Here is a 45262-nt window from a genome sequence, read left to right as displayed (position 1 = left end):
ACAATAGCGTTTTGGACCCACCTGACCCCATGCCGAACTCAGTAGTGAAACGAAACAGCGCCGATGATAGTGTAGCATTTGCTATGTGAAAGTAGGACATTGCCAGGCTCCAAATTGAGAAAGCCCGACTAGCAATAGTCGGGCTTTTTTACGTCTGGAATAAAGTAAAAAGAAGGTTCGAGGTTAAAGGCAATAGGTTTTAGGTAAAAAAGAATAAGAGCCTAAAGCCTACTCTATACATTTGCTATGTGACTTTTTATCGCTGTAGGCACCACGACATTGCTAGGCTCCAAATTGAGAAAGCCGCTTCAGAAATGAAGCGGCTTTTTTACGTCTGTAGGAAAGCTAATGGCTTCGAGCCGTCAGTGTTAACCTTTGACATGTGTGCGCCATTTTTAATCTTGAGAAACTAGCGCCCTTTAAAAGGAACTGCTATCTAGAAAATGCACTTCTAAAACAACCCATATTCTGCTGTTTCTTCAGCATGTTGATGCATTAAGTGATCAGGTCTAAAGATTGCACTTGGGTCTATGAGTACGCTATGTTTATGCTCAAGTTTTATTAATCCTCGCATCATATTTTTGGTCTGCGGGTCAATGTCAAAACCTACATCTGTTAGCTTATCTAAAGGCTTGATATCTTCTTTTTTATAACTGATATTATCCTCGACTTTATCAACAAGTAGTCCTATATGTGGGTTTCTACCATCTTTAGTTGTGAAAATGATGATTGGTTTATAATCTAAAATAATTTGTTCTTTGGCTGATTCGAACAGTCTAATTAATTGCATAAAATTGCTGTTTCGCTCAATATTTAGGTCAATAAGAGCTTGCTTTGGATTGCCTTTTTTTACTAGTTCAATTAGCTTATTAGCACGACTATACAAGCGTGCATGAGGGATCTTAAATCGTTCTATAATTGCTTTAAGATCTTCATTTTCGGTTTTAAAGCTGCTGTACCATTTTGCAAAGTTAGATTGCTGAATGTCAGTGTTGTGGTTAAAAGGTTGATTTTGGTTAATGCTATTTTCAAGTGCGAAAAACCATTCGTGTTGTTTTTGTTCCCACTCACTAAATAAATTCACTAATGATAAGTTGGTATCTTGTGTTGATTGTTTGTTGAGAATAATACCTAGATCAAATATTGGAGTGGGGGTTTCCATATAGTCTTTAACACCAATAAAACTTTTATTGTCGTTAGGTAATGAGGTTAAATTATCTTCAAAGCGTTCAGTTAAAAGTATGTCGAGAATTTTTAATGAAATTGTTTTCTGGCCTACTCTAAAATTAATTAAGTCCATAGTGTCCTCACCTCCTAAATATATAGCTTAATAATAGAACATTATTTAGAAAGCGCAGCTATTTTGTTAAAACACAGAGCGATAGACAGTATGCTTATTCTTATCAGTTTTATTGACGAATAACGCGTTTATTTGTTTATCTTCACTAAAAATAATATTTAGGCGCTGCATTAAACAATTATGTTGCAGTGGTTGCGGGCAGCGTTGTGCTGCGGCGCTAAACACCATTGCATTGAGATAGCCTTCAAAGTGCAGACGACTAGGTGTGCTAACTTGCGCTGCAGCCATATCTTTGAAGAATTCAGTGCACCAATAAGCGTTACATTTATTAGGGTTAGGAATTACTTCGGTCGCCATAAGTTTACTGGGGTATTTTAGGCGAGCAAATAAGTCATTGCTTGAGGCAAAAGATATACTGGTGTAGTCAGGCATAAACTGTTGTTCATATGCGCTATTTATAAATTCAGATAATGGTTTGTATGTGCCGACTAAGCAAATGGCAGTAGCACCGCTGGCTTTTAGTGCTTTGAGAGCACCCTTAATATCATTACTATTTCGTTGATAGCGAGCGACTTTAACTGGCTTTAGATTGTGTTTGGCGAGCGATTCTCGCAATCCAGATTCTACTACAAGACCAAATTCATCTGCTTGAATTAAAAACCCAATACGTGTGTGATTGTTTTCTTCGACTAGGTATTTTATTTGCTCGTCAGCTTCATCATCGTAGCTAGCTCTTATGTTGAATACATTAATTGTTGGCTGATAATGCAAAAATTTAGCGCCGCTGTAAGGCATTAAATATGGAATTTGCAGTTGTTCAAGGATTGGTAAAACAGCAAAGCTTGTTGGAGTTCCCATTGCACCGAATAGCGCATCTACTTTGTCTTGATAAATAAAGCGACGAGTATTACTTACTGCGCGTTTTGGTTCATAACCATCGTCGGCGACTATTAATTCTACGTGTGCTCCGTTGATACCTCCGTTTTTATTTAGCTTGTTAAAATAGATATTACTACCTAGGTAAAGTTGTTCACCAATTTGTTTGGCAGGTCCTGTTAACGCGGTAGACATGCCTAATTTTATCGCTGGCTTGTTCTCGGCATAGGCGAAATTGCTATGTGAAAATGAAAAGAAGAAAAGAACGCTAAGGTAATTTTTTAAGTAAGTATTGTTCATACCAATTAGTAACAGCCTGTTTGAATAGTTTATCGAGTGATTTTTTACCACGGATCTGTAAAACTATTTGTGCCTTTTGTGATGACCAGTTTTGTAATATTAGTCTAATAAAAAGACATTTGGTATTTTCATCGCAATTAGATAAGCTGCTTGGTGTGCACCAAAGTGTCCGCCACAATAAAGGTTTGATGGTAAAAATTTGGTAATCTGTTGTTAGTAATGCAGCTAGACGTGTATCTTGGATGTTATCAGCGTTATGTTGAGCACAGTCACGCAGTACTTGTTCGACTAATTGTTGATCTAACTGATTGAAATGATCAAGTAGTTGCAATGCAAAGTCTGATTGAAAATCAGTTTTCAGATTTTTAATTAGCGAGCTGCGATCAGTTAAACTTTTAGCCACAAGAGCTGCATGTTCTGCAGTCGCTTTATCTTGCATAAAGCCTAGTTTAACTAAACTAAACCCCGCCATTTGCCAAAACTTGAGTAGGCTCGCATTAGCGCCAAAACTGGCTCCAAACCAGTCACAGCTTGATGCTAGTTGCTGTTCACAATGAGCAATAAGTTGTGAACCAATACATTTACTATGCTGTGATGGAGCTACAGCAATGCGCACAACACGAGCACACAACCTTGTTAGTACGTCAGCATTAGCACTTAACTGTGCTAATGTTTGCGCCATCAAATGCCCCTGTGGGCGACGTTGACCACTAACAACCTGTTGACTCAAGTCTGCGGTTAAACCGCCTTCAATCGCAATTAGGCATACTGCAATAATAACGCCTTGTTGCTGACATACAAAGATGCGTTGCTCTGTCGCGTCGAGTAAGTGGCGCAAGTCATTCACGCTAGTTTGATAATGCGCTAATGCTAATAGCCCAATGACTTGACGCAGTAGTGCTTCATTTTCAGCAAGGTGTTGGGGAGTCAGTTCAGAATAGAGCAGAGCGCTGGTGTCTAGCGTAATATCTTGATAATCGGCGTCAAGTGCTAACAAATTACAAATATGCTGTTCTAGCGGATCATTCGCTGCGAAGCGAATTGGTTGCTCTAGAGTAACACTATGCATATTTTTATAATGTTGCTCTAGGTAACGTTTGAATTTTAAAGTATACCCGCGGCCATTCCCTTCATAACCTACCATAGTGCTGGCAAATATAATGCGGGGATAATGCGTGAGCATTTTAATTAATAATGGTACTGGGATCGCAGCAGCTTCATCAACCAACAATACATCACAGTCAGGTAGTTCATTTAGTAATTGATCGGGTGCAATATAATGCAAGTTGGCGAGTTGTTTATCCCGAGTTTGATAGCTTAATCCTCGTGCTGCGGCAAAGTGTTTAAAACAGCTGTGTAGGGCGTTAAACTGCTGTGCACAAATGAGTATTTTTTTATCGTTAAGTGTTGCAGCAGCAAGCCCTAAAGCCGCCGATTTTCCGCGGCCACGATCTGCGCTGATCAATAAAGGGCGATTGGCTCTACCGTTGGCAGTTCTAATGATTTGCTCGATGCAAAATTGCTGTTCAGTTAGGTTTATTTTACCTGCTAGCTGGCTTGTTTCTGGTAACGTTTGCCAGCCTGATTGTTGGCTGAGGTGCAGATACAAATTACTCTGGAGTAAGCGTGCAAAGCGTTGGTTAAAATAACTCTGCTGTTGTTGTTGAGCAAATGATTGAAAGGCGGTCAGTGCTGGGTCACACCAATAGTGTAAATCATCAAGTTCTGGCAACAATACAATAAATAAACCGCCAGCCTGAACAGTGCCACTAAGAGCAGCAAATTTGTCTGGCACTAAGCCACTAAAACCGTCATAAATAACATGCTGAAATTCTTGGCCAAGAATTTGATGAGTATGTTCAGGCCAGCTACTGTCAGTGAGTTCGCCACTAGTTGATAATACCTTAACAAGCGGATGGCAAAGTTGCTTGAGTAACTCATTAGCCTGTTGATAACACCAGTTTTGTTCGCCAGTAATGAGTAGCAATTGCCTATGTTTAGCATAGGCAATTTGCGGTAGGATATTACTTATTAACGAGTTAAATGGCTTGTAGTCGTGCATAAACAGTTACTAACCACTTACTACCAAAGTCATCAAAATTCACTTGTACGCGAGATTGAGCGCCACTGCCTTCGTAATTAATAACCGTTCCCATACCAAATTTTGCATGTAATACGTGTTGTCCTAAGCTAAAGCCACTTTCTTCAAATACGGCATGACTTACTGATGAGCTAAATCGTCCTGCTGCGGGTGGTCGCGATACTTGAGTTTTAATACGAATTTCTTCAATACAATCTTCAGGCATTTCACGTAAAAAGCGTGATGGACTGTGGTACTTTTCTTGACCATAAAGACGGCGGCTCTCGGCATGGCTAATATAGAGTTTTTCCATGGCGCGAGTCATGCCGACATAACAAAGACGACGCTCTTCTTCTAACCGACCTGATTCTTCATTACTTTGTTGAGATGGGAACATGCCTTCTTCAACACCAACCATAAATACGAGTGGAAACTCTAAGCCTTTCGCTGAGTGCAACGTCATCATTTGCACTGCATCTTCATGTTCTTCAGCTTGACCATCACCGGATTCCAGTGAGGTATAAGCCAAGAATCCTTGCAGTGGTGAGCTAAACTCTTCATCTTCCGGGAGTTCGTATTGGCCACAGGCGCTGATCAGCTCTTCTAAGTTTTCTACCCGGGCGCGGCCCTTTTCGCCTTTTTCTGCTTGATACATCGCCATTAAACCAGATGTTTGAATAGCGTATTTCGCTTGCTCTTCTAAAGTGAGATCACCAATTTTATCTTCAATATGTTCTACCAGTTCAACAAACTTAGTAACAACCGTCGCCGCACGTCCTGATAAATGTTGTTGTTCTACGATGGCTTTGGCGGCGTACCATAATGGCAATGATTCGCTACGCGCACAATCGCGAATATGGCTTAAGGTTTTATCGCCAATGCCACGAGCAGGAGTGTTAATCACTCGCTCAAATGCTGCATCATCCTGACGATTACCTACGAGCCGTAAATATGCCAGCGCATCTTTAATTTCTTGACGTTCAAAGAAGCGCATACCGCCGTAAATGCGGTACTTCAAGCCTTCTTGTAACATCGCTTCTTCAAGTACCCGCGATTGCGCGTTACTACGATATAAAATCGCCGCATCTTGTAGGGCATTACCAGCGTTTAACCAGCTGCGTAATTTGCTGCTTACAAAGCGCGCTTCGTCTAATTCGTTAAAAGCGGCATAAACAGAAATAGGTTCACCATCATTGCCATCAGTCCAGAGGCTTTTACCCATTCGGTCTGAGTTATTTTGAATAAGTGCATTAGACGCTTTTAGAATCGTGGCAGTAGAGCGATAGTTTTGTTCAAGGCGAATAGTTTCGGCTTTAAAATCGGTCAAAAAGCGCTTAATGTTTTCAATTTTAGCACCACGCCAACCGTAAATACTTTGGTCATCATCACCTACGATCATGATGCTGTTGGTATCGCCGGCTAATAATTTAAGCCATGCATATTGAATGGTGTTGGTATCTTGAAACTCGTCTACTAGCATATGGGCAAAACGTTGCTGGTAGTGACGTAGTAAGGTTGGATTATTTTTTAGTACTTCAAAACTACGTAATAAGATTTCGGCAAAATCAACTAATCCGGCTCGATCACATGCTTCTTGATAAGCGGTGTAAACTTTAAGCATCATTTGTTCGTTGATGTCGTAAGCTTGGATATCTTTGGGGCGCAGACCTTCATCTTTCTTGGCGCTGATATACCAGCCAAACTGTTTTGCAGGCCATTTTTTGTCATCAATATTCATGGCTTTTAATAAGCGTTTGATCATTCTAAGTTGATCATCAGAGTCTAAAATTTGAAACGCTTCTGGTAAGTTTGCTTCGCGATGGTGGGCACGCAATATACGGTGTGATAAGCCATGGAAAGTACCAATCCACATACCACCTACTGGTGCTTGAAGGGCTTGTTCAACGCGCGTGCGCATTTCTTTAGCTGCTTTATTGGTAAAGGTTACTGCAAAAATACTATAAGCGGAGGCTTGCTCAACCTGCATTAACCATGCGATACGATGAACGAGTACTCGAGTTTTCCCAGAGCCTGCGCCAGCAAGCACCAGCATATTTTGGAGTGGGGCTGCAACTGCATCCCGTTGTTTATCATTTAAACCGTCGAGTAATTCTGAAACGTCCATCATCACGCCTTTTCAATCAATATTAAAAGCAGTATAACAGGTGTTTTTGTTAGGCTAAATAAAATACTGTTTTTATAACCAGTTAATTTAATACATAGTCTAAAGGCTTTAAAAACTTAATGATTCATTTATAGTCATTTTTTAGCTAAGCTAGATCAATGGTGTGAAGTGATATCGCCAATTTGACTTATATTTAGTAAAAATCACGATTTTAGCTAGTTCTTCGTATTACCGTTGATTTTAACATATTGATTTTTAATAACTAAATAATTGGCATGAAGAATGTAAGTAGATAAGAATAAAATTAAATTAATAATTGAGGTTAACATGGCAGAGCAAGGTTCAGGCGGTAATGTTATCGCAGCGATTTGTAATATATTTTTCCCAGGTTTAGGGCAGTTAGTTCAAGGCCGGATTATGGCGGCAATTGGTTTCTTCCTAGCGTGGGTTATTAGTGGCGCGCTTATTTATGTTGCGATTGGTTTTATATTACTGCCGATCGTCTATATTTGGGCAATCATTGATGCCGCGCGGTTTAGATCTTATCGGTAGCTGTATCACTTCAAAGAATAGCGCTTTTTAGCGCTATTTTTGTCACTGGCTTTATTTATTCAGCACTGACTAGGGTATAATCCCGATCATTAGTTGTATTTAGGTAAAGTTATGGAATACCAATTTATACGCGATCCAATAAGTGGCCTGCGGATTAAAATTAGCAGTGAACATGCGGTTATTGGCCGTTGGTTAAATGAAGAGATCGGCAAAGACAAAATTGCTATGGTACAAGCTTTAATAGCCTCAGTATCAAGTAGTTTTGAGCCGTTAACGCTACAGGGCCAAGAAATTGATTTGATCTTAAATAAAGATGAAGCCATTTTTGAAGCCCATGCCTTGCACCAAGACTCTGAAGATTTATTTGCTTATCAAGATGATGAGCTTATGCTCGAGGAAAATGGTTTAAGTAGTGGCTGTGGTTTTGAAGATTTTGTTGATCTGATTAATTCATGGCAAGAATTTACTACAGGTAGGTAAGCAGAGGGTTAAAGCCCCCTGCTAATTACGCTATTGCTCAGATACAGATTTTACTGCAGCCAATAGTAAGCTTTCAGTTAAGCGAACTTTATAATTAGGGTTCGCATATTGAAAATGCACTAAACCTTGTTTATCAATAACAAAGACTGCCGGTACAGGTAAGGCTACCTTCGCTTTACCTTCAAGAGAAACAAAATTTACCCCTAGTTTATTACGATAAATAGTCGCGGTTTTATCATCAAGGTAAAATGCTAAACCAAGCGCTTGGCTTAGCAATAGGCTATCGTCAGAAAGTAACTGATAGTTTGGTGAATCTATTTTAGTTTCAGCCAATTTTTCTGGGCTATCGGGTGAAGCCGCGATAATTTGTGCGTCTAACTCAGTCAGTTCTGCTTCAATTTTTTGCACATTCGCTAATTGCTTAGAGCAATATGGGCACCAACCACCACGGTATACGATAAGCACCGTTGTTTTTTCAGCAAAACGTTCAGCTAAAACAACATTTTTACCGGTTTTATCTTTCAGTGTGATTGCTGGCACTGTTAAGCCGGGCAACAGCGGACTAACTTTTTCAGCCTGATTTGCAATATTTGTGGCTGTTGCAGCAGTCACTGATGCAGTAACTGCGATTGAACAAGCGAGTAGGATTGCTTTTAACATGTAAGTCTCTAATAATTTTTAAACGCGTTACATATAAGATAGGCGAAGTGGAGAAATAATTTCATTAGATCTCAGTTAATACCCAAATCAGCTCAAGATGCGAGTTTCAGTTGGAATTACAAGCGATTTAGGCAAGGCATTGATTGCAAGGAATAGTGGTTCTATTGTTAAAATCAATAACGCAGTATAAATCGCTTTTAAACCAACCCGTTGGGCGTTTCACAGGCACTTACTCTCATCGTTGTTGCTTCTTAAAAGGGACTGCCATTGTTGCAAAGTAACGCCTTGATATTAAGCTCCTGTGAAACGCTGAATTCTGCATCTTGAGGTGGTTTGGGTATACCTGTATTATTACAGCAATTAAAATAGTAACCGGAAGAGATATGTCTGCCAATTTAAATAAACTCGTGGTGATGCTAGAAATGCAAAATGCCATGAACACCAAAGTTCATGATCAATGGTTTAGCCAAGGCTTTGAATGGTATCGCGCTATTTGGGTTGAATGCGCTGAAATGCTTGATCATTACGGTTGGAAATGGTGGAAAAAGCAAACTCCAGATACCGAGCAAGTTATTTTAGAATTGGTTGATATTTTTCACTTCGGTTTATCGTTACGCATTGATGGTGAGACCAGTTATTTAGAGCTTGCTAAGCAGTTGGAACAACAGTTAAGTGCACCGCAACAAGCTGATGATTTCAAACAAACGTTAGAAATTCTCGCCGCGTCAGCCGTCGCTGAGAAAACCTTTAACGCCGCAGCCTTCGCTGGATGTATGGCGCAAATAGGTATGGATATTGATGATTTATATCGAGGCTATGTAGGTAAAAATACGCTTAATTTTTTCCGCCAAGATCATGGTTATAAAGATGGTAGCTACATTAAAGAATGGCATGGCAAAGAAGATAACGAGCATTTAGTTGAGGTCGTTAAAAGCCTGAATACGGAACATGCTGATTTTGCAAAGCTTGTATATCAAGGCTTAGAGGCTCGCTACCCTAAAAATTAAGGCAGCATGTCACGAAAATCAGTGACGCTCAAATAGTCACTGATTTCATTGTGCGGTTGTTTACTATCTGGGTTTGCAACCGCCAATAAATGGCCAATACCATATTCTTTTGCGGCGTTTAGTACCGCTAAACTGTCGTCAACGAACAGCGTACGCTGCTTATCAAAACCTAAATCGAGTTGTACTTGCTGCCATAAGCTTTGCTGCTCTTTACTCACACCATATTGATGAGTCGACACCACACCATCTAAATAGTTATCAATACTGGTTTTTTCAAACTTGAGCATGACACTTTCCGGGTGTGCGTTGGTAAGTAAAATCAACTCTTTACCCGCTTTTCGCAACGACGTTAAAAATGCTGGTACATCCTCACGCATTTTAATGAGGTGCTGATGCTGATATTTTAGCTCCATAATAGGTAAATTAAGTTGTTGTTCCCAGTAATCTAAGCAATACCATTGGATTTGACCGCTAACGGCTTGATAGCGTTTTAATATATCCGCTTGGGCTTGTGCCAAACTAATATTCTTTGCGATAGCGAGTTGCTCAGGGATCACTGTCAGCCAAAAGTGATTATCAAAATGGAGATCGAGCAAAGTGCCATCCATATCTAGCAGCACAGTATCGATTTTTGACCAATTTAACATAGGAATTTCATCTTATAGGGTTTATTATTGAACTAACTGCCATGATAGCAAATTAATGCCAATGACACAGAAAAAGCACCCAACACCACCACAAATTCTTCGCACCGAAGTTGTTGCTAAAAGCCGATTATTTACGGTGGAATCACTTGAATTAAAATTTTCAAATGACGAACAGCGTCAATACGAACGGATCCGCGGCGGTGGCCGAGGGGCTGTAATGATAGTGCCATTAACAGCTGATAATGAATTACTGTTAGTACGAGAATATTGTGCTGGCACTAATGATTATCAACTAGGCTTCCCAAAAGGCTTAATTGATCCTGGTGAAACACCAGAACAAGCAGCAAACCGAGAATTAAAAGAAGAAGTTGGCTTTGGTGCTGAGCAACTTCAGCCACTTAAAGTGGTTTCAATGGCACCCAGTTACTTTAATGCGACTATGCACATATTGTTTGCGCAACAACTTTATCCGCAAACTTTAGTTGGGGACGAGCCAGAACCATTAGTGGTTGTTAAGTGGCCATTAACCGATTGGCAGTCATTATTACAACAATCAGACTTCACCGAAGCACGAAGCGTTGCAGCTTTGCTATTATTAACTAAGCATTTAGAATCAGGAGCTGCGAATGATTGAATTACTTGAGCCATGTATTGAGCTTGCGCAAAGCGCTGGTGCTGCGATTATGGCTATTTACAAGAAAGATGATATTGGCCAGCAAGAAAAGTCAGATCACACACCTGTCACTAAAGCCGATTTAGCCGCTAACGATGTGTTAGTTGCTGGATTAAAAGCACTAGCGCCAGATATTCCTATTATGTCAGAAGAAACACCAATCCCTGCTTTAGCGGATAGGCAAGATTGGCAGCGCTATTGGTTACTCGATCCAATGGACGGTACCGGTGAGTTTATTTTAGAAAGCGGCGACTTTGCGGTAAATATCGCTTTGATTGAAAACAATCGCCCAGTGCTTGGGGTGATTTATTGGCCAGCGAAAGAGACAACTTATTTTGCCAGTTATCAAAATGGTGCATTTAAGCGTGTCGATGGCGTAGAGCAGCAGATCAATGTTGCCACTCCAGATAACTTAACTTTGGCTGTTAGTCGTCGTCAAAAAATTGAAGCTGTTAGTCAATACTTGAACGCGCAGTTTACAACAGTTGCTGTAGGTTCATGCTCTTTAAAAGCATGTATTGTTGCTGAGGGTAAAGCTGACTGTTTTTTACGGATAGGGCCAACAGGTGAGTGGGATACGGGAGCATCGCAAATAATTGTTGAAGAAGCAGGTGGCTGTATTACTGATGCTGAATTTAATCCATTAACCTACAATCAGCGTGAGAGTACAGAGAACCCTGACTTTATAGTGATGGGTCACCCTGATTGGGAGTGGCAAAAAATGATCAGTCCACACCAAAGAGCGCTTTAATTACTCTGTTTGTTTGCTTTTTGTTCGGTTGAACAGCTTTAGGCAGTTTAACTGTTGCATTATAATATGATTCCTATACTATAGCGCTCTCTTCGAAACAGGCTCGCAAATAACGCGAAACCGTTGAAAAAGAAATTACAGGCGCGGGATGGAGCAGCCTGGTAGCTCGTCGGGCTCATAACCCGAAGGTCGTCGGTTCAAATCCGGCTCCCGCAACCAATTCTTTTTAAGAAGCGGTTACTGTAAACTCTAGGTGAGAGTTAAAAATCACTAGTCGATAGACTTAAAATATACAGGCGCGGGATGGAGCAGCCTGGTAGCTCGTCGGGCTCATAACCCGAAGGTCGTCGGTTCAAATCCGGCTCCCGCAACCAATTTTTATTGGAAGCCAAGTTGTCATGTATAGCAACTATAAATAAATCTGCAATTTCAGGCGCGGGATGGAGCAGCCTGGTAGCTCGTCGGGCTCATAACCCGAAGGTCGTCGGTTCAAATCCGGCTCCCGCAACCACTGAAATCAAGTAATAATGAATCGACACTCTATATGAGTGTTTTTTTATGTCTAAAATTCAGTGAAATAAATAGCTCGTCGGTCTCAGCTCTATATTAGCCAGCAAAGGCCATCTATTTAAATCCGGCTCCCGCAACCATTGAAATAACAAGTTCTATTAAATCGAAACGCCTAAAGCGTGTTTTTTTATGTCTAAAATTCAGTGAGTGCAAAGATTGGGCTACTCATAACCCGAAGGTCGTCGGTTCGTTCTTCATAAATTCTGGCTCCCGCAACCACTGAAATCAAGTAATAATGAATCGACACTCTATATGAGTGTTTTTTTATGTCTAAAATTCAGTGAGTGCAAAAATTGGGCTACTCATAACCCGAAGGTCATCGATTCGTTCTTCATAAATTCTGGCTCCCGCAACCACTGAAATCAAGTAATAATGAATCGACACGCCTAAAGCGTGTTTTTTTATGCCTGAAATTCAGTGAAGATCTTGATGTTGCTATATAACCCGAAGGTCGTCGGTTCGCTCTCCATAAACTCAGGCTCCCGCAACCACTGAAATCAAGTAATAATGAATAGACACTCTATATGAGTGTTTTTTTATGCCTGAAATTCAGTGAATACTTGATGTTGCTATATAACCCGAAGGTCGTCGGTTCGTTCTCCATAAACACTGGCACCCGCAACCAACTGAAATAAAAATTAAGAATGAATAGACACTCTATATGAGTGTTTTTTATGCCTGAAATTCAGTGAAGATCTTGATGTTGCTATATAACCCGAAGGTCGTCGGTTCGCTCTCCATAAACTCAGGCTCCCGCAACAACTGAAATAAAGTAAGACAAATTAAATAGGTATTGTTGATGAGTGCTTTTTCATGGCAGTATTTTGATAGAACCTAGAGCTTTGGCTATTTCCAAAGATCAGGATCTTCTTCTGGACGGGAATCTTTTCTGTCTAATACCTGCGAAAAGCGATTAGCAAAGATACCTAAGTAGCCCCAAGCGGCGAAGAATAGTGCGATGGCTAAAATTACTAAGCCGATGATTTGTAAGCTGTAGTGGCTATAATAGCCGAGGGTGATTAATATCACGGCTAGCACAAACAGTGCTAAGCCGCGTAAAAAGCGCTTTAAACTGAGCTTAGGCTCTGAACCTAAGCGATATATCAGCGGCTTTAGCATGACTGCCTACTATTAATAGTAAGAATGATCGCCAGCTTTGTGATCAGTAATATCAGCAACACCGGTGATTTCATCGAACTTAGCAATCATTTCTTTTTCAATGCCTTCTTTTAGTGTGACATCGATCATAGAACAACCATTACAGCCACCGCCAAATTGAAGAACAGCAATACCTTCAGCAGTTACTTCTACAAGGCTTACTTGGCCGCCATGGTTAGCAAGCTGAGGGTTAACCTCTGTTTCTAACATGTGTTGAATACGTTCGTTAAGTCCTGCGTCATCACCGATTTTACGGGCTTTAGCATTGGGGGCTTTAAGTGTTAACTGAGTGCCCATTTTGTCGGTAACGAAGTCAATTTCAGCTTCTTCTAAAAATGGCGCGCTTTCTGTGTCAACTACAGCATCAAAGCCGTTAAAAGGAAGACGAATATCGGTGGCTTCTACTGCATCTTCAGGGCAGTAAGATACACCACATTCCGCTTGTGATGTGCCAGGGTTAACAACAAATACGCGAATATTTGTTTTTTCAGCTTGGTCAGCTAATAATTTTGCAAAATGCGATTGTGCGGTTTCGGAAATAGAAATCATAAAACAACTATACTTGACTAAATTACTCGGATACTGGTTATCATACTCCGCTCATCGCGTTGTCGCCAGTGTTGAGCGTAAAAATTTGGCATCTATTTTAAGCAATGGTAGCGTGCAAACATTGATCATTTACTGAGTGTTTTCTATGCGTTTGATAATAACAATCTTTACACTATTGCTAAGCTTTTCTTGTTTAGCACAACCGCTTTCATATTATTTCAATGATGATGTGAAATTTGATCCAACTATTCCCACTCCAGAGCAGGTTTTAGGCTATGAAGTCGGGCAGTGGCACGTACGTCATGATCAACTCGTTCGTTATATGGAAATATTGGCACAAAAAAGTGACCGTATTAATTTTGAAGTCATTGGTCGTACCCATGAGCAGCGCCCGCTCGTTATGCTAACTATCACCGCAGCTGATAAGTTGGCGAATGTGGAGCAAACACGTAAGGCGCACTTGGCGCGTTTAGCCGATCCAGAAAAAGCCAAAGAAACCGATCAGCCAGCGGTCGTTTGGATGGGTTATAGCGTTCATGGCAATGAATCTTCTGGTAGTAATTCAGCCTTGCTAGTGGCTTATTATTTAGCTGCGGCGCAAGGTAAAGAAATTGATACGCTATTAAATAACACGGTTATTTTACTCGATCCTTCATTAAACCCCGATGGTTTAGCACGCTTTGCGAATTGGGCGAATAGTAATCGCGGTATGAACTTATCGTCTGATCCACAAACTCGGGAGCATATTGAAAGCTGGCCAAGTAGCCGTACTAACCATTACTGGTTTGATTTAAATCGTGATTGGTTGCTGCTACAACACCCTGAATCTCGTGCTCGTATTGCTAAGTTTCATTACTGGAAACCCAATATTCTTACTGATTTCCATGAAATGGGTCCCAATAGCACTTTTTTCTTTCAGCCAGGTATTCCATCACGTAAGCACCCGATCACCCCTGATGAAAATGTCAGTCTCACGAAGGCAATAGGTAACTATCATGCCAAAACATTGGATGAACACAACGCGTTATATTTTACCGAAGAAAGCTTTGATGATTTTTACTATGGCAAAGGTTCAACTTATCCAGATGTAAATGGTGGTGTGGGTATTTTATTTGAGCAAGCAAGTTCTCGTGGTCATCTGCAAGAAACCATAAATGGACCGCTGAGTTTTGCATTTACGATTAAAAACCAGCTGCTTACGAGCCTATCTACATTTCAGGCTGCGATAGATAATCGCCAAGCATTACTCGATTACCAAGCTAGTTTTTACAATAATGCTATAGAGCTTGCTAGTGATGAAGATTATAAAGGTTATGTAGTGCAAGGCGGTGCAGATACAACACGTAGCGCACTTTTTTTAGATTTATTGAAACAGCATCAGATCAAAGCTTATCCACTTAATAAAGCAGTAAAAGCGGATGGTAAGAATTTTTCTGCGAAAAGTTATTTTGTGCCATTAGCCCAGCCGCAATATCGCTTAGTTAAAGCCATTTTTAGTGAGCAAAAGCGTTTTGTTGATAACACTTTTTATGATGTATCCGGCTGGACGTTAGCCCATGCTTTTAACTTGGAGTTTGCAGCAATTAAAAGTGGCTGGGGCTTAGACGTTAGTAAAAATGCATGGCAACAGCCTGAAAAACCACAATTTGCTGAGTTAGATGCACAGTATGCGTTTGGCTTTAAATGGGATAATTATTTAGCTCCGAAAATGCTTAATAAATTATTACAGCAAGGTGTGCAAGCTCGTGTGGCGCTCAGCCCTTTATCAGCTAAATCGCTTGCAAGTACACAGGAATTTGCTGCGGGTAGTATTATTATTCCTGCTGGGATTCAAAAAAATCCGCAATGGGTGTCGTTATTAAATAGTGCACAAAATGAGTTTGGTATTGCGATTACGCCTATTACTTCTGGCTTAACGGCAAAGGGTGTCGATTTAGGCTCGCGGACGTTAGCGGTAGTTAAAGCACCGAAAGTATTACTCGTTGGTGGCCAAGGGACTAGTCAATATGAAGTAGGTGAAGTGTGGTATTACTTAGATCGCTTTGTTGGTGTGGCACCTACCATTGTGGAAATGGAACGTTTTGGTGATCTTGAACTTAGTGATTATAGCCACATTGTTTTGGCTCATGGAAATTACAATAAGCTTTCAGATGCTGACAAAATAGCAATTAAAACTTGGGTACGTAAAGGTGGAGTTATTTGGGGCCACAAAGGTGGGGCTAAGTTTTTAGTCGATCAACAACTATTAAAAACCAGTTATTTATCACGCCGAGATGTTGCCAGCGCCTTCAAAACGGATGGCTTAAACTATGGTGATAAAGATCATCTAGCTGGGCGTCAACGTATTGCTGGAGCGATATTTAATACTAAAGCCGATTTAACGCACCCACTTACTTTTTCATTACAGCGTGACACCTTACCAGTATTTAAAAATAGTACTTGGTTACTTGAAATGTCTGCTGCACCATTTGTAAATGTGTTGCAGTATACGCAAAAGCCATTACTAGCTGGCTTTACCGATGATGTGAATGTTGAGCAAGTAGCGGGAGCGGCTGGTTTAGTGGCACATTCGTATGGTCGTGGCAGTGTGATTGGTATGACAGATGATCCGATATTTAGGGGCTATTGGTACGGCACCAGTCGTTTATTGAGCAATGCATTGTTTTTTGGTCACACATTTAGAGCGAATGCCGATTAATTAATTAGCTTAAGTATTAATGTCCTAATGGTGTTAAGCAGGTTACAAATGCCCAAACTTGCTTAGCACCAGCCTTTTTAAGGGCGACGGTAGCTGCATTAAGAGTTGCTCCTGTTGTCATCACATCATCAATGATAGCAACTGTTTTTCCGCTCATATCGGTATTACATATAAATGCGCCATGTAAGTTTTTTACTCGTTTAGCTTTGCTAAGTGATGACTGTGCTTGGGTTTTCTTTGTACGCTGTAAACTCTGAGAATCAATATTTTCATTTACTAAACATGGCAACCAGCATTGTGATACTTGGTTAAAGCCTCGCTTTAAAAAACGCTGCTGATGTAGAGGTAAAATAATAAATAAATCTGGCCATATTTCGCTATTTTTTTTACTAACAGTCAGTTGTTGGCTAATAATTAACGACAATGCGTTTTTATAATGAATCTGGTTACTAAATTTAAGTTGCGTGAGCCAACCATCAAAAGGGGGACGATACCACGCGCAAGCGAACAGGTAATCGAATTGGCAATCAGGAAATAACTCAACCACATCTGGGCGATACAGTAAATTAGCATGTGTGGTTATATCTAATAGCGGCAAATCAGCTAAACAATGTTCGCATAAACTATGTTTGGTACGGATAATACTTTGGCATTGCACACAAAAAGAAGGAAAAAACCAATCGCCCAGCTGTTGAAAACATTGATGAAAAGCAGTCATTGCATTCATTCCCTCAAACGCTATTATGAGCGCTAAGTTTGGAGCAAGGTTATAAAAAATGCAAAATGAGCTGGTGTTATTACATGGTTGGGGGATGAATCAAGGCGTATGGCAGTTGATCTTGCCGGAGCTTCAATTTATGCATAACGATACAGTACGCAGTGTTGATTTACCCGGTTACGGTAATAATCAAACATCGCCAAAGCCGTATACTTTGCATGCCGCTGCATTACAATTAAGCAATCAATTACAGCCAAACACTACCTTAATGGGCTGGTCTTTAGGTGGTTTATTTGCTCTTTATATTGCAAAGCACTGGCCTGAAAAAGTCGCGAAAGTGATATTAGTTGCTGCAACTCCATTATTTGCTGAAGGCGATGATTGGCCAGGAATAAAAGCAAATGTATTAGCTGCATTTAAAGAGCAGTTAGTCACTCATCGCGAGAAAACCATCGATCGCTTTTTGGCAATACAGGCGATGGGCAGTGAAAATGCCCGAGATGATATTAAACAACTTAAACAGTTACTCAATGAATTTCCGGCTCCACAAGAGTGTGCATTAACTGCTGGTTTGGATATTTTACAGCAAGATGATTTACGCGATGCTTTTGCCTGTTGTCCAGTGCCGATCCGTGCTGTATTTGGCCGTTTAGATGCATTGGTACCGTATCGCGCAGTAACCAAAATGAAAGTTTTAAAACACGATTTTGAGTATGAAGTGATCGATAAAGCGTCACACGCACCTTTTATATCCCATAAAAAAGAGTTTTTATCTGCCGTCAAATCAATGCTTTGAAAAGTAACTTTACGGTGGTTTGAAAAACTCTGTAGTAAAGCTTTATTTTGACTGTTTTATGAGCGATAATTAACCAATATATCATTGGTGGAGGTGTTGTATGCCAATCGGATCTGTGTTTAATAACGGTGTTGAAGGTTTTAATCGTGCCAGTCAGGGTATAGAAAAAGCCAGCGCAGAAATAAATCGCGCCAGCATTGAGCAACAAGACGACGCTCAGCTTGCCCAACAGCGCCAGCTGCAAGCTGCTCGTCCGGAAGAAGCGGTAACCGCTCCTGTGTCACAACCACCACGTATTGATGAAGCCTTGGTCAATTTAAAGGTCGAAGAGTTTAATGCCAAAGCCAATACGCAATCAATTCAAACCGCGGACGAAGTACTGGGGACTTTGATTGATATTCGTGTTTAATTTGCCATGAACATTGTCACGCCATTTCCAAATATTAATATAAACACCGCAAATGTTTATACGGAAACCGCTCGGCGTGACAACCAACTTCGGGAAGTTATCCCGCCACCTGCAGCTACAAAACCGACTAATGCTGAAAACAAAGCGCTCGGTGATAATGAAAAAACTAAACAACCCGGTACAACTGATACCGGCACTTATGATGCCAAGGGTAAACTTGCCGACGAAAAAGTAATTCAAGAGCGTCAGCAGGGAGATGCAGAGCAAAATCCAGAGCAAAATGAACAGCAACAACAAGATAAAGAGAAAGAGGCAAAGCAAAAAGAGCAAGTAGCTCAGCAAGAGCAACAAGACGCTGAGCAAATTAAAGAGTTAAAAGCGCGTGATACTGAAGTACGTATTCATGAGCAAGCTCATTCATCAGTTGGTGGTCAACACGCAGGTTCGCCAAGTTATGAGTACCAACGTGGACCTGATGGTACCAATTACGCTGTTGGCGGCGAAGTACAAATTGACGTTGCTGAAATAGCAGGTGACCCGCGAGCTACAATAGAGAAAATGCAAACGGTACGTGCTGCAGCTTTAGCGCCGGCAGAGCCTTCTGGTGCTGATCGTTCGATTGCTGCTGATGCCACTCAAAAGCTCGCTGCAGCGCAAGCAGAGCTTAGTAATATAGACAGTGATGATGAAAGCAGTACGCAATCAGCATCGTTCAAAGTAGATAACGAATTAACAAAGGATGAGAAAGTTGCAACTACTGCTGAATCAGAAACCGCAACGGCTAAGCGCGATATTGAAGTTGAGCAGCGTGCAGGTCGCATTGCGCAGTTTTATCAAGCCGCCACCTCGCCTTATGGACAGTCTGGCTTTTCTGCAACCATATAGTTGCTCCCTCGTAATATGTGTTTCCTCAATTTAAATCCAAATAAATCATTTTTTAAGTGTGGTTATTCACATTTATTTACCTAAAGATGTATGCAATTAATTGTGAAATATTACTGTAACTGCTATTTTCCCTACGATTTTTATTATGGAAGACAATTAAATGAAATATGCAGTAATCGCAGGTGCTTTATCACTTTTTTCAATAACAGCGGTGGCGAATGAAACGGCTGGCTTAAGTTATGACTATGTCGAAGTTGGCTATGCAAAAATGGACGTAGATGACTTGGATGAACTTAGCTTTGATGGTTATGCAGTTAAGCTTAGCAAGCAAGTAAGTAGTAATTGGTATCTAACCGGTTTATATGCAAGCACATCAGATGATCTGTCAAATAGTGTCTCTGAGGATTATCGTGATATCTTTCAAAACGGTGAGTATGTAGGAACGTCACAGTTATACACTGAAGGAAAGCTAGACGCTGAATTTACTAGATTAGAGCTCAGTGCGGGTTATATTCAACGTTTATCTGCAGTTACCAATTTAGATTACAGTATCAATCTAGGTAGACTGAAGTACAGCACTGACTTCATAAACCTAGTCGAAGAAAGGTTTAATGGCCAAGTATTCTCATCGTCAGAATCAGCTTACTCGGACTCAGATAGTGCTGATATCCTCTCTGCTAATGTGCAAGTTAGGCATTTAGTCACGGATAAATTCGAAGTAAATGCAGGCTTAGGTTACGAGCGTTTACATGATGAAGAAAGTGACAATAACGTTGTTTTAAAAGCGGGTTTTAATTACACCTTGACTGAAAAAGCAATTTTAGGTGCTTCATACCGTTACGTTGATGAGTATGCAGATATTGCAGCGACCTTACGTTATTACTTTTAAATCAGATTTAAATAGCAGAATTGCAAACGCCACAAACTGAGTTTGTGGCGTTTTTGCTTAAGCGTTATTTTTTCACTTTTGCATTTGCGAAGGCGTCTGCAAAAGCATTACCCATCATTGCATTACCGGTATCACGTGTTGGTTTTGCAGCGCGAGGTTGCTGAGCATTGTTACGATTATTAGCTTGCGGCTTTTGATTGACTGATGGAGCAGGTTTATTGCTGGTATCAATGTCATCGTCTAAACGCATGGTAAAACTAATACGTTTACGGGCAGCGTCAACTTCCACTACTTTTACTTTTACAATATCACCCGCTTTAACTACTTCACGCGGATCAGAGATAAACTTATTAGTGATCGCTGAAATATGTACTAAACCATCTTGGTGTACACCCACATCAACAAAAGCACCAAAGTTAGCTACGTTTGAAACCACGCCTTCTAAAATCATCCCTGGCTTTAAGTCACTGATTTTTTCAACACCTGCTTTAAACTCTGCTGTTTTAAAATCAGGACGAGGGTCGCGTCCAGGTTTATCAAGTTCACTGATGATGTCGGTAACCGTTGGTAAGCCAAATTTATCATCAATGTAGTCATTGGCAACTAACTTATTCAGCAGCTCTGAGTTACCAATTAGGTTATTTACATCGAGACTATTTTGTTCACAAATGCGTTTAACGATAGGGTAAGCTTCCGGGTGAACTGATGATTTATCAAGTGGGTCGCTGCCATTACTAATTTTTAAGAAACCGGCGGCTTGTTCAAATGCTTTTGGCCCTAAACGCTCTACTTTCTTTAGCTCTGAGCGTTTAGTGAATGAACCGTTAGCATCGCGATAATTAACAATATTTTGCGCTAAGGTTTTATTTAACCCTGAAACACGCGCAAGCAATGGCACTGAGGCCATATTTAAATCTACACCTACCGAGTTCACACAATCTTCAACAACAGAAGTCAGAGTTTGCCCTAGTTGGCTTTGTGATACATCGTGCTGATATTGACCTACACCAATTGACTTAGGCTCCACTTTCACAAGTTCAGCCAGTGGATCTTGTAAGCGACGCGCAATTGAAACCGCACCACGTAACGACACATCTAAATCAGGAAACTCATTAGCAGCAAATTCTGATGCTGAATACACCGATGCGCCAGCTTCACTGACCATAATTTTATTGAGTTTTAGCTCGCTATTTGCTTTGATTAATTCAGCAACCAGTTTGTCTGATTCGCGTGAAGCGGTGCCGTTACCAATAGCGATTAGTTCGACTTTATGTTGGCGGCATAACTGCTCTAGCGTTCGTACTGATTTATCCCAATGATTTTGTGGTGCATGTGGGAAGATAGTTTGTGTGGCTAATAACTTACCAGTGCTATCAACAACGGCAATTTTACAGCCAGTGCGCAGACCAGGATCTAGGCCCAATGTTATGCGAGGCCCAGCAGGGGCAGCCATAAGTAAGTCTTTTAAGTTTTTAGCGAACACATCGATAGCGCCTGTTTCGGCTTTTTCACGCATGGCTGCTAAAAATTCGTTTTCTAAATGTAAGCCTAGCTTAATTTTCCAGGCCCACTGCACGACAGTGAGTAACCAAGGGCTGGCTACTTGGTTGTTAATATCAAGGCGGTAATGATCGGCAATCATCACGGCACACATATGGGCCGGGTTTTCTGAACTTGGCTCAGGGTTGATTGTTAACTGTAGAATACCCTCGTTGCGCGCGCGCAACATAGCTAAAGCGCGGTGCGAAGGCACTTTTTTAAGCGCTTCTTGATGCTCAAAATAATCGCGGTATTTAGCGCCAGCTTGTTCTTGGCCTTTGATTAAGCTTGCTTCGATTTGACCGTGCTGACTGATGTGACTACGAAATTTGGCGAGCAGCTTGGCATCTTCAGCAAAGCGTTCCATTAAAATAAATTTAGCGCCATCCAGAACTGCTTTTTCATCAGCAAAGCCGGCTTCTGCATTTAGGTAGCCAGCGGCTTGTTGCTCAGGATCTAAAGAAGCATCATTAAATAAAGCATTCGCTAACGGCTCAAGACCAGCTTCAATAGCAATTTGTCCCTTAGTGCGGCGCTTAGCTTTGTAAGGTAAATATAAATCTTCAAGTTCAGTCTTGCTGTCCGCATTATTAATATCGGCAGCTAAGCTGGTGGTGAGTTTATCTTGCGCTTTAATCGTCGAAAGAATGAAGGCTCTACGTTCTTCCAGCTCTCTTAAATACGATAAACGCTGCTCTAACAATCGTAATTGGGTATCGTCTAAACCACCCGTTACTTCTTTACGATAGCGGGCAATAAAAGGCACTGTTGAACCTTCATCGAGTAATTTTGTAGCAGCTATAACTTGTTGCTCTTGAGCATTCAGCTCAGTGGCTAAACGTGCAGAGATATTGCTCATGCAAAAACCTTATTAAACAATTTGAAGACCAGAACGATAGTTTTGGCGTAATTAATTGCTTGAATAATATCACAGCAGGGCTTAATAAAAAGGCCTTAAAGTATGCTATTTATATACTTTAAGGCCTTTTAAAGAGGTGGTTCAATTAAACATGTATCAGTGCTTAATGGGGGTGTTCAATATGTTGCATTACTTCACTAAAACTGTGCGCGATAGGTGTGATATGTAACGGAATTTGTAATGTTTTAGCAATTTCTCGAGCTGAAATTAAACCACAAATTTCATTATGTGCGGTAGTAACCAGTAAAAACATAATACCGTTTTGTTCCATTGTTTGTAGTGCATCACCAATACAAGCATAGCTTAAGCTTTGCATACTTACGCCAGTTAAGTGGCTAAGTGGTGTCATTACATGAAGTAAGTTAACTTCGTTGCGAGGTACATTTAAGCGCTGTGCTAAAATCATAATTTTTGAGCTTTGTAGATCCGCACTAGATGCTATACCAAGTAATTTTTCTTTGTCATCTACTACTAAAATAAAGTCTGTATGTTGGCTAGTGATCTGTTTTAATGCATCAACAATGCTGGTTTCAAAATGAGCACGTAGCGGGTCTTTTTGAGTAAAATTATTGACCATTTTCAAAGCCGGAGACGTTAAATCAATTAACGGCTGAGTGTCACGGTAAGTGTGAGATAAAACGCCTTTAGAAATGTCTTGAGTACGAAGTTCTTTAAAGTTAGCCATAGTAATCACCAATTATGTTATTAAATTTAATCAAGTTTTTAAGCGATAAATTAAATAAAATAAGCCGGTGGTCCACGCTGATACGCATAGCTAAAAGGTTGTACGAAAGTGGTACTCACATAAAGTGATAAAATGTTTTCAGGGAGTGGTTGAAGCACCCTGATAGAGATCCCGTCAACGTGTGTGTCTAAGTCAACGTCAAGATTAGCTTGGTCAGGAATGTCACAAGCAACATAGTTTGCGGTTGGGGATAAATGGTCGTGGTCGTCAAAACCTTGAGCAATTACAGTCAAACTCACACTCATTAAAAGTGTAAATAACACGGCATTACTTACTATGCGATGTATTACGTTTGACATAACTACTACCTTCTAATATTCAACTCAAGCGCGAAATGCTTTACTTGAGTACTTTTATTTATAGTCTACAAATTCACTTTAGACAATCAATAATTAACCTTATCTGAATAATGAGAAGCGAGGAACTATCGTTTTACTGAGGATTTATGAAGCCCCAGGGTAATTGATACTGTTAACGTACCACTCTTTTTTGCCCTGCGGAGTTGTAACATAAAACTCATCATCCACTTGTTTTTTCAATAATGCGCGCGCCATCGGCGAATCAATCGAGATATAATCTTTGCGGTCATAAATCTCATCAGGGCCAACAATGCGAAACTTCAGCACTTCACCTTGTTCATTTTCTATTTCGACCCATGCACCAAAAAACACTTTACCAGCTTGCTGCGGCGAGTAATCAATTATTTTTAGATCTGGCATGCGTTTGCGTAAATACCGCACGCGACGATCTATTTGTCTTAACAAACGTTTATTGTACTGGTAATCAGCATTTTCTGAACGGTCACCAAGGCTAGCAGCCCAGCTCACTATTTTTGTGACTTCAGGGCGTTTAACATTCCATAAGTGGTCGTGTTCTTGTTGCAGCTGTAAATACCCTTCGCGGGTGATTAAATTAGTTTTCACGTTTAAATTATTACCTTGAGAAACACCTAGGCAAGGTATAAAAATCTTGTTGGCTTGTCGAGCTGATTTTTGTTCTCGCCAGCATTTTTGTGGGCTTGAAATGTTCAGTAACAATCTAGTGACCTAATTAGTTTTTTATTATCATGTTTTTCATTTATATTAATCATAACAGTACAGAAAAATAAGAATGAAAGTAATGGGACATGAAACCACAAAAGTATTAGTCGTTGATGATGATATGCGTTTACGCAGCTTGTTAGAGCGCTACTTGGTAGAACAAGGATTTATTGTGCGTACAGCTGCTAATTCAGAACAAATGGATCGGCTGTTAGAACGTGAAAACTTTCACTTGATGGTACTTGATTTAATGCTACCCGGTGAAGATGGCTTATCTATCTGTCAGCGGTTACGCCAAAAAGAAAATGAAATTCCAATTGTCATGTTAACGGCTAAAGGTGATGAGGTTGATCGTATTATCGGTTTAGAGCTTGGTGCTGATGATTACATCCCGAAACCATTTAACCCGCGTGAATTATTAGCGCGTATTAAAGCTATTTTGCGTCGTCGTTCAAAAGAAGTGCCAGGTGCACCGTCAGCAGAAGAAAATCATATTTCGTTTGGTGAGTTTTCGCTTAATTTAGCCACCCGTGAAATGAGCCAAGGCGACAAAACCATGTCGTTGACCAGTGGTGAGTTTGCGGTATTGAAAGCGCTTGTTACACATCCACGAGAGCCGCTTAGTCGTGATAAGTTAATGAACTTAGCGCGTGGTCGAGATTACAGTGCATTAGAGCGTAGTATCGATGTACAAGTCTCACGTTTGCGTCGCATGATCGAAGTCGATGCCGCTAATCCACGTTATATTCAAACTGTATGGGGCTTAGGTTACGTATTTGTTCCAGATGGTGAAAAATAGCTATAATGAGTATGTTTCCCAAAAGTGCATTTGGACAAACGGTGTTTTTAGTTGCGGCACTATTGTTGATCAACCAAGTAGTGTCTTACATCACGGTTAGCCTTTACGTAGTTAAGCCTACTATTGAGCAAGTTAACCTTATTCTCGCAAAACAAATCAAAACTGTGTTTATAGACTGGGAAGATGGCGTTGAAATAAGTGATGAGGTGTCTGAAAAGTTTTTTGAAATAACCGGTATCGAAGTTATGACCCAGCGCCAAGCGATGAGCGAAGGTTTGGCGCAAACTCGTGAATATTCGATGTTGTCGCGTAGTATGTCTGAGCAACTGCATGGTTCAGCCCGAGTGCGTATTAGCCAAACAGATCCGCTTGTTTATTGGGTAGAAGCGCCGCAAGCACCGGGTTACTGGGTTAAAGTACCGCTAACTGGTTTTAAAGAAAATAATCTCGAATTTCTAACCTTTTATTTATCTAGTATCGGCTTTTTAAGTGTACTCGGTGGTTGGCTGTTCGCACGTCATTTGAATCGACCTTTAAAAGCGCTACAACAAGCGGCGGTAAAAGTAGGGGTTGGAGATTTTTCTACAAAATTAGAGGAACACGGCTCAACTGAAGTCATCGAAGTAACCCGCGCATTTAATCAAATGTCACGTGGTATAGCAGCGCTTGAGAACGATCGCCGTCTACTTATGGCTGGGGTGTCTCATGATTTACGTACGCCGCTGACGCGCATTCGCCTTGCTACCGAAATGATGTCGGATGAAGAAGATTATCTGCGTGAAGGGATCATCTACGATATTGAAGACATGAATGCCATTATTGATCAGTTTATTGAGTATTTGCGTCATCACAAACGTGAGGAGTTAGCGCTTGAAGATCTCAACGCGATAGTGTCAGAAGTGGTGCATTCAGAACAAAAACATCAACGCACTATCACTTTTAGCGAAAATCCTAGTATTAGTAATATTCCTTTAAGTATGGTGGCAATCAAGCGAGTTATTACCAACATGATTGAAAATGCGATCCGTTATTCGGATGGTGATATTGATGTTGAAACTGCGCTAAGTCGTGATAAAAAATACGCTATGGTGATTGTAAAAGATCATGGCCCAGGTATTCCTGAAAGTGAACTTGAAACGGTATTTGAACCTTTTAAACAAGGCGATGCTGCGCGAGGCAGTGAAGGTAGTGGGTTAGGGCTTGCGATCATTAAGCGCATAGTTGATATGCATGGTGGTAAAGTAAAACTGGTTAATCGCCCTGAAGGCGGTTTAAATGCTGAGGTTTATTTACCAGTCAAAGTGAGTTAGCCGTATATACTTTTATACTACTCGGCTGCTGTCTGCGCTGCCAAAAAGGACTGTTTGACCAGCGTTGCTCTTGAGCGTAAAAATAGCGTTTGTGATCTAAATAACGATGCCAAATCTGTTCTATTTGTTGCTGGTATAGTTTTTTAAATTGTAGCTGGCTATCGTGTTCTATTTTATTGACTATCTCGAGTTTTTTCATCAGATCGGCAAGTTGCATCGCACTTGCCATAGCATTAAAAATTCCTTGCGATGAGATTGGATCAAAGCTCAGTGCTGCATCACCTAAAGCGGCCCATTGTTGGCCTGCAAAACATTCTAAGCGAGTGGAGTTCGCGCTGACGATACCGTGCAGTGTTATTGGCTGTTGGCATACATCGAGAATCTTCGCTTGATTGGCATAACATTGCGCATGTTGAGTAAATAACTTTGTATCACGTTGTAAGCCTTTGGTCAGCAAATCCGGATCCGTTTGAAATGCTAAAACACGACGTTGGTTTGGTAATGGTGCACTGTACCACCAGCCGTTTTGCGTGGCACAAATGCTGCCTAGTTGATTTTCAATAGTATTAGCCACGGTTGCCCAGCAAGATATTAGACGGTCATGTTGTTTGCGAGCGGTGTATTTTTTTGCAAAATGAGCCTCTCGGCCTGTGGCATCAATTACGAATTGACTCGCAATGTTGATTGTTTGCTCTTGTTGTAACTGTGTTAGTGTTATTTGCCAGCGTTGCCCTTGGTATTCGCTGTGTGCTAATTTGGCAGGCCAAATACAGCGGACACCCCGTTGCAGCGCTTTTTCGCGTAAAAAGCTCTCAAATACTTGACGATCCAAGCGCCAACCCAAACCATCCGGGTTACTGAGATTATCAGTAACATAGGGTGTTGATTGGCCCCAACTTATTTGCAATCCTGCATTGTGTAAATGCTGTGGGGTAAGTACGTTGGCCACCAGTTGGTTTTCAAATTCAGTTAACAAATCTAACTGTTGTAAAATACGCCGTGCGGCAGGTGCTAAGCATTCACCAATTCGCTCTTCGGGCATCTCAGACTTATCAATCAAAGTAACTTGATATGAATCACATAAAGCAAGTGCGGCGATACAGCCTGCCACACCTGCACCAATGATCACAACATCCGTTTGTAATTCGGTCTCTTGCAGCATTGCTTTAGCGTCCTTTGTTGCGATGAAAGCGGCTCGCTTTTTCAGTAACACCTAAGTTGGTTTGACTACGATGTGAAGCATGCTCAGCCGAGAGAGTCGCTTTTGTATGCTTTATCGCTTTACTCGCTAAGTTAACTTGTGCCTCATCTTGTGGATTGTTGGGCAATATACCAACCTGCATTGCGCTAGGAAATTGTGCATCGCCTATTACGCCGATATGCGGTTGTACAATCGCAAGTTCAGCAAAGTTGTCTATCATACTATTGATTTGGTTTGTATATGTGGCAGGATTACCGTGCAGAGGTAAATCATCAAGCCAATCAGTACGATAAGCAAAAGCCTGTTGACGAGTACTGTCAGGTAATGAGGTATCAAGCACTTGTTGATAGCGGAACTGATTCATTATTTGATTTGGCACTCGAGCAGGCCAAAATGTCGGTAAAAATGGATCGTACTCAGAGCTGTAGCCATCTCTACAGCTCGCGGTATCAGTTTGCCAAGGAATAGCCATCCAGCGTGTTATCCCGCCTGCTACTTGACCACCAAATAAAGGTCCTTGCGCGAGGGTATAAACGTCGCTATTCATCACAGGACCATAATAGTAACGGTCACTTTGTAAGTCGGCTTGGGCGTGTTTGAGTCGAAATGCCGACATATACATGCCTGCAGTTCGCATTGGCCAAGTCATTTCACAGCCCGGGTGAAATGCATCAGCAAGGCAAAACTCCATCGCGCCGCGAGTAAGTAGTTCTGGCTGCTCAGCAATTGGATAATCATCTAACGCGGTTACATTTGCATGTGCCGGACAAGCTGATTGAGGGGTGTAATCATTAATAAAATCACCTTTCACCCATTGCTCTAAAAAGCTTAAATGCAAATTTGATAGCGTTGCATGCTGGCGCACTGAGCCCGTGGGAGGAATGCTAATCGCATCGCCATACAGCCAAGGCCATAGTTGTGGAGCTTGCGCACCGGGAACATCAAAACGACGAAAGTTATTAGACAGTGTACGGCGTAATTCCTGATAGGCAGGAGAGGGATCGCTAAGCTTTTCTAGCCATTCATTCGTGGTGTAATTAAACTGACCCCCCCAGCCAAATGCGCCAGCAAATCCGTCATTAACCCATTGTAAATCCGTCATTCGGGCAAATATGGGTTGAATGTCGTTAGTAAAAGAAGGTCGCTGTGGTCTTGCCAGCATACCAGCATCTACAGCAACGTCGCGCATTAAATCCCACATGGTGCGTACTGATTTTTGCATCGGTGCATAATCCGGTGGCGCGCAAATAACCCAAGCGGGTTCTACTCTTAGCGATATCCCCTGATATACAACCTCTGCTGTAATTGGGCCATCTGAGGTGTCATCATACCAGCCTTCATTATTTGCAAAGGTAATGGCTATATCGCCGTTTACGTTGCGTGACACGCCATGACCACCGAGCATTAGTAAGCGACCGTATTGATCACTGCGCATTTCGCCTAAGTACACATCCTGATCCATAAATTGGCCAATAAACTCATGCTTAGATTTTACGTTTTTGCCGCTTATACTGTGTTTGCCCCCTTTGATTAACAGCTTGCTACGATCGGCTACATTGTTATTACGCAGTAACGATGGCGGCGCATCTGCGGCTTCTGGAATATCTAAAGCAATTTGAAATTCGTACCAGCAGGCTTTTTGATTTGCTAATTCAGCATGCCAAGTAATGTCTGCATTATCGAGGGTTAGTTCTTTTATCGCTTTACCAGCGGCATTAAAACCGTAAATTCTAAACTCAGCTGCTTGGCGCTTTAATGCACCTGTTTTATCTCGGTAACTGTATTCATCAGTATGAGCTATGGGCTGCGGTTGTTGCGGGCCAATAAAGTAGCCTTTTTTACTATTACCCACGCGCATTACACCAATAGGCGGATAAATACCGGCATAAACAATACACTCAGAGTCAGTATCTTGATCTTGCTGTGGCTTAAATTCACTTAACTGTTTAGGCTCTTGTAGCTGCTGACCGTTGGCTGTATGTCGGGCATGAGCACTGGCCGCATAGGCTGACTTTCGAGCCAATGCAATGCTACCTAGAGGCTCATGGGCGGCTAAAGTACGCCAAATATTAAACGCTAAGTTATTACCAAGCTCAGCTTGACCAATCGCGGTAATATTTTGTTGTGCTAAATGCAGCCGTGCAATACATACGTATGGGCTTTCTTCACAGCTCCACACGGCTTGTGCATTATCAAGTGGCATTGTTTTTGGGTTTGTTCTTAATTGTACTTCAAAGCGAAATGTTGCACTGCCTTGACGTAAACGTCGCTGCAAATCTAAAGCGAGGTAATTATTATCGACACTGGGTGCGCCAAGTTCACTGCCTTCAGGCACTAAGCGATATTTTACAATCTCTTGTTCGCCTAATTTGAACGGTAATATTGCCCAATAATTAGCGCTTAAACAGCTTGCTTCAACTTTTTGCATAGCCTGTAAAATATTGGCTGTTTGTATGTGTTTTGGATTATTTATATAGGCATCATAGTTTTTATCGATCACGCCTGCAGTGGTGAATTGGCACATCTGTTGCGCATTTTTTGTGAAAAATCGATCCATGTTTTGAAAAATAAAATCTGCGGTATCACCTTCGCCAATCAGCTTTGGCCCATCTACTCCAAAGAGCTTCACTGCCAATCCTAATGTGCTGTGCAAATCTGGTGAAGATGGTAACGTATCACTTGAAAAGCGAACTGCACATTCGTATTCTTTGCCTGCAAAAATGCCAATTTTAAATTGTGGGTCTATATCTGGATTGATAATAAAGTGGCCGTAAGCGATGCCATGTTGCTTTCTAAATACAGCTCGTTGTGCTGGCTGTTGACCTTTGTCTATACGCGGCACTTGACCAAGGCCAACAAACATTTCAGTTAACCGCTGGCAGGCTAGTTCAACATCTTTGTCATTTGACCAACATGGCACATTGTTAGCAGTTGCTAGCGTTTTAATACTGCGATTTTTGGGTTTCTTAGCCATTATTATATTCCTTATAGTATTGAAGCGGCTCTAGAGGTATTAGCTCTAAAAGTCCTTTTAAGCAAGTTCACTATTATTAAGCTGACTGAACATTTAGTTGTTTATTAGTGCTGCGTAATTTTTCAAAATTATTAAATATATGGCTCACAGCCATGCTTGGTATTCCTACTGTTACTAATTAACTAACTTTTTAATCTGTAAAAGTAGAGCAATAATGGAAATAAAACTATTACACGGTATTTCACGTGCTATTTATAGGATGTGTTAGGTATTTTCAGGGGGTGATACAACAGAGCCATCAATATAAGCATAGTTGCTTTTGGTCGCAGTAATGATGATGCCAACAGTTTAATGAAGTCATGAACTGTAGCATTGAACAATTATTTTAAGGGTTAACTCATACGTTAACAGTATAAATTGGAAGCTCTTTATTTGCCGGTTGTTTATTAAAAAGAAGACGCGAGAGAAACTCACGCCTCCTATTTTCACTATCGACTTCGCGCTATTATAAAGCTTTAAATCTAATTGCTGTGCCGCCGCTGGTGGCAAGTTTAAGCGTTAACTTATCAGCAGCTGTGACTATGCGCTTTTCGATTTTTAAATCGTATGGGTTGTTTTTCCATTCAGCATTATTACCATCACGATAAATTTGTGCCTCAAACTTTTTACCTTGCTCTAAGAAGTCGAGTTTTATCTCTATGCTGCGAGCTTGCTCATCGGTTACTGCTCCTAAAAACCAGTCGTTACCAGAGTAGTTATCACGCTTACGCTCTTTGCGAGCAAACACCACGTAATCGCCAACCTCCCCCGCTAGTGCGATACTTTGTTGCCAATCTGTTGGTACGTCTTGAATAAATTTAAATGCGTCCGGTTTGGCTAAATAGTTACGCGGAAGATCAGCGGCCATTTGGATTGGACTATACATTACGACATATAACGCGAGTTGTTTCGCAAGTGTGGTTTGTGGACGATTTGTATCACCACCTAATCCATTAAAACTCATATCAAAAATGCCCGGTGTAAAGTCCATTGGCCCAGCTAACATACGGGTAAAGGCGAGCATTGGAATATGCTCTGGTGGATTTGGCGGTGTGCCCCATGCATTAAACTCTTGGCCGCGAGCACCTTCGCGGGCTATCCAGTTCGGATAAGTACGGCGCAGACCTGTGTCTTTTATCGGTTCATGGGTGTTAATACTGATTTTATGTTTTGCAGCCAGTTGCACGCTGTGTAGGTATTCATTAACCATAAATTGGCCATCGTGCCACTCATGGCGAGCAATGCCGTTTTCATCAATGCGTTTGATGTTGCCGCCATCTGCTACGTAACCTGTTTTTACTTGGCTAACGTTAGATTTTTCGTACAGTGCGTAGGCGTCTTCCATCTGGTTGCGGTAGTTGGTTACGTTGCCAGACGTTTCGTGGTGGCCAATCAGCTGTACGCCTTTTTCTTTGCCATAGCGAGTTAGCTCTGCAATATCAAAGTCAGCGTAAGGTTTGGTAAAACTAAAAACATCACCATTGAAGAACCAGTCGCCATCCCAGCCAATATTCCAGCCCTCGACAAGTACCCCATCAAAACCGTATTTAGCTGCAAAATCCATGTAACGCTTGGTTTCTTTGGTGGTCGCACCGTGCTTTTCACCGCTGCCCCAAGTGTTCTCATTGATATGCATGCCCCACCAAATACCGACATATTTACCTGGTTTAACCCACGATACATCACCGAGTTTATTTGGTTCGTTGAGGTTTAAAATAATATCTGAGTTGATCAAATCAACGGCTTTGTCACCAATTTGAATGGTGCGCCACGGAGTATTAAATGCGCCGTGTTTTTTAACCGCAACACCATCAGACCAAGGCGTTAAGTCGGCTTGTAAAGTCCCTGGGCGACGTTGATTGAGCACCATCCCTGCATAATCAACTAATGCAGCTTCGTGAATGCTCACATGGACGCCATCAGCGTTTTTAAAGGTAAATGGAGTATGTGCAAGAGCAGCTTGTTGCAGTGGAGTGGTGTTATAAACATATTCATAACGGTTCCAACCACGAGCTGGGATCCACCATGCGGTGGCTTTATCCGCACCACTAATTGCAAATTCGGTTAGCTCCTTAGTGATTTCAATATTTTCAAATCCAGCTTGTTTAGGTACTTCGTAACGAAAACCGACGCCATCATTAAAAGCTCGAAAACGAACCGTGTAAGTGCCGCCTTGTGGCGCTGGCTTTTTAAACGTAACCGCGAGCTCATTATGTTTATCTATAATAGTTTGGCGTTCACCCCAAGGTTGCTGCCATTGGCTGTTATGTTGGGAGTTGTTGACGTCGGTTATTGTAAAACCTTCAGCAAAGGCGGCTTGTTGTTTAAATTCGAAGCCAAGAGCTGAATTTTCAATAACATCTTTGCCGTTAAAGCTGATTTTATAACTTGGTGTAGCTTGCTGATCCGAAATGGTTATTGTTATATTTCCGTTTGGGGATTGAATCGTCGCGTCTTTAGCAAAACAAGCACTTGAAAGTCCAAGCAGAAGTAGCAAAGGTAATCGCATAGCTGTTCCTTGAGGTGTAACCTAATTGAAGCATTTAGCATAAAGCGCAAGGGCCTAGATTACGAGATGACTGCATACGTATTCAGCTCATTAGTTAGCTTAGGTTAAATATTGAAAAATAATTAACGAGATATTTTTAACAGAATATAATTAACAAAAGATTAATCTAATTGGTTTATAATGAATGAAGTTAAATAAGAAGATATTAAAATGTTAAAGCAGACCTTCATTCTTTCATTGTGTTTAATGGTTTTTAATAGTTACGCTGGTACTATCACCATTAATGATCAACAGCAAAAACCGCTCGCTAATGCCGTCGTCTGGTTAACGCCTGCGGATAAAAGTGTTGAATTCCCCGCGCCAACTATACCCTTTATAATGACTCAAAAAGACCGGCAGTTTATTCCCCATGTGTTGGTGGTACCGCAAAATGCTCAAGTTGAGTTTCCAAATGCAGATTCAATCATGCACCACGTGTATTCGTTTTCCAAAGCTAAATCGTTTGAGCTAAAGCTATACCGAGAGCAACCACAGGATCCGATCAGTTTTGAGCAAACGGGCGTAGTTGAATTAGGCTGTAATATTCATGATTGGATGTTGGGGTATATTGTGGTGGTTGATAGTCCGTATTACGCAATGACCAATGAAAAAGGACAAATTGAGCTGGCGCTTGAGGCCGGAGATTTTACACTCAATATTTGGCACTCCGAATTTAGTGACATCAGCAAAACTGAAAGCAAAGCCATTTCACTCACTAGTGCGCCGGTTGTTTATCAAATAAAACAGGCGATTATTTCTCGTGTTGCGGTGGGCGTTGATGAATTTGACGATTATGAATAAAGCTTGCTTTTACCTAGGTGTAGTGGGGCTAACATTAACGTGCAATGCTTTTGCACAAGTAAAGGGCTTAGTGCAACTAAGTGCAGTTCAGGGTGATCAATACGTAAGTTGGCAACAAGGTGGCGTAGGGCTATACCGGTACGATAGTGACAATGATGTCATTGTTCTCTCTCAGGGAGTCGTTGATTTTAGAACTGATTTAACCACCGCTTGGTCAGCACATGGGGTTATTAATGCTTATCAAGATCCACAGCCGACTTTAGGTTTTAGCCAAGCATATTTGCAATATAAGCCGCTAACAGCGAGTAACTATAAATGGCATCTGCGGGTAGGTGGTTTTTACCCGTTATTATCATTAGAAAATCCAGATATGGGCTGGCTTTCACCATATAATTACACTAACTCAGCAATAAACTCATGGATAGGTGAAGAGGTACGTACCGTTGGGGTTGAGGCCACTATCAAGCGGCCAGGGCGCAGCTTTAACAGTACCCATAGCTTTGCATTGGTTGGCGCGACATTTAAAGGTAATGATCCTGCAGGAACATTACTAGCTTGGCGTGGCTTTGCAATGCATGACCGCCAAACGACCTTTAATGAAAGTATTGCGTTTGCACCAATCGCTTCATTTAATACCACCGCACTTCAGTATCAGGCAAATCAGGTATTGCCCTTTGAAGAGGTTGATGGGCGCTTTGGTTATTATGCAGGAATTCACTGGGATTATTTAAAAAAATCACAATTTCGTTTTTATTATTACGATAATAATGGCGATCCTGCAGCACTAAATAGAAGTACTGGGCAATATGCATGGGATACTCGTTTTAGCAGCGTCGCGTGGCTATATAAATTTACTGCGAATACGCGCTTAATTGCGCAAATGATGTCGGGCACTACCGCTATGGGTGCTAAACGCGGTGTAAATAATAGCTTCTATAGTCACTTTGTATTAGTAAGTCATAAAATGGCCAAGCATCGCATTTCAATGCGTTATGATTATTTTGAGGTAACCGATCATGACGACTGGCAATTTGATCCTAATGCCAGTGAAGGTGAAGGTATAACCGCGACCTGGCGTTATCAATTAACGCCGCAGTGGCAACTAGGGATTGAAGGTTCTGCATTACACAGCCAAGCGGATAATCGCATGGCGATGAATAATCCCAAAAACCTATCACAGCAACAAATTAGCTTAAATGTTCAGTGGCGCTTTTAATGGTAATTCAGATAGTTTGAACTATATTAAGGTGTGGCTGATGTTGTATTTTATGCAAAGGTGAAAAATGAACTTACAGAGTATTCGAATCAAGAGCTCACTCCCAATCGTGTTACTTGGGATTGCGATAATAGTACTGATAGCAGGCTACACGCACTTAATTAACTTACAAAAAGATGCGTTAGAAGCACAATCTGAGCGATTTTTAAATGCTATTTCAGTAGTGGTTAATAGTGATCGTGATCTCTACCAAGCTAAGGTAGCTGAATTACACTTAGTAACCAATAAGATAGGTAATGCCGAAGAACTGCAAGATCATCAAGAAAACGCACAGCAAGTGACCGATCGTTTTAATCAATATTTACATTTCTTATCAGCCTACCCGCAAGTAACGACGCAGTTTACTGGCTTTGATAGTGCCTTTGAAAAATGGTTATCAGCATCAAACGCGTTTATCAACGACCCGCAAAACAAGCAAAAAAATCAGCAGGCCAATACAGAGTTTGCAGCGCTGCGCGATATTTTAGATAAAGCAGGTGAACAAGCTGAGTTGACGTCGAAACAAGAAAAACAAAAATTGCTTGAGAAGATAACTACAACGAAATTGTTTTTACTGACTATGGTGGTGGTGCTGTTAGCCATTTCAGCTTGGTTCAGTTATGTGATCCCACGTCAGTTAACGAAGCAAATGCATTACGTGACTGCGAGAATTAATGATATTGCCTCTGGTGATGGTAATTTAACAGGACGTATAGCGATAGAAAGCCAAGATGAATTTGCCGAGCTGGCAACGGCATTTAATCGTTTTTTAGATAATTTGCAGCAACTGATCCGTGATATTTTAGGCCAAGCTAATGAGCTTAACCATTTAGGTACTGATTTAAGTCAGTTCGCAAATCAAAATAATCAGATCACTCAAAAACTCAGCCAAGCATCAGAATCAATTGTCAGTGCGGTTCATCAAATGAGTGTTGCTAGTCGCGAAGTGGCTAATGTGGCGCAGCAGTCTTCAAAAGAAGCTGATAACTCACAGCAACTGGCTAAGCAAGGTTTAACGGCTGTGGCTAATTCGAGTGATAAAATAGTCGCGCTATCTGAAAATATGGAACATGCCAGTAACAAATCAACCGAACTGCAACAAAGCTCTGATAATATAGCTAAAGTGCTGGAAGTGATCCGCGCGATTGCAGAGCAAACTAATCTACTTGCGCTAAATGCTGCTATCGAAGCGGCGCGTGCTGGCGAACAAGGGCGGGGGTTTGCGGTGGTCGCCGATGAAGTACGCACCTTGGCAACGCGCACTCAAGAAAGTACCAACGATATTCAAAAAATGGTTGAGCAGTTTGCCAATAGTGTCGAGCAGTCTTTAACGGCAATTAATGGTGGCAAACGCTTTGCAGATGAAGCCGTAGCCTCGTTTACGCAAACCAATGATGTACTTAATGCGATGCAAGAGTCATCAGTAAAAGTGAATGATATGGCTATGCAAACAGCCCAAGCTACCGATGAGCAAACAGCAGTAGCTGAAGAAATCAGTCATAATTTATCATCATTGAACGATCAAACCATGCAAGGTGGCGAGCTGGCACGTTCAACTGAAGAAGTTGCGGTAAGAATGAACCAATTAACCGATGAATTAAGCCGCCTAGTGCAGCGCTTTAAAGTTTAATTGTTTGCTGTAGGCAAAAAAAAGGGTTCGAGAGAACCCTTTTTTGCGTTGTTAGTATCTAATACCAATCGACTTAAATATTTAACCATTCTAGCGCGCTAAATAAAGCGCTAACTGCGTTAGTAATTTTTCATGTAGAACAACTACATGTCAAAATCTTTGCCTTGTTACCACTGTATTTTTCTGTCGCTATAAATGGTCAGTAACTTAAAACGATTGGTATAACGTTTACTTTTTTTCGAAAGCGCGCTTCATAAAGTTCGGTGTTGCTAATGCGCCATGGTGAATACCATTATTGTAATACTCTGTAGTTTGCGCAAGCTCTGCTGCTGCGTCTTCTCTAAAACCGGCGAATGCTTCATCTTTACGAGCAAGTGTTACTGACCATAAGCCACTAGGGTAAATAGGTTGTGGGAATGGCAGTGTTTGTAAGTCGTTAAAGCCTACATCAGTCATCGCATCGCGCATTTCAACCAGTAATGGCATATGCATAAGCGGTGATTCACTTTGTTGTACCATAATGCCGCCAGGGCGTAGTGCATTTAAACAGCTCGTGTAAAAGGCATGGTTAAACAAACCTTCACCTGGACCGACTGGATCAGTGCCATCAACAATCACGATATCGATTGATTCTGCTGCAGCTTCACGCATGTATTTAATACCGTCGTCAAACATTACTGTAGCGCGGGGATCTTGGTTTGCTTCACATAACTCAGGGAAGTATTTAAGTGACATTTGCGTCACTACTTCATCGATATCGATTTGTGTAACAGACTCAACGCCCGGGTGCTTGAGTACCTCACGTAAAGTGCCGCAGTCACCACCACCAATAATAACTACATTTTTTGGGTTTGGGTGTGCAAGTAGTGCAGGGTGGCTGATCATTTCATGGTAAAAAAAGTTTTCACGGCTAGTTACCATCGTACAACCGTCAATAATCATTAGATTACCGAAGTCTGTTGTCTCGTACATTTCGACTTTTTGAAAAGGCGATTGCTGTTCTTCTAGCTTTTTGTTGATGCGCATAGAAAACGCACTGCCGTCACGTTCACTGATTTCTGTAAACCATTTACTTTGATCTAAATTTGCCATGTCGCTAGTTACACTTTTGAGTTGAGTATGAAAAAGGGGCAATTCTGCCAGTGCTTGGCGTTTTGCTCAATGAAATTTTATCAGTATAGCGAATATATTTTATCTTAGCTTTGGCTTAAAGGTCATTTTTTGTTAGCGTAGAGGGTTATGACGTACTAAAATGCGTGATTCCGCGAAACTTGTTAACTATAGAAGAATTTGCCATGACTTGGGGTTTAGATACAGCACGCTCTACATATAACGTTGCTCATTGGAGCGATGGTTACTTTGATATTAATAGCCAAGGTGAGCTGGTTGCTTTCCCAGATGGCGATCAAACGAAAGCCGCTATTTCATTAACCGAGTTAACGGAACAATTTAAAAAGCAGGGTTTAACGTTACCAGTATTAGTACGCTTTACCGATATCTTGCAAAATCGTGTAGATACTATGACCAGCGCATTTAGTAGCGCGCGCAATGCCCGTGCCTACCAAGGTCAATATACTTGCGTATATCCGATCAAAGTAAATCAGCAGCGTTCAGTAGTAAGTAAGTTATTGGCGCACCCAAGTGGCTTAGTCGGTTTAGAAGCCGGTTCAAAGCCTGAGTTAATGGCGATTTTAGGTGTGGCAAAACAACCGATCACTATTGTTTGTAATGGATACAAAGACAGTGAGTTTTTACGTTTAGCATGTATTGGCCAAGCGATGGGCCATAAAGTTAAAATCGTAGTTGAAAAGCTATCTGAGTTAACAACGTTATTAGCCGAGATTGAAGATCTAGGCATCGAGCCTGCCATTGGTATTCGCATCCGTTTAAACTCAGTGGGTAAAGGGAAGTGGCAAAATACCGGTGGCGAAAAAGGTAAATTTGGCTTAACAGCTGGGCAAGTATTAACGGCCGTCGAAGTACTCAAAAAACACAATAAGTTGCATTTAATGCAAATGGTACATTTTCATATAGGCTCACAAATTGCCAATATTCGCGATATTCATCGTGCTTTACGTGAATGTTCACGCCACTTTGCAGAATTAAGCCAGCTAGGTGTGCCATTAAATACCGTTGATGTAGGTGGTGGTTTAGGCGTTGATTACGAAGGTTCTGGCTCGCGCAGTGCCTGTTCCATGAACTACACAGTCGAAGAATATGCTCGTAATGTGGTGAATGCGTTTGCTGAAGTGTGCGAACAGCATGACTTAGCGCATCCGGCTATTATTACTGAATCAGGCCGTGCGTTAACTGCTCACCACGCAGTGCTGATCACTGATGTGATTGATGTTGAGCAAGCACCAAATCACAGCAACCCTAGTGCACCTGAGCCAAATAGTGCGTTAGTGTTAGATGAAATGTGGCAGTGTTTACAACGCTTAAACCCACGTATGGCGCTAGAAATTTACCATGATGCAATGCACTTATTTAGCGAAGCGCATGACCAATACGTACATGGTTTAGTAAGTATGTTGGAGTGGGCGAAAATAGAGCAGCTGTATTTTACTATTTTGCATCGCGTGCGAGCGTCATTAAGCAATGCGCGTGCTCACCGTGAAGTACTGGATGATTTAAACGAAAAATTAGCCGACAAATTATTTGTGAATTTTTCATTGTTTCAGTCATTGCCAGATGTCTGGGGGATCCAGCAATTATTCCCGGTAATGCCGATTGAAAACCTTGATAAGCCGTTAACGCAACGCGCTATCATTCAAGACATTACCTGTGACTCAGATGGGCAAATTCGTGAATATGTTGAGGGAGCAGGGATCGAAACAAGCTTACCTATTCCACAATATGTACCTGGGCAACAATACCACATTGCGATGTTTATGGTGGGAGCTTACCAGGAGATTTTAGGTGATCTGCATAACTTATTTGGTGATACTGATTCAGTCCATGTAGAGCTCACCGAACAAGGTTATCAACTAACCAATGCGATCAAGGGTGATAGCGTTAAGGATGTATTAAAGTTTGTTGATTATGATAGCGATATTTTCTCGGATAACTTTGCTACCACAGTACAGCAACTCGACATTAGTGACTCTATTAAGCAGCAGTATTTAGCTGAGCTAAATGCGGGCCTTGAAGGGTATACATATTTTGAAGATTAATTGCGATACTCTTGTATTGCATTCTAAATTGCCGAACAGTTTTAATGAAAGGAATTAAGTAGTAATGTCTTGGATCCGTTGTGTTTTTAGTATTTTCTTTTACACCATAAATACACTAATTTGGTTTGTTCCCATTTTTATTTGTGGCCTAATTAAACTTATCCCTATCAAACCGTTACAAAAGTTAATGAGTTGGACAGCTAAGCAATGCGCCTCTATTTGGGTTACGTTTAATACGTTAAATCAAAAGTTATTAACACCAACCAAGCTAAGTGTAACCGGCCTTGAAGAGCTCAAACTAAAAGACTGGTACTTAGTGATTGCCAATCATCAGAGCTGGGTGGACATTTTAGTTTTACAGCGTGTGTTTAATCGTAAAATTCCATTTTTAAACTTCTTTTTGAAAAAAGAATTGATATACGTTCCTGTTCTGGGGCTATGTTGGTGGGCGCTCGACTTCCCTTTTATGACTCGTACCAGCAAAAGCCAATTAAAAAAGAATCCTAAATTACGTGGTAAAGATTTAGAAACAACCCGTAAAGCCTGTGAAAAGTTCAAAGAAATGCCGGTGAGTGTGGTTAACTTCGTTGAAGGTACTCGCTTTACAGCGCAAAAACATTCGCGCCAAAATAGCCCGTTTCCTCATTTACTCAAACCTAAAGCGGGTGGGGTGGCGTTTGTGATGCAAGCTATGGGTGAGCAAATCTCTAAAGTGGTAAATGTCACTATTCAGTATCCTGAGGGCATTCCTACGTTTATGGATTTTGCCAGTGGACGAGTAAAACAAATTAATATTTATGTAGAAGTGATGCCGGTAAGCCAAGAGTTGATAGGTGATTACACGGGAGATTCTGAATTTAGAGTACGTTTTCAATCAGAATTAAATCGCTTATGGCAAGAGAAAGAACAACAGCTTAGCGAGTTTGAGCAAAAACTTAAGTCATAGTCGCAAATGCTAATAGGTAACGGCCCAAATCAGTACTGTTAAGCTTGTATTGGTTTTGGGTTTGTTACAGTGTTAAGCAACAATCAATATAGCTAAAATGACTGTTATTGAGCCTCCCGCAGCAAGGAATTAGAATTATCATGACGACTCCAACTCATTTACAGCAATTTGTGCAGCCTTGGTTTCAGGGTATGCCTGACACAGTATTATTCAGTTCTCTTACAGCCACTGCAATTGGAGTGTTCTCGCTGTTAGTGGTGTATTTATTTACCCGCCGTTTAATGCTACCAGGTATTCAAAAGGTGGTGACTAAACTTTCTCCTGAGCGAATTGGGCTATTGGCGCCTATGCTGACAAAACTTAATCGTCGTTTTGCCGGGATGTTGTGCTGTGTATTATTCTTAGCAACATTTGATAGTGTTTATCCAGTTACTGAATTTGCTGCTGAAGTGCTGAAGACGATTGGCCAAACTTTATTAATTATTCATGTTGGCTTTATCATCAGCAGCATAGTAAGTATTGCAGGTGGCATTTATAACCAACTAGAGTTTGCTCGCGAAGTGCCGATTCAAGGGCTGATCCAAGTAGTAAAACTTATTACCTTTATGATTTGTGTGATTTTGATTGTCAGTATCGTACTGGAAAAATCGCCAACCTATATTCTTTCAGGCTTCGGGGCAATTGCTGCGGTGACCTTGTTAGTATTCAAAGACACTATATTAGGTTTTGTAGCCAGCATTCAAATTGCAGCAAATCGTTTAGTAACCTATGGTGATTGGATCCAAGTAGATAACTATGGTGCTGACGGCGAAGTAATTGACCTTGGGTTAAATACCGTAAAAGTACGAAACTGGGATAACACTATCACCACTATCCCCACTTATATGCTGGTGGCCGGCTCATTTAAAAACTGGCGTGGTATGCAAGAATCTGGAGGTCGTCGGATCAAGCGCTCACTCAATATAGATATGAATAGCATTCGTTTAGCTGATGACGAGCTGACTAAAACGATTTCTCAAACTATCGCTTTAAAAGAATATATTAAGATGAATACCTTACCTGATCCGGTATCAAATTTAGGGTTATTTCGTCGTTATGCTGAAGGATATTTAAAGCAGCACAGTAAAATAAACACGTCACTGACATTAATGGTGCGGGAGTTACAACCGTTAAATCATGGCTTACCGATAGAGTTTTATTGTTTTAGTGAAGATAAGCGCTGGATATCGTACGAGCATCTGCAAGCAGAGATCATGGATCATCTACTTGCGGTATTACCTATTTTTGACCTACGCGCTTATCAAAGTGTCTCGGGGCAATTTAGTCCTGCAGCAATCACCCCAACCGCTATTAAACCTACCATTAAAGTGGCAAATAATACTGAAGTAGGCCAAGGCTAACAAATACGATTAATAGCCACCAAATAGGTGGCTTTGCTAACCTTAGCCATGCAAAAGCTGCAACAACAATCACAATATGCCAAATGTTGTGAACTGCGGATGTCCAAATTGGTGAATACAATGCAGCCGCTAAAAAACCCACCACAGCGGCATTAAGCGCGGCAATACAGCTGGCAAAGCGGGGGCGTTCAGATAATTGCAGCCAGCTTTTTTGAAATGCTAACATTAATAAAAAACCAGGAGTAAAAATCAGTAAGGTTGCAATCACCGCACCAACAAGCGGCTGCTCGCTATTAAGCTCTGCGCCTAAATAACTAGCAATGGTGAACATTGGCCCAGGCACCGCTTGTGCGCTGGCGTAAGCTGATAAAAATTGCTCAGTGTTTAAACTTGGTAAGCCAGCTTGAAGTATCGGCAATACCACATGACCGCCGCCAAAAACCATAGCCCCAGCTTGATAAAAGGGTGCAAAATCTGCAAATTGAGAACCTAGTGGGACAAAGCTCACTAGCAATAATAGTGCAAATAGAATGAGTGCAGGCCAGTTAACTGTGCGCTGCTTAGTTGCTGTTTGATTACTTTGAGCTAGATTAAGCAATGGCCATATTGCGCCAATAGCAGCGGCTGCTAATAGAACCAATATTTGACTGCTCAGGCTCGGTAATAAGATCAGCACTAAGGTACTTAACATAGCAAGCGCTTTGAGTACCCAGCTAGTACAAAAGCTTTTTGCCATACTCAGCGTAGCATCGGCCACAATTACTACGGCAAATAGTTTTAAACCGGCAACTATTGCAAAGTAAATAGCATCAAATTGGTGGGCGCTAATCGCTAATAAAGCCATGATCAAAAAGGAAGGTAAGGTAAAGCCAACAAAAGCAGCAATACCGCCTAATACGCCTGCTCGCTCCACACCAATAGCAAAACCCACTTGGCTAGACCCAGGTCCAGGCAGAGCCTGACTAAGACTGATTAGTTGTGCATAACGTTGAGCATTGAGCCATTGCAAGTTATCAACAAAATGACGTTTAAAATAACCTAAATGTGCAGCTGGCCCGCCAAAGCTCATGCAACCAAGTAAAAAAAACTGCTTAAAAATAGCTAGTAACATGAATTCTCTCGTTTCTTATTGCCGTAACAGCTAAGTATGACAAAATTTCGTGACAATTTTATGGTTTTTAATCTTTGTACCTGTCTACAATGTAAAAAAGGCTTTGTTAAAGTTAAGTAGTTATGCGATTTATTGTTTATATTTTTATAATTTTTGCCTTTATAAACTATGCCTATGCTGCAAATGAACCTAATGCGGCTGTGCAAAAAATATCGTTAGCCGTGGATCATGCACCACCGTATAGCCAAATTAATCAAAATGGTGAAGTATCAGGCGCGATTGTTGATATTTTTCGGGAGATGAAAAAGCAACTTCCTTTTAAGTTAGAGCTGGTTGGTTGCCCATTTTCACGCTGTGTAAGAATGTTAGAGCAAGGCGAAGTTAATGCGATGGGAGGTTTGATCCTCACACCTATGCGTCAGCAAGTAATGCAATTTGTAACCCCACCTTATATGGTTTTAACCTCGTCATTTGTATTTTATGCACGCGAAGATAGCCAATTACAAATCAACAACTATGACGATTTATATGGTAAAAAAATTGCGATTATGCGAGGTGCCGTACATTTTAAACGTTTTGATGAAGACGATGAACTGACTAAAATAGCTGTTTTAACAGAAAGCACAGCTATTAACCTATTATTGAAAGGGCGTGCAGATTTAGTTATTGCCGTTGAAGATACCGCGGATCATGCTATGAGTGTGCTGAATCAGCCAGCCAATAAACTAGTTAAAATGCAGTATCGTTTTAATGACATAATCTATGGTTATCTCGCTTTAAGTAAACAGTTTTCAGTAACCCCATTAGCGCAGCAGGTTGATGCGCTAATGAAAACAATGGCTGCCACTGGTCAGCTAAATACATTAATTGCTCCCTATGAACTTCCTCCTCTTAACGAGCAAGCGCTGAGCTTTTAACATCTTCTTCATATTTCGTTCATTACAATGTTTGCATACTAGCTGTTAATGAAAGAATTAATAACCAAGGAAATACCATGACTTTAACCAAACCATTACTAACAGCGGCTATTGTTGGATTATTATTAACGGGTTGTGAGACCACCAACACAGGAATGGGAGCTGGTATTGGTGCAGCTACAGGCGCAGTACTTGGTAAGGCAACCGGAGATCATGATGATAAACGTATCTTCATTGGTGCCGCTATTGGCGCACTAGCCGGCGCTGCGGTTGGTGACTATATGGATAAACAAGAAGCGGCTTTTCGTGATGAGTTAGCCGGCTCCGGTGTTGAAGTTGTGCGTGAAGGCGATAACTTACGTTTAGTGATGCCAGCTAATATAACTTTTGCCACCGACCAATCGTATATTTCATCTGGCTTTCATAACACCCTTGATGCTATTGCTAAAGTGATGAATAAGTACGAAAAAACTTATTTAAGTATTGAAGGCCATACCGATAGCACAGGTAAAGATAGCTACAACATGACGTTATCGCAACAGCGTGCGCAGAGTGTGAAAGGTTACTTAGTGAATCAGCAAATTCTAGCTGGGCGTGTGAGACTAATTCTTGCGGTCTATTTTGGACAATTTTCAATGTATACAAGCTCCATGCCACGTGCGCTAATGTGCAGTCTTTCATTTCCCCTTTTTCCTTTTCGTCCCTCTTCATGTTTTGTCTTCTTGATTTTCTCCCTCACTCCCTTTTTTTTATTCTTTTTTTCTTCCCTCTTCTCTCTTCCCTCTTCCCTCT

At 41.2% G+C, this 45262-nt stretch carries 37 protein-coding genes, 3 tRNA genes, 1 rRNA gene and 1 pseudogene; 24 read left to right on the top strand and 18 right to left on the bottom strand.

What is annotated here, in order from left to right; translation table 11 throughout:
* Window positions 1-108: ribosomal RNA gene (gene rrf / locus H5182_RS17820) — 5S ribosomal RNA — on the top strand; the annotation flags it as partial.
* A 343-nt stretch (window positions 109-451) separates the two neighbouring features.
* Here rrf and H5182_RS17815 read toward each other — a convergent pair.
* The 4 genes from H5182_RS17815 to uvrD all read right to left on the bottom strand — a co-directional run bounded on the left by H5182_RS17815 (window position 452) and on the right by uvrD (window position 6681).
* On the bottom strand, window positions 452-1300 hold the full coding sequence (locus tag H5182_RS17815; RefSeq protein ID WP_145242578.1) for a chemotaxis protein: 849 nt from the start codon (window positions 1298-1300) through the stop codon (window positions 452-454).
* Between the two features lie 66 nt (window positions 1301-1366).
* On the bottom strand, window positions 1367-2371 hold the full coding sequence (locus H5182_RS17810) for an ABC transporter substrate-binding protein (RefSeq protein WP_259398276.1): 1005 nt from the start codon (window positions 2369-2371) through the stop codon (window positions 1367-1369).
* A 73-nt stretch (window positions 2372-2444) separates the two neighbouring features.
* Window positions 2445-4538 (bottom strand): GNAT family N-acetyltransferase, encoded by a 2094-nt coding sequence (locus H5182_RS17805; RefSeq protein WP_182760398.1) that lies wholly within the window; start codon window positions 4536-4538, stop codon window positions 2445-2447.
* Window positions 4516-6681: a DNA helicase II gene (uvrD, locus tag H5182_RS17800; protein ID WP_145242582.1), complete on the bottom strand. Its 2166-nt coding sequence runs from the start codon at window positions 6679-6681 to the stop codon at window positions 4516-4518. The genes H5182_RS17805 and uvrD overlap by 23 nt, the downstream gene beginning before the upstream one ends.
* A 327-nt stretch (window positions 6682-7008) precedes the next feature.
* Between uvrD and H5182_RS17795 the strand changes: the two genes are divergently transcribed.
* Window positions 7009-7233 (top strand): hypothetical protein, encoded by a 225-nt coding sequence (locus H5182_RS17795; RefSeq protein ID WP_145242571.1) that lies wholly within the window; start codon window positions 7009-7011, stop codon window positions 7231-7233.
* Between the two features lie 111 nt (window positions 7234-7344).
* Window positions 7345-7713 carry a YacL family protein gene (locus H5182_RS17790; RefSeq protein ID WP_145242569.1) on the top strand — a complete coding sequence of 123 codons (369 nt, stop codon included), beginning with the start codon at window positions 7345-7347 and terminating at the stop codon, window positions 7711-7713.
* A gap of 30 nt (window positions 7714-7743) precedes the next feature.
* Here H5182_RS17790 and H5182_RS17785 read toward each other — a convergent pair whose 3' ends face one another.
* Window positions 7744-8373: a peroxiredoxin-like family protein gene (locus H5182_RS17785; protein WP_182760397.1), complete on the bottom strand. Its 630-nt coding sequence runs from the start codon at window positions 8371-8373 to the stop codon at window positions 7744-7746.
* Window positions 8374-8756: 383 nt separating this feature from the next.
* On the opposite strand from H5182_RS17785, the gene H5182_RS17780 reads away from it, so the two are divergent.
* Complete coding sequence (locus H5182_RS17780) at window positions 8757-9380, top strand: dUTP diphosphatase (RefSeq protein WP_149983053.1); 624 nt, start codon at window positions 8757-8759, stop codon at window positions 9378-9380.
* On the opposite strand, the gene yrfG is transcribed toward H5182_RS17780, so the two are convergent.
* Window positions 9377-10027 (bottom strand): GMP/IMP nucleotidase, encoded by a 651-nt coding sequence (yrfG, locus tag H5182_RS17775; protein WP_182735698.1) that lies wholly within the window; start codon window positions 10025-10027, stop codon window positions 9377-9379. The two genes, H5182_RS17780 and yrfG, sit on opposite strands and share 4 nt — an antisense overlap.
* A gap of 61 nt (window positions 10028-10088) precedes the next feature.
* On the opposite strand from yrfG, the gene nudE reads away from it, so the two are divergent.
* The 5 genes from nudE (at window position 10089) to H5182_RS17750 (ending at window position 11962) form a co-directional block, all read left to right on the top strand.
* Window positions 10089-10661: an ADP compounds hydrolase NudE gene (nudE, locus tag H5182_RS17770; protein WP_179959231.1), complete on the top strand. Its 573-nt coding sequence runs from the start codon at window positions 10089-10091 to the stop codon at window positions 10659-10661.
* Window positions 10654-11451, top strand: coding sequence for a 3'(2'),5'-bisphosphate nucleotidase CysQ (gene cysQ / locus H5182_RS17765; protein WP_145242561.1), 798 nt, complete (start codon window positions 10654-10656; stop codon window positions 11449-11451). The genes nudE and cysQ overlap by 8 nt, the downstream gene beginning before the upstream one ends.
* A gap of 142 nt (window positions 11452-11593) precedes the next feature.
* Window positions 11594-11670, top strand: a tRNA-Met gene (locus H5182_RS17760).
* Between the two features lie 78 nt (window positions 11671-11748).
* Window positions 11749-11825, top strand: a tRNA-Met gene (locus tag H5182_RS17755).
* Window positions 11826-11885: 60 nt separating this feature from the next.
* Window positions 11886-11962: transfer RNA gene (locus H5182_RS17750), tRNA-Met, on the top strand.
* Window positions 11963-12867: 905 nt separating this feature from the next.
* Here the strand turns inward: H5182_RS17750 and H5182_RS17745 are convergent.
* Window positions 12868-13140, bottom strand: coding sequence for a hypothetical protein (locus H5182_RS17745; protein WP_145242551.1), 273 nt, complete (start codon window positions 13138-13140; stop codon window positions 12868-12870).
* A 12-nt stretch (window positions 13141-13152) separates the two neighbouring features.
* Window positions 13153-13728, bottom strand: coding sequence for a Fe-S biogenesis protein NfuA (gene nfuA, locus H5182_RS17740; protein ID WP_145242549.1), 576 nt, complete (start codon window positions 13726-13728; stop codon window positions 13153-13155).
* A 145-nt stretch (window positions 13729-13873) separates the two neighbouring features.
* On the opposite strand from nfuA, the gene H5182_RS17735 reads away from it, so the two are divergent.
* Window positions 13874-16426, top strand: a complete 2553-nt coding sequence (locus H5182_RS17735; protein ID WP_182760396.1) for a M14 metallopeptidase family protein — start codon at window positions 13874-13876, stop codon at window positions 16424-16426.
* Window positions 16427-16442: 16 nt separating this feature from the next.
* Here the strand turns inward: H5182_RS17735 and H5182_RS17730 are convergent, their stop codons facing one another.
* Entirely contained in the window at window positions 16443-17144 is a 702-nt protein-coding gene (locus H5182_RS17730) for a ComF family protein (RefSeq protein WP_145242545.1), read from the bottom strand.
* Window positions 17145-17202: 58 nt separating this feature from the next.
* Here H5182_RS17730 and bioH point away from each other — a divergent pair, with 58 nt between their 5' ends.
* The 4 genes from bioH (at window position 17203) to H5182_RS17710 (ending at window position 20123) form a co-directional block, all read left to right on the top strand.
* Window positions 17203-17940: a pimeloyl-ACP methyl ester esterase BioH gene (bioH, locus tag H5182_RS17725; RefSeq protein WP_145242543.1), complete on the top strand. Its 738-nt coding sequence runs from the start codon at window positions 17203-17205 to the stop codon at window positions 17938-17940.
* Between the two features lie 100 nt (window positions 17941-18040).
* Entirely contained in the window at window positions 18041-18349 is a 309-nt protein-coding gene (locus H5182_RS17720) for a hypothetical protein (RefSeq protein ID WP_145242541.1), read from the top strand.
* Window positions 18350-18355: 6 nt separating this feature from the next.
* Window positions 18356-19234: a putative metalloprotease CJM1_0395 family protein gene (locus H5182_RS17715; protein WP_149983058.1), complete on the top strand. Its 879-nt coding sequence runs from the start codon at window positions 18356-18358 to the stop codon at window positions 19232-19234.
* A 160-nt stretch (window positions 19235-19394) separates the two neighbouring features.
* Window positions 19395-20123 carry a hypothetical protein gene (locus tag H5182_RS17710; protein ID WP_145242537.1) on the top strand — a complete coding sequence of 243 codons (729 nt, stop codon included), beginning with the start codon at window positions 19395-19397 and terminating at the stop codon, window positions 20121-20123.
* A gap of 64 nt (window positions 20124-20187) precedes the next feature.
* Here H5182_RS17710 and H5182_RS17705 read toward each other — a convergent pair whose 3' ends face one another.
* The 4 genes from H5182_RS17705 to greB all read right to left on the bottom strand — a co-directional run bounded on the left by H5182_RS17705 (window position 20188) and on the right by greB (window position 24249).
* Window positions 20188-22521, bottom strand: coding sequence for a Tex family protein (locus H5182_RS17705; RefSeq protein WP_182760395.1), 2334 nt, complete (start codon window positions 22519-22521; stop codon window positions 20188-20190).
* Between the two features lie 163 nt (window positions 22522-22684).
* Window positions 22685-23266, bottom strand: coding sequence for a CBS domain-containing protein (locus H5182_RS17700; RefSeq protein ID WP_145242533.1), 582 nt, complete (start codon window positions 23264-23266; stop codon window positions 22685-22687).
* Between the two features lie 50 nt (window positions 23267-23316).
* Window positions 23317-23625: a hypothetical protein gene (locus tag H5182_RS17695; RefSeq protein ID WP_145242531.1), complete on the bottom strand. Its 309-nt coding sequence runs from the start codon at window positions 23623-23625 to the stop codon at window positions 23317-23319.
* Between the two features lie 144 nt (window positions 23626-23769).
* Entirely contained in the window at window positions 23770-24249 is a 480-nt protein-coding gene (gene greB / locus H5182_RS17690) for a transcription elongation factor GreB (RefSeq protein WP_182732327.1), read from the bottom strand.
* A gap of 196 nt (window positions 24250-24445) precedes the next feature.
* On the opposite strand from greB, the gene ompR reads away from it, so the two are divergent.
* Window positions 24446-25165 carry a two-component system response regulator OmpR gene (gene ompR, locus H5182_RS17685; protein WP_145242004.1) on the top strand — a complete coding sequence of 240 codons (720 nt, stop codon included), beginning with the start codon at window positions 24446-24448 and terminating at the stop codon, window positions 25163-25165.
* 5 nt (window positions 25166-25170) lie between these two features.
* A complete protein-coding gene (gene envZ / locus H5182_RS17680; RefSeq protein WP_145242002.1) occupies window positions 25171-26475 on the top strand; it encodes a two-component system sensor histidine kinase EnvZ in 1305 nt (434 codons plus the stop codon).
* Here the strand turns inward: envZ and H5182_RS17675 are convergent.
* The 3 genes from H5182_RS17675 to H5182_RS17665 all read right to left on the bottom strand — a co-directional run bounded on the left by H5182_RS17675 (window position 26462) and on the right by H5182_RS17665 (window position 33198).
* Window positions 26462-27637 (bottom strand): tryptophan 7-halogenase, encoded by a 1176-nt coding sequence (locus H5182_RS17675; protein ID WP_182735701.1) that lies wholly within the window; start codon window positions 27635-27637, stop codon window positions 26462-26464. The genes envZ and H5182_RS17675 overlap by 14 nt on opposite strands.
* A 4-nt stretch (window positions 27638-27641) precedes the next feature.
* On the bottom strand, window positions 27642-30650 hold the full coding sequence (locus H5182_RS17670) for a LodA/GoxA family CTQ-dependent oxidase (RefSeq protein WP_182760394.1): 3009 nt from the start codon (window positions 30648-30650) through the stop codon (window positions 27642-27644).
* 505 nt (window positions 30651-31155) lie between these two features.
* A complete protein-coding gene (locus H5182_RS17665; RefSeq protein WP_182760393.1) occupies window positions 31156-33198 on the bottom strand; it encodes a glycoside hydrolase family 97 protein in 2043 nt (680 codons plus the stop codon).
* A gap of 210 nt (window positions 33199-33408) precedes the next feature.
* Here H5182_RS17665 and H5182_RS17660 point away from each other — a divergent pair, with 210 nt between their 5' ends.
* The 3 genes from H5182_RS17660 to H5182_RS17650 all read left to right on the top strand — a co-directional run bounded on the left by H5182_RS17660 (window position 33409) and on the right by H5182_RS17650 (window position 36923).
* The gene (locus H5182_RS17660; RefSeq protein ID WP_182760392.1) at window positions 33409-34038 is read left to right on the top strand and encodes a methylamine utilization protein; all 630 of its coding nucleotides are present in this window, start codon (window positions 33409-33411) and stop codon (window positions 34036-34038) included.
* Window positions 34031-35254 carry a hypothetical protein gene (locus H5182_RS17655; RefSeq protein ID WP_182760400.1) on the top strand — a complete coding sequence of 408 codons (1224 nt, stop codon included), beginning with the start codon at window positions 34031-34033 and terminating at the stop codon, window positions 35252-35254. The genes H5182_RS17660 and H5182_RS17655 overlap by 8 nt, the downstream gene beginning before the upstream one ends.
* Window positions 35255-35321: 67 nt before the next feature.
* Window positions 35322-36923: a methyl-accepting chemotaxis protein gene (locus H5182_RS17650; RefSeq protein WP_182732332.1), complete on the top strand. Its 1602-nt coding sequence runs from the start codon at window positions 35322-35324 to the stop codon at window positions 36921-36923.
* Window positions 36924-37151: 228 nt separating this feature from the next.
* Here H5182_RS17650 and speE read toward each other — a convergent pair whose 3' ends face one another.
* A complete protein-coding gene (speE, locus tag H5182_RS17645; RefSeq protein ID WP_145241990.1) occupies window positions 37152-38015 on the bottom strand; it encodes a polyamine aminopropyltransferase in 864 nt (287 codons plus the stop codon).
* A gap of 203 nt (window positions 38016-38218) precedes the next feature.
* On the opposite strand from speE, the gene speA reads away from it, so the two are divergent.
* From speA to H5182_RS17630, 3 genes are all read left to right on the top strand, one after another.
* Complete coding sequence (gene speA, locus H5182_RS17640; RefSeq protein WP_145241988.1) at window positions 38219-40096, top strand: biosynthetic arginine decarboxylase; 1878 nt, start codon at window positions 38219-38221, stop codon at window positions 40094-40096.
* Between the two features lie 64 nt (window positions 40097-40160).
* Window positions 40161-41042 carry an acyltransferase gene (locus tag H5182_RS17635; protein WP_145241986.1) on the top strand — a complete coding sequence of 294 codons (882 nt, stop codon included), beginning with the start codon at window positions 40161-40163 and terminating at the stop codon, window positions 41040-41042.
* A 140-nt stretch (window positions 41043-41182) separates the two neighbouring features.
* Entirely contained in the window at window positions 41183-42442 is a 1260-nt protein-coding gene (locus H5182_RS17630; RefSeq protein WP_145241985.1) for a mechanosensitive ion channel family protein, read from the top strand.
* Here H5182_RS17630 and chrA read toward each other — a convergent pair.
* Complete coding sequence (chrA, locus tag H5182_RS17625; RefSeq protein ID WP_149983071.1) at window positions 42405-43553, bottom strand: chromate efflux transporter; 1149 nt, start codon at window positions 43551-43553, stop codon at window positions 42405-42407. The two genes, H5182_RS17630 and chrA, sit on opposite strands and share 38 nt — an antisense overlap.
* A gap of 122 nt (window positions 43554-43675) precedes the next feature.
* On the opposite strand from chrA, the gene H5182_RS17620 reads away from it, so the two are divergent.
* Window positions 43676-44470 (top strand): ABC transporter substrate-binding protein, encoded by a 795-nt coding sequence (locus H5182_RS17620; RefSeq protein WP_149983072.1) that lies wholly within the window; start codon window positions 43676-43678, stop codon window positions 44468-44470.
* 77 nt (window positions 44471-44547) lie between these two features.
* Window positions 44548-45069: pseudogene (locus tag H5182_RS17615) on the top strand (OmpA family protein); the annotation flags it as partial.
* Between the last annotated feature and the right edge of the window lie 193 nt (window positions 45070-45262).

The organism is Pseudoalteromonas sp. SG44-17, from assembly GCF_014164235.1.
Taxonomy (GTDB): domain Bacteria; phylum Pseudomonadota; class Gammaproteobacteria; order Enterobacterales; family Alteromonadaceae; genus Pseudoalteromonas; species Pseudoalteromonas rhizosphaerae.
The sequence above is the reverse complement of the archived record's forward strand: the minus strand, read 5'-3'. Positions and strand labels throughout refer to the sequence as shown.

Excerpts from the sequence above, each read along its gene's own strand:
- H5182_RS17815 (WP_145242578.1), bottom strand. The coding sequence starts at position 1,300 with ATGGACTTAATTAATTTTAGAGTAGGCCAGAAAACAATTTCATTAAAA.
- H5182_RS17810 (WP_259398276.1), bottom strand. The coding sequence starts at position 2,371 with ATGTCTACCGCGTTAACAGGACCTGCCAAACAAATTGGTGAACAACTT.
- H5182_RS17805 (WP_182760398.1), bottom strand. The coding sequence starts at position 4,538 with ATGCACGACTACAAGCCATTTAACTCGTTAATAAGTAATATCCTACCG.
- uvrD (WP_145242582.1), bottom strand. The coding sequence starts at position 6,681 with ATGGACGTTTCAGAATTACTCGACGGTTTAAATGATAAACAACGGGAT.
- H5182_RS17795 (WP_145242571.1), top strand. The coding sequence starts at position 7,009 with ATGGCAGAGCAAGGTTCAGGCGGTAATGTTATCGCAGCGATTTGTAAT.
- H5182_RS17790 (WP_145242569.1), top strand. The coding sequence starts at position 7,345 with ATGGAATACCAATTTATACGCGATCCAATAAGTGGCCTGCGGATTAAA.
- H5182_RS17785 (WP_182760397.1), bottom strand. The coding sequence starts at position 8,373 with ATGTTAAAAGCAATCCTACTCGCTTGTTCAATCGCAGTTACTGCATCA.
- H5182_RS17780 (WP_149983053.1), top strand. The coding sequence starts at position 8,757 with ATGTCTGCCAATTTAAATAAACTCGTGGTGATGCTAGAAATGCAAAAT.
- yrfG (WP_182735698.1), bottom strand. The coding sequence starts at position 10,027 with ATGTTAAATTGGTCAAAAATCGATACTGTGCTGCTAGATATGGATGGC.
- nudE (WP_179959231.1), top strand. The coding sequence starts at position 10,089 with ATGACACAGAAAAAGCACCCAACACCACCACAAATTCTTCGCACCGAA.
- cysQ (WP_145242561.1), top strand. The coding sequence starts at position 10,654 with ATGATTGAATTACTTGAGCCATGTATTGAGCTTGCGCAAAGCGCTGGT.
- H5182_RS17745 (WP_145242551.1), bottom strand. The coding sequence starts at position 13,140 with ATGCTAAAGCCGCTGATATATCGCTTAGGTTCAGAGCCTAAGCTCAGT.
- nfuA (WP_145242549.1), bottom strand. The coding sequence starts at position 13,728 with ATGATTTCTATTTCCGAAACCGCACAATCGCATTTTGCAAAATTATTA.
- H5182_RS17735 (WP_182760396.1), top strand. The coding sequence starts at position 13,874 with ATGCGTTTGATAATAACAATCTTTACACTATTGCTAAGCTTTTCTTGT.
- H5182_RS17730 (WP_145242545.1), bottom strand. The coding sequence starts at position 17,144 with ATGACTGCTTTTCATCAATGTTTTCAACAGCTGGGCGATTGGTTTTTT.
- bioH (WP_145242543.1), top strand. The coding sequence starts at position 17,203 with ATGCAAAATGAGCTGGTGTTATTACATGGTTGGGGGATGAATCAAGGC.
- H5182_RS17720 (WP_145242541.1), top strand. The coding sequence starts at position 18,041 with ATGCCAATCGGATCTGTGTTTAATAACGGTGTTGAAGGTTTTAATCGT.
- H5182_RS17715 (WP_149983058.1), top strand. The coding sequence starts at position 18,356 with ATGAACATTGTCACGCCATTTCCAAATATTAATATAAACACCGCAAAT.
- H5182_RS17710 (WP_145242537.1), top strand. The coding sequence starts at position 19,395 with ATGAAATATGCAGTAATCGCAGGTGCTTTATCACTTTTTTCAATAACA.
- H5182_RS17705 (WP_182760395.1), bottom strand. The coding sequence starts at position 22,521 with ATGAGCAATATCTCTGCACGTTTAGCCACTGAGCTGAATGCTCAAGAG.
- H5182_RS17700 (WP_145242533.1), bottom strand. The coding sequence starts at position 23,266 with ATGGCTAACTTTAAAGAACTTCGTACTCAAGACATTTCTAAAGGCGTT.
- H5182_RS17695 (WP_145242531.1), bottom strand. The coding sequence starts at position 23,625 with ATGTCAAACGTAATACATCGCATAGTAAGTAATGCCGTGTTATTTACA.
- ompR (WP_145242004.1), top strand. The coding sequence starts at position 24,446 with ATGGGACATGAAACCACAAAAGTATTAGTCGTTGATGATGATATGCGT.
- envZ (WP_145242002.1), top strand. The coding sequence starts at position 25,171 with ATGAGTATGTTTCCCAAAAGTGCATTTGGACAAACGGTGTTTTTAGTT.
- H5182_RS17675 (WP_182735701.1), bottom strand. The coding sequence starts at position 27,637 with ATGCTGCAAGAGACCGAATTACAAACGGATGTTGTGATCATTGGTGCA.
- H5182_RS17670 (WP_182760394.1), bottom strand. The coding sequence starts at position 30,650 with ATGGCTAAGAAACCCAAAAATCGCAGTATTAAAACGCTAGCAACTGCT.
- H5182_RS17665 (WP_182760393.1), bottom strand. The coding sequence starts at position 33,198 with ATGCGATTACCTTTGCTACTTCTGCTTGGACTTTCAAGTGCTTGTTTT.
- H5182_RS17660 (WP_182760392.1), top strand. The coding sequence starts at position 33,409 with ATGTTAAAGCAGACCTTCATTCTTTCATTGTGTTTAATGGTTTTTAAT.
- H5182_RS17655 (WP_182760400.1), top strand. The coding sequence starts at position 34,031 with ATGAATAAAGCTTGCTTTTACCTAGGTGTAGTGGGGCTAACATTAACG.
- H5182_RS17650 (WP_182732332.1), top strand. The coding sequence starts at position 35,322 with ATGAACTTACAGAGTATTCGAATCAAGAGCTCACTCCCAATCGTGTTA.
- speE (WP_145241990.1), bottom strand. The coding sequence starts at position 38,015 with ATGGCAAATTTAGATCAAAGTAAATGGTTTACAGAAATCAGTGAACGT.
- speA (WP_145241988.1), top strand. The coding sequence starts at position 38,219 with ATGACTTGGGGTTTAGATACAGCACGCTCTACATATAACGTTGCTCAT.
- H5182_RS17635 (WP_145241986.1), top strand. The coding sequence starts at position 40,161 with ATGTCTTGGATCCGTTGTGTTTTTAGTATTTTCTTTTACACCATAAAT.
- H5182_RS17630 (WP_145241985.1), top strand. The coding sequence starts at position 41,183 with ATGACGACTCCAACTCATTTACAGCAATTTGTGCAGCCTTGGTTTCAG.
- chrA (WP_149983071.1), bottom strand. The coding sequence starts at position 43,553 with ATGTTACTAGCTATTTTTAAGCAGTTTTTTTTACTTGGTTGCATGAGC.
- H5182_RS17620 (WP_149983072.1), top strand. The coding sequence starts at position 43,676 with ATGCGATTTATTGTTTATATTTTTATAATTTTTGCCTTTATAAACTAT.